Annotated in this window: 47 protein-coding genes (1 of these 47 running past the window's edge); 24 read left to right on the top strand and 23 right to left on the bottom strand. The window is 46.0% G+C overall.

Features of this window, described 5'->3' with window-relative positions:
- From QT998_RS23125 to QT998_RS23095, 7 genes are all read left to right on the top strand, one after another.
- Positions 1–3,223, top strand: the 3' portion of a protein-coding gene (locus QT998_RS23125; protein ID WP_333117963.1) for a trifunctional serine/threonine-protein kinase/ATP-binding protein/sensor histidine kinase. 2,291 nt of this gene lie to the left of the window's left edge; only the last 3,223 of its 5,514 coding nucleotides appear in the window; its start codon lies off the left edge, out of view; it ends in the stop codon at positions 3,221–3,223.
- Positions 3,224–3,270: 47 nt separating this feature from the next.
- Positions 3,271–4,683 carry an adenylate/guanylate cyclase domain-containing protein gene (locus tag QT998_RS23120; RefSeq protein WP_333092740.1) on the top strand — a complete coding sequence of 471 codons (1,413 nt, stop codon included), beginning with the start codon at positions 3,271–3,273 and terminating at the stop codon, positions 4,681–4,683.
- 127 nt (positions 4,684–4,810) lie between these two features.
- Complete coding sequence (locus QT998_RS23115; RefSeq protein ID WP_333092739.1) at positions 4,811–5,944, top strand: acyltransferase family protein; 1,134 nt, start codon at positions 4,811–4,813, stop codon at positions 5,942–5,944.
- A gap of 142 nt (positions 5,945–6,086) precedes the next feature.
- A complete protein-coding gene (locus QT998_RS23110) occupies positions 6,087–7,097 on the top strand; it encodes a hypothetical protein (protein ID WP_333117960.1) in 1,011 nt (336 codons plus the stop codon).
- A gap of 246 nt (positions 7,098–7,343) precedes the next feature.
- Complete coding sequence (gene clpP, locus QT998_RS23105) at positions 7,344–7,952, top strand: ATP-dependent Clp endopeptidase proteolytic subunit ClpP (protein WP_193976162.1); 609 nt, start codon at positions 7,344–7,346, stop codon at positions 7,950–7,952.
- A gap of 445 nt (positions 7,953–8,397) precedes the next feature.
- Positions 8,398–8,595: a hypothetical protein gene (locus tag QT998_RS23100; RefSeq protein ID WP_333117958.1), complete on the top strand. Its 198-nt coding sequence runs from the start codon at positions 8,398–8,400 to the stop codon at positions 8,593–8,595.
- A 16-nt stretch (positions 8,596–8,611) separates the two neighbouring features.
- Complete coding sequence (locus QT998_RS23095; RefSeq protein ID WP_333117955.1) at positions 8,612–9,904, top strand: hypothetical protein; 1,293 nt, start codon at positions 8,612–8,614, stop codon at positions 9,902–9,904.
- Here QT998_RS23095 and QT998_RS23090 read toward each other — a convergent pair.
- A complete protein-coding gene (locus tag QT998_RS23090) occupies positions 9,901–10,872 on the bottom strand; it encodes a hypothetical protein (protein WP_333117952.1) in 972 nt (323 codons plus the stop codon). The two genes, QT998_RS23095 and QT998_RS23090, sit on opposite strands and share 4 nt — an antisense overlap.
- A gap of 864 nt (positions 10,873–11,736) precedes the next feature.
- Between QT998_RS23090 and QT998_RS23085 the strand changes: the two genes are divergently transcribed.
- From QT998_RS23085 to QT998_RS23070, 4 genes are all read left to right on the top strand, one after another.
- On the top strand, positions 11,737–14,118 hold the full coding sequence (locus QT998_RS23085) for a ribonuclease R family protein (RefSeq protein WP_333092749.1): 2,382 nt from the start codon (positions 11,737–11,739) through the stop codon (positions 14,116–14,118).
- Positions 14,119–14,434: 316 nt separating this feature from the next.
- On the top strand, positions 14,435–15,052 hold the full coding sequence (locus tag QT998_RS23080; RefSeq protein WP_333117949.1) for a flavin prenyltransferase UbiX: 618 nt from the start codon (positions 14,435–14,437) through the stop codon (positions 15,050–15,052).
- Positions 15,053–15,301: 249 nt separating this feature from the next.
- A complete protein-coding gene (locus tag QT998_RS23075; protein ID WP_333117947.1) occupies positions 15,302–16,174 on the top strand; it encodes a LapA family protein in 873 nt (290 codons plus the stop codon).
- A 27-nt stretch (positions 16,175–16,201) separates the two neighbouring features.
- The gene (locus QT998_RS23070) at positions 16,202–16,753 is read left to right on the top strand and encodes a shikimate kinase (protein ID WP_333092733.1); all 552 of its coding nucleotides are present in this window, start codon (positions 16,202–16,204) and stop codon (positions 16,751–16,753) included.
- An 856-nt stretch (positions 16,754–17,609) separates the two neighbouring features.
- On the opposite strand, the gene QT998_RS23065 is transcribed toward QT998_RS23070, so the two are convergent.
- Together QT998_RS23065 and QT998_RS23060 are read right to left on the bottom strand one after the other, a co-directional pair.
- Entirely contained in the window at positions 17,610–18,053 is a 444-nt protein-coding gene (locus QT998_RS23065; protein ID WP_333117945.1) for a hypothetical protein, read from the bottom strand.
- Between the two features lie 195 nt (positions 18,054–18,248).
- Complete coding sequence (locus tag QT998_RS23060) at positions 18,249–18,653, bottom strand: NIL domain-containing protein (protein ID WP_193976335.1); 405 nt, start codon at positions 18,651–18,653, stop codon at positions 18,249–18,251.
- Positions 18,654–18,825: 172 nt separating this feature from the next.
- Here QT998_RS23060 and QT998_RS23055 point away from each other — a divergent pair, with 172 nt between their 5' ends.
- The 3 genes from QT998_RS23055 (at position 18,826) to QT998_RS23045 (ending at position 24,627) form a co-directional block, all read left to right on the top strand.
- The gene (locus QT998_RS23055; RefSeq protein WP_333117942.1) at positions 18,826–19,428 is read left to right on the top strand and encodes a thioredoxin family protein; all 603 of its coding nucleotides are present in this window, start codon (positions 18,826–18,828) and stop codon (positions 19,426–19,428) included.
- A gap of 578 nt (positions 19,429–20,006) precedes the next feature.
- Positions 20,007–23,219, top strand: coding sequence for an efflux RND transporter permease subunit (locus tag QT998_RS23050; RefSeq protein ID WP_333117938.1), 3,213 nt, complete (start codon positions 20,007–20,009; stop codon positions 23,217–23,219).
- A 226-nt stretch (positions 23,220–23,445) separates the two neighbouring features.
- Positions 23,446–24,627, top strand: coding sequence for an RtcB family protein (locus tag QT998_RS23045; RefSeq protein ID WP_333117936.1), 1,182 nt, complete (start codon positions 23,446–23,448; stop codon positions 24,625–24,627).
- Between the two features lie 263 nt (positions 24,628–24,890).
- Here QT998_RS23045 and QT998_RS23040 read toward each other — a convergent pair whose 3' ends face one another.
- The 10 genes from QT998_RS23040 to purC all read right to left on the bottom strand — a co-directional run bounded on the left by QT998_RS23040 (position 24,891) and on the right by purC (position 35,822).
- Positions 24,891–25,259, bottom strand: a complete 369-nt coding sequence (locus QT998_RS23040) for a DUF4278 domain-containing protein (RefSeq protein ID WP_194069590.1) — start codon at positions 25,257–25,259, stop codon at positions 24,891–24,893.
- A 236-nt stretch (positions 25,260–25,495) separates the two neighbouring features.
- Positions 25,496–25,840, bottom strand: coding sequence for a BON domain-containing protein (locus QT998_RS23035; RefSeq protein ID WP_194008353.1), 345 nt, complete (start codon positions 25,838–25,840; stop codon positions 25,496–25,498).
- A 327-nt stretch (positions 25,841–26,167) separates the two neighbouring features.
- Positions 26,168–27,436 (bottom strand): DNA cytosine methyltransferase, encoded by a 1,269-nt coding sequence (locus QT998_RS23030; RefSeq protein WP_194069588.1) that lies wholly within the window; start codon positions 27,434–27,436, stop codon positions 26,168–26,170.
- 23 nt (positions 27,437–27,459) lie between these two features.
- Positions 27,460–28,632 carry a lipid-A-disaccharide synthase gene (gene lpxB / locus QT998_RS23025; RefSeq protein ID WP_333092729.1) on the bottom strand — a complete coding sequence of 391 codons (1,173 nt, stop codon included), beginning with the start codon at positions 28,630–28,632 and terminating at the stop codon, positions 27,460–27,462.
- A 21-nt stretch (positions 28,633–28,653) separates the two neighbouring features.
- Positions 28,654–29,256 carry a Uma2 family endonuclease gene (locus QT998_RS23020; protein ID WP_333092728.1) on the bottom strand — a complete coding sequence of 201 codons (603 nt, stop codon included), beginning with the start codon at positions 29,254–29,256 and terminating at the stop codon, positions 28,654–28,656.
- A 41-nt stretch (positions 29,257–29,297) separates the two neighbouring features.
- Positions 29,298–30,092, bottom strand: a complete 795-nt coding sequence (lpxA, locus tag QT998_RS23015) for an acyl-ACP--UDP-N-acetylglucosamine O-acyltransferase (protein ID WP_194069583.1) — start codon at positions 30,090–30,092, stop codon at positions 29,298–29,300.
- Between the two features lie 215 nt (positions 30,093–30,307).
- Positions 30,308–30,829 (bottom strand): 3-hydroxyacyl-ACP dehydratase FabZ, encoded by a 522-nt coding sequence (fabZ, locus tag QT998_RS23010; protein ID WP_333117934.1) that lies wholly within the window; start codon positions 30,827–30,829, stop codon positions 30,308–30,310.
- A gap of 319 nt (positions 30,830–31,148) precedes the next feature.
- Positions 31,149–32,006, bottom strand: a complete 858-nt coding sequence (gene lpxC, locus QT998_RS23005) for a UDP-3-O-acyl-N-acetylglucosamine deacetylase (RefSeq protein ID WP_333092725.1) — start codon at positions 32,004–32,006, stop codon at positions 31,149–31,151.
- Between the two features lie 169 nt (positions 32,007–32,175).
- Entirely contained in the window at positions 32,176–34,611 is a 2,436-nt protein-coding gene (locus QT998_RS23000) for a BamA/TamA family outer membrane protein (protein ID WP_333092723.1), read from the bottom strand.
- A gap of 482 nt (positions 34,612–35,093) precedes the next feature.
- A complete protein-coding gene (gene purC, locus QT998_RS22995) occupies positions 35,094–35,822 on the bottom strand; it encodes a phosphoribosylaminoimidazolesuccinocarboxamide synthase (protein WP_333092722.1) in 729 nt (242 codons plus the stop codon).
- Between the two features lie 536 nt (positions 35,823–36,358).
- On the opposite strand from purC, the gene QT998_RS22990 reads away from it, so the two are divergent.
- The 8 genes from QT998_RS22990 to QT998_RS22955 all read left to right on the top strand — a co-directional run bounded on the left by QT998_RS22990 (position 36,359) and on the right by QT998_RS22955 (position 44,858).
- Complete coding sequence (locus QT998_RS22990) at positions 36,359–36,787, top strand: response regulator (protein ID WP_194008343.1); 429 nt, start codon at positions 36,359–36,361, stop codon at positions 36,785–36,787.
- Positions 36,788–36,906: 119 nt separating this feature from the next.
- A complete protein-coding gene (locus QT998_RS22985; protein WP_333117932.1) occupies positions 36,907–40,320 on the top strand; it encodes a response regulator in 3,414 nt (1,137 codons plus the stop codon).
- A 162-nt stretch (positions 40,321–40,482) separates the two neighbouring features.
- Entirely contained in the window at positions 40,483–42,819 is a 2,337-nt protein-coding gene (locus tag QT998_RS22980) for a DNA phosphorothioation-associated putative methyltransferase (protein WP_333117931.1), read from the top strand.
- A 90-nt stretch (positions 42,820–42,909) separates the two neighbouring features.
- Entirely contained in the window at positions 42,910–43,176 is a 267-nt protein-coding gene (locus QT998_RS22975) for a BrnT family toxin (protein ID WP_333092719.1), read from the top strand.
- Between the two features lie 2 nt (positions 43,177–43,178).
- Entirely contained in the window at positions 43,179–43,436 is a 258-nt protein-coding gene (locus QT998_RS22970) for a BrnA antitoxin family protein (protein ID WP_333117930.1), read from the top strand.
- Positions 43,437–43,564: 128 nt separating this feature from the next.
- A complete protein-coding gene (locus QT998_RS22965) occupies positions 43,565–44,155 on the top strand; it encodes an SMI1/KNR4 family protein (protein WP_333092717.1) in 591 nt (196 codons plus the stop codon).
- A 123-nt stretch (positions 44,156–44,278) separates the two neighbouring features.
- Positions 44,279–44,575 (top strand): BrnT family toxin, encoded by a 297-nt coding sequence (locus QT998_RS22960; protein ID WP_333092716.1) that lies wholly within the window; start codon positions 44,279–44,281, stop codon positions 44,573–44,575.
- A 34-nt stretch (positions 44,576–44,609) separates the two neighbouring features.
- Positions 44,610–44,858 carry a hypothetical protein gene (locus QT998_RS22955; RefSeq protein WP_333117929.1) on the top strand — a complete coding sequence of 83 codons (249 nt, stop codon included), beginning with the start codon at positions 44,610–44,612 and terminating at the stop codon, positions 44,856–44,858.
- 109 nt (positions 44,859–44,967) lie between these two features.
- Here the strand turns inward: QT998_RS22955 and QT998_RS22950 are convergent, their stop codons facing one another.
- From QT998_RS22950 to QT998_RS22935, 4 genes are all read right to left on the bottom strand, one after another.
- A complete protein-coding gene (locus tag QT998_RS22950) occupies positions 44,968–46,140 on the bottom strand; it encodes a TRC40/GET3/ArsA family transport-energizing ATPase (RefSeq protein ID WP_106148286.1) in 1,173 nt (390 codons plus the stop codon).
- Positions 46,141–46,328: 188 nt separating this feature from the next.
- Positions 46,329–48,137 (bottom strand): mechanosensitive ion channel family protein, encoded by a 1,809-nt coding sequence (locus QT998_RS22945; protein ID WP_333117927.1) that lies wholly within the window; start codon positions 48,135–48,137, stop codon positions 46,329–46,331.
- 49 nt (positions 48,138–48,186) lie between these two features.
- A complete protein-coding gene (locus tag QT998_RS22940) occupies positions 48,187–48,372 on the bottom strand; it encodes a hypothetical protein (RefSeq protein WP_333117926.1) in 186 nt (61 codons plus the stop codon).
- A 174-nt stretch (positions 48,373–48,546) separates the two neighbouring features.
- Positions 48,547–48,939 carry a DUF2358 domain-containing protein gene (locus tag QT998_RS22935; protein ID WP_333117924.1) on the bottom strand — a complete coding sequence of 131 codons (393 nt, stop codon included), beginning with the start codon at positions 48,937–48,939 and terminating at the stop codon, positions 48,547–48,549.
- A gap of 69 nt (positions 48,940–49,008) precedes the next feature.
- Here QT998_RS22935 and QT998_RS22930 point away from each other — a divergent pair, with 69 nt between their 5' ends.
- Positions 49,009–49,617, top strand: coding sequence for a glutathione S-transferase N-terminal domain-containing protein (locus tag QT998_RS22930; protein WP_333117923.1), 609 nt, complete (start codon positions 49,009–49,011; stop codon positions 49,615–49,617).
- A 92-nt stretch (positions 49,618–49,709) separates the two neighbouring features.
- Here the strand turns inward: QT998_RS22930 and QT998_RS22925 are convergent, their stop codons facing one another.
- Positions 49,710–51,134, bottom strand: a complete 1,425-nt coding sequence (locus QT998_RS22925; protein WP_333117921.1) for an NADP-dependent isocitrate dehydrogenase — start codon at positions 51,132–51,134, stop codon at positions 49,710–49,712.
- Positions 51,135–51,172: 38 nt separating this feature from the next.
- On the opposite strand from QT998_RS22925, the gene QT998_RS22920 reads away from it, so the two are divergent.
- Positions 51,173–51,391 (top strand): hypothetical protein, encoded by a 219-nt coding sequence (locus QT998_RS22920; protein ID WP_333218160.1) that lies wholly within the window; start codon positions 51,173–51,175, stop codon positions 51,389–51,391.
- 146 nt (positions 51,392–51,537) lie between these two features.
- Here the strand turns inward: QT998_RS22920 and QT998_RS22915 are convergent, their stop codons facing one another.
- The 5 genes from QT998_RS22915 to QT998_RS22895 form a co-directional block, all read right to left on the bottom strand.
- Entirely contained in the window at positions 51,538–52,152 is a 615-nt protein-coding gene (locus QT998_RS22915) for a DedA family protein (RefSeq protein ID WP_333117917.1), read from the bottom strand.
- 314 nt (positions 52,153–52,466) lie between these two features.
- Positions 52,467–53,744, bottom strand: a complete 1,278-nt coding sequence (gene ahcY, locus QT998_RS22910; protein ID WP_333117915.1) for an adenosylhomocysteinase — start codon at positions 53,742–53,744, stop codon at positions 52,467–52,469.
- 271 nt (positions 53,745–54,015) lie between these two features.
- Entirely contained in the window at positions 54,016–54,627 is a 612-nt protein-coding gene (locus tag QT998_RS22905; protein WP_194008327.1) for a DedA family protein, read from the bottom strand.
- Between the two features lie 554 nt (positions 54,628–55,181).
- Positions 55,182–55,877 (bottom strand): PEP-CTERM sorting domain-containing protein, encoded by a 696-nt coding sequence (locus QT998_RS22900; RefSeq protein ID WP_333117913.1) that lies wholly within the window; start codon positions 55,875–55,877, stop codon positions 55,182–55,184.
- A 1,005-nt stretch (positions 55,878–56,882) separates the two neighbouring features.
- Positions 56,883–57,482, bottom strand: a complete 600-nt coding sequence (locus QT998_RS22895) for a sulfite oxidase-like oxidoreductase (protein ID WP_194065882.1) — start codon at positions 57,480–57,482, stop codon at positions 56,883–56,885.
- Positions 57,483–57,671: the final 189 nt, after the last annotated feature.

Genomic DNA, 57,671 nt, shown 5'->3' with positions numbered 1-57,671 from the left:
AAATCATCTCAAAATAGGCAGATTTTTGCTACAAAACGCACCTCCAGAGCAATTAGAAAACTATGTTTTTGATATAGTCAACCAACTCAATGCATCCCGACAAATCATCAGCAGTGAATTAGAAAAATTTCAATTATGCCAATTAAATTTAATTGCAGGTCGTAAAGCAAAAGCCAGTGCAGCTTACGAACTCGCCGTCAAATATTTAACCGCAGGTATTGAATTGCTTCTGCAGCAAAGTTGGGAAACCGATTACGATTTGACTCTGGCACTCTACGAGTCAGCCGCAGAAGCCACTTACCTCAATACCGAGTTTGAACAAATGGAAAAATGGGCAGAAATTGTCCTGCAACACGCAAAAAATGAACTAGACAAAATCAAAATATTTGAAATCAGAATCACAGCTTGTACGATGCAAACGAAACTGCAGGAAGCTGTACAAATTGGTAGAGAAGCACTAAAAATGTTAGGAATAAACTTGCCAGAGTCGCCAGTTCCCCTCCACATTCAGCAAGCAATGGCCCAAACTTCAGCTTATTTAACAGGCAAAAAAATAGAAGATTTAATGAACTTACCTGTGATGACAAATCCGCGCAAGTTAGCAACTATGCGCGTGCTTTCCAGTATGTTTTCGGCTACGTTTATAGTTGAACCATTGCTGTTACCGTTGATTGTATGCCAGCAAGTTAATTTATCCATTAACTATGGAAATTCGGTTTTTTCAACTTTGGGTTATGCTAATTACGGAGTAATTTTAAAAGGAATAATTAGAGATGTTGAATCAGGCGATCGCTTTGGTCAATTAGCTTTAAATTTGATCGATCGACTAAATGCTTTAGAATTTAAAAGTAAGGTTCTTAATTTAGTCGCATTCGTTTTGATGCACGGCAACCATCATGTTAAGGACACTTTGCCACTGTTAGAAGAAGCCTATCAAAGCGCCCTTGAAAATGGTGATTTAGAATCCATAGGATATGCGGCGGTAAATATTTGTCAGTCTTTCTATTTCATCGGTCAAGAATTGATGCCACTAGAACAAAAAATGGCTAATTATAACCATTTATTATTTCAACTCAAGCAAGAAACGGTATTGACTTGGAATCAAATATATCAGAAAACAGTTTGGCAATTGATGGACAATGCGGACACTTCCAATCTTTTGTTATGTGAAACTTATAGCGAAGAAAAGTTGTTACGACTGCTATTGAAAGCTAACGATCGCGTCGGTTTACAGCACTTTTATTTGCAAAAGTTAATACTAGCATATTTATTTGGAGATATTGAGCTAGCCCTAGACAATGCAGCACAGGCCGAGCTTTATTTAGATGGAGTTGCGGGCTTTATTAATGTTCCTGAATACCATTTTTACGATTCTCTCGCAAGACTTGCAGCATATCCACAAGCAACAAATGAGGAACAAGAAGAGCATCTTTTTTACGCCAGCAGCAACCTCAGAAAACTCCAAATAAAATCACTTTCTGCGCCGATGAACCTCCAGCACAAATGCGACTTGATCGAAGCAGAAATAGCGCAAACTCTAGGTAATATTGTCAGAGCAATGGAATATTACGACCGTGCAATTGCCGGAGCTCAAGAAAACGAATACATACAAATACAAGCACTCGCAGCAGAATTAGCGGGAGCATTTTATTTATCCATAGGACGAGAAAGAATTGCTAAGACTTACTTGATAGAAGCGCGTTATTGCTATCAGCGCTGGGGTGCACAAGCCAAAGTAAGACATTTGGAATCAAAATACCCGCAGTGGCTAACTTTAGCCTCAATTTCAACTAATATCGAAACTCGCAAATCTACCAGCAGCGCTTGCACTACGAGCGACAGTGCAGGGGTGCTAGATTTGACAACCGCAGTCAAAGCTTCACAAACATTAGCCAGCGAAATAGTTCTCGATAAACTACTGGCAAAGATGATGAAAATTGTGATTGAAAATGCCGGAGGAGAAACAGGATTTTTAATACTAGAAAAAGATGGTAAATTGGTTATTGAAGCATCGGGTTCTGTGGATGCCGATCGCGTTGCTGTCATGCAATCAATTCCTATAAATTTTGTAGATGAAGAGCGAGAAGAAACTTTGCTGTCAGTTGCAGTTGTCAACTACGTCGCCCGCACCCAGGAAAGTATAGTTTTAAATGATGCCAGCCGCGAAGGACAATTTACTCACGCACCTTATATAATTGCTTTTCAACCTAAATCAATTCTTTGTACTCCGTTAATCCACCAAGGTAAACTAAGCGGCATTCTATATTTAGAAAACAATCTGACTACAGGCGCTTTTACGCCAGAAAGGTTAGAAATATTACAACTGCTGTCTTCTCAAATTTCTATCTCGATAGAAAACGCCCAACTTTACACAAACTTGCAGCAATTCAATCAGAATCTCGAAAAATTAGTACAGCAGCGTACTTCCGAGCTTTCTCAAACTTTAGAAGATTTAAGATCGGCACAAAAGAAACTGGTAGAATCGGAAAAAATGGCCGCCCTTGGTGGTTTGGTTGCAGGTGTTGCTCACGAAATCAACACTCCCATCGGCATCGGTATCACCGCCGCTTCGCTGCTGGCGGAAAAAGTTACAAAGTTTTTTGAGCTTTACAGCAAGGGTCAAATTAAACGCTCTGAGTTAGAAAAATTCCTGGATACGGCCCTGCAAAGCAGTAATATGATCTTATCAAATTTGACGCGGGCGGCTGACTTGATTCACAGTTTTAAAGAAGTGGCTGTAGATCAGTCGAGCGAATTACAACGCACGTTTAACCTAAAAAATTATCTTGAGGAGATTTTGACATCTTTAACCGCCAAACTAAGAAGAACTAAACACAAAATAGAGATTAAAGGCGATGAAAATATTGTACTGGACAGTTATCCTGGTGTGTTGTGTCAAATTGTGACAAATCTGGTGTTTAATTCCCTGGTTCACGCTTACGATGGAGAAGACGAAGGGATTCTGGCTTTTGATTTTAAGCTAGAGGGCGATCGGCTAATATTTGAATATGCAGATAACGGCAAAGGAGTTTCCCCAGAAAATCTCAGTAAAATCTTTGAACCATTTTTTACCACCAAAAGAGGTAAGGGCGGCACAGGATTGGGACTGCACATTATTTATAACCTCGTTACGCAAAAACTCAAAGGTACAATTACCTGCGAAAGTCAATTGAACAAAGGTACAAGATTTATGATGGAGTTTCCAGCTAAAATTAGTAATTAGTTATTATAACACGAGTTTTAATAGAATTTTATTTAGGAGAGGGATTAATGTCAGAAGCTAGTAAAAAACTATTCGCTGCGAACGATGACGAATTAATAGCGTTGGGCGACGATGAATTAATATTTGCGGAAGAAGACGAGGTTCAAGAACAACCGATTCCAGACAGTTGGAAAATCTTAATTGTAGACGATGAAATAGAAATTCATAATATTACAAAGCTAGCTTTAAATGAATTTACATTTGAAAACAAATCCCTCACATTTATCAGCGCTTTTTCTGGTAAAGAAGCCAAAGAAATGATCCAAGCCCACCCAGATGTAGCATTGATTTTACTGGATGTAGTGATGGAAACAGAAGAGGCAGGCTTGGAAGTTGTAAAATACATCCGCGATATTTTAGACAATAAAATAGTGCGAATTATTTTGCGAACCGGACAGCCGGGACAAGTGCCGGAAGATGTTGTAATTGTCAGCTACGATATTAACGATTACAAAACTAAAACAGAACTCACAAACAAAAAGTTATTTACCACATTAGTGACAACGCTGAGAGCATTTCGCGCCCTGACTCAAATCGAAGCCAGCAAAAGCGAACTTGAAAAGATTGCAATAGCTTCGGCCCGCTTTGTTCCCCGCGAATTTTTAAAGTTTCTCAAGATTGAAAGCATTGTTGATGCCAGATTGGGAGACTCTGTACAGGCGGAAATGACGATTATGTTTGCCGACATTCGCTCATTTACCAGTCTGTCAGAAAGTATGTCTCCTAGAGAAAATTTTGAATTTCTCAACTCTTACTTAAGCCGAGTTGGTCCAGTTATCCGCCAGTATAACGGCTTTATAGATAAATACATTGGTGACGGAATTATGGCTTTGTTTCCTAACCGTCCTGAAGATGCGGTTCAAGCGGCAATTGAGATGCAGCAGCAAGTTAAAATTTATAACAGACACAGGCAAAATAGCGGATATCAACCTATTTCGATAGGGATTGGTTTGCATACGGGAACTTTAATGTTGGGCACTATTGGCGAAGCGGAACGGATGGAAAGTACGGTAATTTCTGATGCTGTGAATTTAGCCGCGCGTGTGGAAGGATTGACAAAGCTTTACGGAGTCGGTATTGTCGCTAGCGTCCAGACTCTTTGTCGAATAGACGATCCACAAAATTATAAGTGTCGGTTTCTCGATCGCGTTCAAGTCAAAGGAAAACAAACACCTGTGGCTGTATTTGAAATTTATGATGGCGACTCCGCTACAATGATCGAACTAAAAGCACAAACTCAAACTTATTTTGAACAGGGAATTTTTTTTCACTACCAGCAACAATTCGCGCAAGCAAGGCAAATGTTTTTGCGCGTGTTGCAAGTCAACAAGTATGATAAGGCAGCAGCTTTTTATGCCGATCGCTGCGATATGTTGATGAAGAATGCTGTCATTATGACTTTGGAAGGAATTGAAATTTAGGGCATGGGGCATGGGGCATGGGGCATGGGGCATTGGGCATCAGCTAAGATTGTGAACAGTCAACAGTCAACAGTCAACAGTGAACGGTGAACGGTGAACAGTGAACGGTGAACAAATAACTTAATTTATGCGCTTAAAATCCCTTGATGTTTTTCGCGGAATTGCGATCGCCTCGATGATTCTAGTCAACAACCCCGGTAGTTGGGAACAGGTGTATCCACCGCTAGATCACGCAGAATGGCACGGCTGCACCCCGACAGACTTAGTATTTCCGTTTTTCTTGTTCATTGTGGGCTGCGCGATGTCTTTCTCGCTGTCAAAATATACTGAAACTACTACAAAAATAGAAACAAATATCTATTGGCGAATTGCGCGCCGCGCCACGATTTTATTTATATTAGGATTGCTGCTAAATACATCTTCGATCGCCCTTGACGTACTTCTCAACAGCGCCCCAGCGGAAAACTTCGGTAAAATCCGCATCATGGGAGTATTGCAGCGCATCGGCTTAGCATATTTCATCAGTGCGATCGCGATTCTTAACCTTTCCCCCCGCCATCAAAAACTGCTCGCTGTTGCGGTGCTTTTGGGCTATTGGGCTGCATTAACCGCAGGCGCTGTAGGGGGGTACACTGCCGGCGAACTCACGCCCGAAGGAAATTTAGGAGGATATGTCGATCGGCTAATTCTCGGCAGCCAACACCTGTACAAAGGCGGCCCCTTCGATCCTGAAGGATTGTTGAGTACCTTACCCGCAGTTGTAACCGTCCTGATCGGCTATTTTACAGGGGAATGGTTGCGCGTGCAGCCGATCGAAACCCGCACCAGTGTAAACTTAGCAATATGCGGCCTAAGTTGTCTAGTAATCGGCCATTTGTGGGGATTTTTATTTCCGATCAACAAACAACTGTGGACGAGTTCCTATGTGGTTTTTACCGCAGGTTGGGCGTTGCTATTGCTAGCAGCTTGCTACGAAACAATAGAAGTGCGGAATTGGAAATGGGGGCGACCGTTTGAAATCATGGGAGTGAATGCTATTTTCGTGTTTGTTGCTTCCGGGATTGTCGCCAGACTTCTATTAAAAACTCATATCGGTAGCGGCGAAAATCCTCCGACAACTTACACTTGGATTTACGAAAACTGGTTTGTGCCGTGGGCGGGGCTGCTGAACGGTTCTCTAGCATTTGCCGTGACTGCGGTATTATTTTGGTGGTTAATTTTGTATGGAATGTACCGCCGTGGTTGGGCGATTAAAATTTGAGTAAAAAAACAGAATACCTAAAATCCCTACTTCTTTAAGAAGTCAAGGTTCTAAGAGCTAGTAGGGCTTGACATCCACAGCATTTTGCAGTTAACGTATTTATTAATTAAAAAAGTGTTTTAATCACGGAATGGAGAGAGCAATGAACGACTTCTTAGATAGCTTGATATGTCGGCAGACATTTGATACGCAGGCTTTGATGAATTCTCACCCACCAAAATTTTACGACCCTAACAAGCAAATAGTTTATGATATTTGTTGTCCGCCTGGATGCACTCATCGGGGTCAATTAGCATTTTCCCGATGGTACGCAATGCCTTTTCCAGAATATCTTTCTCCTCTGGAACATCAGACAGATATTTCTGAGCGAAAGGCATACTTTGGGTACGAGCCATCCCAAGATAGCACTGAGATGGAGTGGTATCTCAATTTCGCTCATTACGATCTTTTTTGTGCTTATGGTGGTTCGCTATTTGCCCAAGACGAAATGCAGGTAGCTGAACATCCAGGACTTAGTTCACTGCGAGAAGCTTTACTAGATTCCAACATTAAGCCATTAACAGTGGAGAGTCAACAACCCACCCCGATCCTGATTCGTGGGGTGGAACGGAGGTGTGCGATCGCTACCGATCGCAATTCAGGACAGGGGCGACCTTTTGGTCTTTACGGCAATAACTTTGGACGAGCGACATCAGATGCGATCGCACAAGCGACAAAACCTCTAAACCCGCCTACAATTACAAACATCATTGCGATAGAAGCTCCTTCCTATGGCGAGGGTTCTTATAGCATTGCACAAATTGAATACATTCTTAAAACAGCATTCACTGGATTTTTTGCAGCACGAATTGAGTCACAGTTAGAGTCGGCTCAAACACCAACTTTGATTATTCATACAGGCTTCTGGGGATGCGGAGCTTACGGTGGTAATCGTGTCTTGATGGCTCTTTTGCAACTGTTGTCGGCTCGTCTCAGTCAAGTGAATTGTCTAGTCTTTCATACCAGCGATGCTACGGGAAGTCAGGATTTGGCAACTGCTCAACAAATACTCGATCGCGATTTAGTACCTGATGATTCACCGGTGAAAGTTTCAGATTTGGTAGAAAAGATTCATGCGATGGAATTCCAGTGGGGATTTAGCGATGGAAACTAAGAGGATATTCGAGCCAAGTTATACCTGCAGTAACAACCTTTTCTTTGCAATACGCAGCTACACTTTTTCCTGAGAGTGAGGAAATCCCACCCGTTCAAGTTTCGACTAGGGACTAGATCTGGCCTCAAACCCTCCCAGCTCAAGGATTTGGCCGATTTCTAGATCGCCCCCCTCTCAACCGCTCGCTATAAATGAACCCAAATCGCTAAAATAAAAAAAAGATACGTAATAGGCAGGCTGGCGTCAATGATCCCAACAGTTATAGAACAATCCGGTCGCGGCGAACGCGCCTTTGACATTTACTCGCGACTCCTGCGCGATCGCATCATCTTCTTGGGCCAACAGGTTGACTCCGACTTAGCCAACTTGATCGTTGCCCAATTGCTATTTTTAGACGCAGAAGATCCAGAGAAAGACATTTACCTCTATATCAACTCCCCAGGGGGTTCGGTATCAGCAGGTATGGGCATTTTTGACACAATGAACCACATCCGCCCCGACATTTGCACCATTTGTCTCGGTTTGGCAGCCAGCATGGGGGCTTTTCTGTTGAGTGCCGGCGCTAAAGGCAAGCGGATGAGTTTGCCTCACTCCCGGATCATGATCCACCAACCTCTCGGTGGAGCTCAAGGACAAGCAACGGATATTGAAATTCAGGCAAAAGAGATTTTGTACCACAAACAGCGCCTGAATCAATTTTTGGCAGATCATACCGGTCAGCCGCTTTCGCGCATTGAAGAAGATACCGAACGGGATTTCTTCATGTCCGCCGATGAAGCTAAGGACTACGGTTTGGTGGATCAAGTGATCGATCGCCGTCCTTCGGCCAGTCGCCCGATCGCCGCTGTAGCATAAATTAAAAATTAAAAATCAAAAATGGGAAATATTCGGCATTTTTGATTTTTAATTTTTAACGTTCAAAAGTACCTTTTTAATCCTGGATAAACGGGTGCGTCGAAACCGGGTTTTTTACCCAAATCTTTGGTTCTCAACCTTAATATCTGTAAAAAACCCGGTTTCTTTAATCTAATAGCCTCCAGCGCCTTGTTTAGTTTCCGAATTCCTAGGGTTAACGGCAGTTGACAGTTTATCTAGATTTACCGAGAATTTAATTACTAAATTCTCGGTAAATTAATCCACAGACTAATTAGCGTTGGTGATTTTGAGCGAACAAAGACGCAACCTTTGAAGAAGACCTCGCCAGCAATGTTTCGGAAATAAATAACTCATTCAAAATCTTGCGAATTCTGCGCGAAGCGATTAATATACAAAGATACAACCGCATTGAGAGGTCGAATCAATGGCTACCCTAACTTATTGCAAAGGCTTGCCCACACCAGCAGATGAACTCAACGAACTAGGATTTACAGATTTCGAGATGTTCTTAGAAGCTTACGCCCCAATTTTTAGGGCTGCAAGTATTGAAACAGTCAACCACTTACTTTTAAATACAGGATTCAAGAAGTCCGACTGGAACACACACTTACGGTATCAATAAGCGCCACGCAGATGGCGTGATTAGCTCCACCAAAGGTCGTGTAGACGGCGCTAAAGAACACAGAATTCTACATATAAAAACTCTTGAGGGGAAGGTTAAATCTATTAGTGCGTGGCTCAAAAAAGCCGAACGCAAACTGGTATTAGCTCGTAAATTTTATGCCAAGAATAAATGGCAAAACTCAAAGGCAGGCTGCAATTTTCCCATAGCCTGCTCGCTCCAGTATAAGTATACAAATTGGCAAAATTTACGCTTTCAAATACACAATAAAAAGCGCAAAATGACTCTGTTGACTAACAGAATTAAACACTTAAGAGTCAAACCAATCAAGGTTTTCATCCCTAACGGGGATATTTTTGTTGTCGGCTCTAAAGACGAGTCTTTCGGCAATCAAGTCTCCCAGTGGAATGGAAAAAAAATAACTTTTAGAGTCCCAAAATACTTAGAATCACGATTCGGAAAAACTGTGTCTTCTGAGGTTGGTGATTTCGAGCGCAACATAAATAGGCTACCAGAATCCGGGGCGTATACCTGGCATTTCTACCGCAAGAGCGGAAAGTGGGTTATTGCCGTGCAGTTTACCCCAAATCCCGTGAATCAAGTTTCTAGAGAGAGGATGTCCGGTTGCATCGGTATCGATATGAATCCTGGTTCTATTGGGTGGGTGTATGTCGATACTGAAGGAAATCTCAAAGCCAAAGGGCAGATTCCATTGCAGATGGGCTTACCTAACGGCAAGCAACAAGCTCAGATTGTTTATGCTTGCCTGCAACTAGCAGTAAGAGCCACGGAATTTGAATGTCCCGTAGTTTGCGAAGAACTTGATTTCTCAACAAAAAAGCAATCTCTAGGGGAAAAAGGTAGAAAGTATACGCGGATGTTATCGGGCTGGGCATATAGTGAGTTCTACAAGCAACTCAGTTCGATTTTGTCGAATCGTGGAATTGAGTTGATTACAGTTAACCCGGCTTATTCAAGTATTATGGGATTGGTAAAATATTTAAGAATGTATGGCTTAGCCAGTGACGAATCGGCCGCACTGGTAATTGCTCGTAGGGCTATGAAATTAGGTGAAAAAATACCTCGCTCCTTAACCGCCTATTCTGAGGTGAACTCGGAAAAGCACGTAGGTCGCGAGTGTAACCAACTAAATAAAAAGATCAAACGTTCCGCTACAATATCACGTCGCTGTGATTATTATAGCGTTTCTAACTGGAGTTTCTTGGTCAACCTCGACCAGAGAGGAAGCGTAAGCGCTAAGAAAGAACGTTTAAAGCTTATACCGCAGAGCTTACCCAGGTTTACCTAGGTTTTTATAAGCGGTAAAGATTCGAGATATTGCAAGAAATCGAGCAGTTGTTCTGGGTTTAATAAATGCCGCGCTGCTTTGTCATAAGCTTGTTTGAGATAATCTTTTCCTTGGCTGGCAGTCCAGCTTAACCGCTTGATTTCCTCAGTGGTTCTGCTGTAAATTTCCAGATATTCTAGGAAATCTGCCAACTGTTCGCTAGAAAGCTCTCTCTGCGACGACTTGTCATAAAGTTGTTGGAGACAGTCCATTTCCGTTTTTTTATTCCATCCCTGGCGTTTGAGGATGCCGTCTATGTTGGCGATCGTATCAGAATCGTCCTCGATCGCATCACTGGGAATTCCCACTGCGATCGGTTGCAATTCCCTAATTTCAGCAGCACCCTGCGACAGTTCGCTGATTTGGGCGGGCGCTACCGACAGTTCCTCCATTGGTTCCCCGTAGCTGGAAGAAAGCCAAGCATCCGAGTCTATTTGCTTCGGTACAAATCCAGCCGGAACTCGATCGACCGCAGGCGGTTCCGGTTCTGCTACAGGTGCGATCGGCTCTTCATTTAATTTAGATTCAGTATTGACAAAATTGCTTTGATGTGGTGCATCAACTTTTTCGGCAACAGGCATTTCTAAAACAGGAAGAGGAGCAAGGGCCGGCCCAGGCGCAGCAGCAACAGTCGGCGGAGGTGGCACTGGCAGCGCAGCCTCCGCAGCAACAGTCGGCGGAGGTGGCACGGGCGCAGGCGAAACGGCAACAACAGCAGCAGCGGGTTCGGAAAATCCGAGGACGGCGATCGCCCGCGATCGGGCGCGGTCTTCAGCACCCTCAACAGACTCAGCAGCCGACATACCCGTAGCGAGAGTTTTACCGTCAACCTGAACCAGACAGCGAACCACAAACTTACCGTGATGAATAGTCAGCAACTCACAGATTAACTGTCCAGTGGGATAAAGGGCGCGAAATTGAGCAAACATAATTTTTTGACCCCGAAACCAGAAGGGGGCTGATGACTTCAGTTTAGTACAACCCACAGAAAACAATTTTCTGAAAGCACCTATTCAACATACAATAAATAAAAGGTGAATCATCAGCGCAACCTTTCACCCGACTAAACCCTATCCCACATCCTGCCGTTTAAGCTAGCAAGCAGCGGGTATGAAACAGCAACTAAGCAAAAGTAGTAAAGTCTCCGGTTTTGTGTACCTTGCACTTTCTACAGCACAGATTGCTCCAGACCCGCTGGTTGGACATCTGTCCGCAAGGACAGAGCGCTTGCAAAAAACAGGGCATTTCTTGCGGTAAGCAACTAGCAATTTTGCCCGATCGCCAGTAAAATCTTTGGCTTTAGCAAAAGGCAAAAGGCACTTCAAAAGCAAGCAGAAAGCAGGAACAAGGCAGACGGAAAAATGCAGGAGGCCCAAATGCAAATTTTCTCCTCTCCAAATCCATCTCCCCATCCCCGACTCAACCCGTCGCTTTCAGCATCGAGTCATCTTTTAAGAACCGACAGGGGCTTTCTACTTATTAGCGAAGAACTCGGCGCTGCCAGCCAAAAGCCAAGGAACCAACGCTAAAAACTTGTATTGGGGAATAGGGTGCGGGGCCTTTGTCTGCACCGCCATCGGTCAGTTGCAGACAAACAGCAGACAATTAGCGACTGCCGGTGTCGGGAAAAAATCTGAAAAAATCCCTGGCTGCAGGTAGCACCGACTGTGCTGGCATCTCCACCTACTAACCCGCGCATTTGTTGGGAAGCAGGCACAGCGAGGGTAAGAAAGGGTGCGGCTGATTTCGCCAAAATTAGACTAATTGCTGGAAACAAGAGGATCGATCGCTACATGGAATTTTCTATCGCTGCACTGCTGGCAAATTTTACAGAAGACAAATTAGTGGCTCCCAAAGCATTAGAGAAAAAACTCGATTGCAACGACGCCACCAGTCAACTCAAACTTCAAATCGCATTAGAAGCTCTAGAGAAAATTGGCATATTAGTCAAAGACAAAGGCCGCTACCGCCGAGTAGCTGAAGACGACGTAGTAGAAGCAAAACTCCGCTGTTCGAGCAAAGGATTTTGTTTTGCAATTCAAGATGCCGAAGGCTCAGAAGACGTTTACGTGCGAGAAAGTCACCTCTCGACAGCTTGGAATGGCGATCGAGTATTAGTCAAAATCATCAAAGAAGGCAGCCGCCGCCGATCGCCCGAAGGCGAAGTCATGCTGATCCTCGAACGCGCCAACCCCTCGGTACTGGCGCGAGTCAAGCAAACCGCCACCCCCACCGGCCGCGTCAGCTACAGAGCAATTCCCCTGGACGATCGCCTGTTGTTTGAACTAGACTTGCTCGCCAACGGCACAAACCTCCAAGAAGCGATCGACCATTTAGTACACGTCGAAGTCAAACGCTACCCCCTCGGCACCCATCGGCCAGTCGGCAAAGTAGTACAGGTACTCGGTTCCGATGCCGAAGCCGCAGACGACCTCGACATCGTATGCTGCAAACACGACTTGCCGCGCTCCTTCCCCGCCGCCGTCATCAAAGCAGCCGAAAACTTGCCCAGCAAACTCAAAAAAACCGACATCAAAAAACGGTTAGATTTGCGGAACAGCCTGACAGTCACCTTTAGCAAAAACGAAGAAGGAGAAACCAGCACCCAAAACGAAGCCCCTCAAGTTCCACAGGAAAATTTCTCCGAGGGAACAGCCGAAAACGAGCTCGAAAACGAATTCGACCCGACCTCATTTTTGTGCGATCCGCCAATCGAACGCGCACTGTCGATCGAAACCCTCAAGTCCGGCGGCTGGCAAGTAGCAATCCACATCGCCGACGCAGCCGAGTACGTGCAGCCAGAAACCCCCCTAGACCGCGAAGCCCGCAAACGAGGCACCAGCGCCCATCTCGGAGAAAAAATCATCCCCGTACAGCCACAAATCCTCAACGATCGCTGCTCGCTGCAACCAGACACCGAACGGCTGGCCTTCAGCATACTGCTGACCCTAGACGAATCGGGAGAACTGACAGAATACGAAATTCAAACCAGCGTCATTCACATTGACTACCAGCTCAGCTACGAACAAGCTCAAGCAATAATCGAACCAGACTCCGATGCCGAAGATAACCCTTTATCCTCCGCCCTCCGTCCTTTCCTAGATCAAATCAGGGCTGCTTCACAGGCTGTCAGACAGACGAGACTCCAGCGGGGAGCTTTTGAACTAAATTTGCCGGACGCTAACTCTCACTTCGACGACGAAGGCGAATTAGGAGCTTTTACAACGGCTACCCCTGCCCAGTCGGCGGTCTCCGAATTGGTCGTACTCGCCAACCAAGCTGTCGCCACCCACCTGCAAGCCTTGGGAGTCCCAGCAATCTATCGCGTCCAGCCGATGCCAGACCCTGCGGACATTCAAGAGTTCATCAAACTCTCCAACAACCTCGGAGGCGAACTGTATCTCGAAAACGAAGAAGAAGTTCTGCCCTTGGACTTCCAGCGATTTACCCAGCAATTTGCCGACCTCAAGTCCGAAAGAGTTCTCACCTACCTGCTGGAAGACACCATGAAGCCGGCTGTTTACAGCACAACTCCCAAGCCGCACTTCGGTTTAGCGCTGCAAGACGGTTACACGCGCTGTACTTCCCCGCTTTCGCGCTACGCCGATTTGCTGGTGCTGCGGGTGTTGCAAGCGGTGTTCGAGCAAGGCCGCAGCAGCCGCACAACTCGCGCTAAGGAAAAAGTCAACCTGCACCATTCCTCCTGTCACGGTCAAATTACTTGGAACGTTCTCCCCCCAGATTTGCACCACGAATTTGAGACAGAGTTTGCAGCGGCGGTGGTACATCTGACGGAACGCGAAAGGGTTGCCGAAGATGCCGAAAGCGATTTGCAGGGGTTGAAGAAAACCGGATTGATGAAAGAGCGCACCGGTCAAACTTTCCAGGGTTTGATTACAGGGGTGCAGTCTTACGGTTTCTTTGTGGAAATTGAGGTGCGGCCGCCGGAGAGCGAACTGTTGCGAGTGGAAGGATTGGTGCACGTTTCTTCGCTGAAGGATGATTGGTATGAATATCGATCGCGCCAGCAAACTCTAGTTGGTCGCAAAAACCGCAATCAATACCGTTTGGGCGATCGGGTAGAAGTTCAAGTCAAAAGCGTTGACTACTACCGCCAGCAAATTGATTTAGTTGCTGTTGGCGGCGGTAGTCAAGCTTTTGATGATGAGGAATAGAAGAAGAAGGAAGAAGGAAGTTCGGCAACGAGCAATGTACGGGATGTAACGGATGTAACGGATGTAAGTCCGTCGGAAGAAGAAAGAAGGAAGAAGGTAAGAAAATTACTTTTTTGCTAGTCATAATAAAAAAGTAATTACTGATGATTTTCTAATTTCTTTTTTGCCAATTACTTCTGACTTTCTTATTCTTTTTTCCCCAAGTCTCTAAAGTCCGGTCAATTCACTACGAATCAGGACACGGCATTGCCGTGTCCCTACAAACTTCTTCTCTATTCTTGCTTGCTTCTGCCCTCAAACTTATGCCTTAAAAATAATGACAAATAACTACCCGCTAATTGTAGGAGTTACCGGAGCATCGGGACTGATTTACGCGGTGCGAACATTAAAATATCTCTTGGAAGCCGATCGCGCCGTGGAACTGGTAGCATCAAAATCTACCTACATGGTTTGGCAAAGCGAACAGAACATCCGAATGCCCGCAGAACCGACACTTCAAGAAGAATTCTGGCGGGAAAAAGCAGGAGTCCCCAATTCTGGCAAACTTCGCTGCCATCCGTGGCAAGATGTTGGTGCTAATATTGCTAGCGGCTCCTTTCGCACCCAAGGAATGATGATTATTCCCTGTAGCATGAGTACACTAGGCAAGTTAGCGGCCGGATTGAGCTCGGATTTACTCGAAAGAGCGGCCGACGTTCAGCTTAAGGAAGGGAGAAAATTGGTACTTGTACCTAGAGAAACTCCTTTTAGCTTGATTCACCTGCGAAATTTGACTACCTTAGCCGAAGCAGGGGCTAGAATTGTGCCAGCGATTCCCGCTTGGTATCACAATCCTCAAACTATTGAAGATTTGGTAGACTTTGTAGTGGCTCGCGCTTTAGACCAGTTAGGAATTGATTGCGTTCCTCTCAAACGCTGGAAGGAAGAAGATTAGTCAGTTGTTAGTTGGCAGTTGTTAGTTGTTAGTTGGCAGTTGTGAGTTGTTAGTTGTTAGCCAACAGTCAACAGTTAGTTGTTAATTGTTAGTCGTTAGTCAACATCCAACAGTCAAAAGTTGTTAGTTATTTTTGCCAATTCCCAATTCCCAATTCCCAATTCCCAATTCCCAATTCCCAATTCCCCAATTCCCAATTCCCAATTCCCCAATTCCCAATTCCCCATTCCCCATTCCCATATTATTGATATGCGTCCTATATTATTGCTAGTAATTGTCGTAGGGCTAACTATTTTTGCCTTGCAAAATGTGGAGCCAGTTTTATCGCTGGTATTTCTGGGAATTCGATCGCCCGCATTGCCCTTATCTATCTGGATTTTGCTCGGCATGGCGGCGGGTGCTGTCACGTCTTTATTTGTTTCTGGTATGCTGGCTTTTTCCAATTACCTATCTCAAAGGGAAAACCGCACCGGCCGCGACATTCCCAGCCGTGATGCTGTCTCAGCAGACAGGAGAACAGCTTACGCTGCGCCTCCCCCTCCCAGAAAACAGGAGATTGACCCGGATTTTGATACGGAAAATAGCCAAACTTCCTATCAAACTCAGTACGGGACACCGGCGGGTTACAGCGCCCGGACTTTTCAGCAAGAAATTCCCAACCCTCCGCCTGGGAAGGATGACGATCGACTCGGAATCGATCGAGCCGCAGACGATGAGGATGATTGGGCTTCTGATGGCTCAAAATCCGCCTCTGGCGGCAGCGATGATGATTGGGGGGACGATCGCGATTTTGCCGATCGACCGCAGGTAAATGACGTTGCAGGGGCAAATCCGAGGGATTACGAAACGAAACAGGAACCGAAAAGCAAGTCTTGGGCTGGGTCGGTATACTCTTACGGCTATCGAGATCCGAATCAATCTGGGGTGGGGAAAACTGAGTCTATCTACGATGCGGAGTATCGGGTGGTGGTTCCACCGCAAGACACCATACTTCAATCGGGTGACGCGAAATTACCTCAAAATCCTAGTGCAGAATCAGAGGAGGATTGGGGATTGGATGAGGATGATGTATTTGATGAGGACTCGCCACCCAGCGGCGGGCCGATTAATTTGAAAAAATAGTCAAATAAAAATAGGGAGGATTTGGCGGTGGATTTGTTGAGGGGAGTTAATGTCTATCTCGTCGGGATGATGGGTTCGGGAAAAACGACGGTGGGGCGGATTTTAGCAAGGGAATTAAAATACCGTTTTTTTGATACTGATGATCTCATTGTTCGAGTTGCGAATCAGTCAATTGCTGAGATTTTCGATCGCGAAGGGGAAGAGGCTTTTCGGGAATTAGAAGCTAAAGTGCTCGCCGAATTGTCTGCTTATAAAAATTCTATCGTGGCTACGGGCGGCGGCATTGTGACGCGACCGACAAATTGGGGTCATTTGCACTACGGTATAGTGGTGTGGCTGGATATACCTGTAGATAGATTGTGCGATCGACTGCGATCGGACATCACTCGCCCCCTACTGCGGGAGGGCGATCTCAAATCTAAGCTGCAAAACATTTTAAACGAACGAGAGCGTTTCTACGCTGGAGCAGATGTCCGAGTTTCCACCAGTGGAGGCGAAAAGCCTGAAGAAGTGGCCCGTCGCGCGATCGAGGAAATCAAAAAAATTATCAAACCCGAAACGAAACCCGATATCAATTGATACATTCAGAAACCTGGTTTATGGGAAAACAATCAGGTTTCTGAGGACTTTTGAATACCGTAAAAATACTGAGTTTTGTCTGATTGTGTCCGTTTAACCGCAGAATGTTTGGGAATGATATCAAATCCTCTCTTCATCGGAATAGTAAATTCACTGTTGACAGTTAACAGTTAACAGTTAACAGTTAACAGTTAACAGTTAACATCATGTATGAGTGCAACCGGAATTGATATGAAGCGGATTTGAGCGGATGTGGGGCTTAAGTTTTATATTATCATCACACATTATCAATCTTGAATGCGAAAATGGTGTGAGTTGTGCCAAAAAATAAAATGGCCCCACCGCTGAAGGGCTGTAGGGCGCAAGGACAGTTAAACGCTAACCTGATTATCGGAAAATTTAGCATCAATGCTATCCTCCTATGTGACGATTTCACGATCGTCCATTCACTCAACAATTCTCCCGTATCAAAAAATGTAACCCCATATCGATCGACTTCAACTTGTCCTATTCTAAAAATAATACCTCATGCATTCTGACGAGCAGCTCCCGAAAGCTGCTTTTTTATTGAGCAAAAATCGGTCATAGAGAATCTGTAGGTGATATCCTAGGGCGATCGCACGATCGTAACAAAAACGGATCGCGCGTGCGGACTCGCATTCCGCGGCACTACGAAGCGACCGGACACAACATCGCGAAGATGGAAAACTGCTATAATTGCGCCGATGGGGTGATCGGTCAGAGGTAAGGTTTTGAAAAAACCAGAGCTATATTTCTTCCAGGGCGATCGCATATTTTTCGACTAAATATCCGCTGCCAATTGTAGAATTTGGTTGGGTGAATTTTCCCTTCCCCATTAAGGTAATACGAGCTGGCCTGTTTTTGCCAAAAATTCTATTCCCCCGCCCAACCCCAAACCACTCATAGAAACAGCAGTTAATATCACAAAAGTCCGCCATCTGTGGTGGCCAAATAATTGAATATCTAATCTTGCCAAAGCTCCGGCTGAAGTTAAGACTAAACCAGTTACAAAAAGGTGCATCCAAGTAAAAACTATAACTGCCAAAAGAGCTCCTACAATAATCGAAATAAAAGCTCCGGCATCACTCGAAATCCACCGCACAATAAATCTTTTTGTGCTCTTGAGCGGGAACGACAAAGCTATAGCTAACACTAAAACAGCGGCTACGGCGAAAAACCAAGTTAGGTGCGGGGGAACATCAAACTCAGATAATTTCCAGCCAAAAATAAAATAGGTAACAAAAAGTAGGGTTAGGGAAAGCCAATAGTTTTTTTTCATGTTGATGAAAAGATTAGGGAAACCATGCAAAAAAGACGACCCCGCCCAAAAATGGAAGTCCCCGACAGGACTAACGGTCGATTCCCAAATTTTAGACTAAAGTTCCAGTTTCCATATCGCAAGCTGCAAGAAAATCTCTCATTCTTCCATTCTTCAATTGTGCCATCGACTTGCACCGAGAAGTTTGCCGCCGGCCTAGAGGTTAGTAGAAATAGCTTGCACCGGACAAGTAGGGATGCACTGCTCGCAAACAATACAACGCGATCGAGCAAAGGTTAGTTTAAAGCTTTCTGGGTCTAGGGTCAAGGCTTGCGTGGGGCATACCCCGGTGCACAGGCCACAGTGAACGCAGATATCTTCATCTATAAGGATTTCCCTGCTGGCGAGGGAAACTCCGATATTTTGCGATCGCATCCAGTCGATCGCCGCTTCTAGTTGGTCGATGTCCCCTGATAACTCTAGCACCAGTTTGCCCACTTGATTCGGAGCCACCTGAGCGCGGATAATGTTGGCTGCAACATTAAAATCCTTTGCCAGTCGGTAGGTGACAGGCATTTGGATCGATCGTTGGGGAAACGTCAGCGTTACCCGTTTTTTCACTTTTACCTCGGTAATCTACAAACACAATCTTTCTTATATTATGTTTGATCGCACGTAATTTAATTATTGGTATCAGGCAAATTTTATCTCAATTTTAGCAGAGAATCTCAAAATGTGGTAAAATCTGAAGCGGTTATTAAAAAAACATAAAAATAACATCGCCCTTTATTTTATGAATCTCAATTCTCCAAACTCAACTGCTGCCAACGAACCAAAAAATTCTGACACGACCACCGCCGCGCGCGTCAGAAACTTATTGATAGTGTTAGCAGCGATCGCCCTGTCAGTATCTGTATTGTTGGGATTGCGAACTCAAGCGCCATCAAGTAGTCTCACCGAAATGGCAAAAACATCCGTACCGCTGGAAACAGCCTTAACAAACGGCAAGCCAACATTCATGGAATTTTATGCTGATTGGTGCGGTAGCTGTCAGGCAATGGCAAGCGATTTGAGCACAATCAAAGACAAATATGCCGAACCGATGAATTTTGTCATGCTGAATGTAGACAACACTAAATGGCTACCAGAAATCACCAAATATCGAGTAGACGGCATACCGCACTTTGTCTATTTGAACGATAAAGGCAGCAGAGTTGCTGAAACGATCGGCGAAATGCCGCGCAGTATTATGGAAGCTAATTTAGAAGCTTTGATTGCCGGAAACCCCCTGCCTCACGCTCAAGCAACAGGTCAAGTTTCTGATTTTACTCCCCCCACAGGGCCAGTGAAAACAAGTAGCTCCGACCCCCGCACCCACGGCAGTCAAGTGCAGTAGTCATTAGTCATTGATCATTGGTCATTAGTCATTAGTCATTAGTCATTAGCAGTAGATACCGTAGGGTGCGGATCCATCAACAATCTTGGGAATCTCGAAAATCTCGCAGCGACGCACCATACAAGGGCGCGTTTGAAAACAACAATCAGAGCCTGAGACAAATAATCTCTTGACACTCTCCCACCCAAGGGTAAATCGCAAGTGCTTTCGGATAAAACAGTCGATCGCAACTTTAGCAAATCTTGATTGCGGGCGATCGACTACCTCTCAAGAAATATTTAAAAATTTTTATTGAAAATTTATTAAGATTTATTATAATGGCAAAATGCCAAGTCTAAATACTCGATAGTTCCCGATCAAAAATAAAGCTTGATACAAATAATTTGATTGCAATCCCCCCGACTCATTCCTTCGCAGACTGACTGATATCGTTTCCGGTTGCATCGGAATAATAATAAAATCGAGTCAACAGTCAACCATCAACAGTCAACCGTCAACAGTCAACCGTCAACCGTCACCTGACGGTGCAACCGGAATTGATATGACGCAGTAAATTCAAATCTAAAACCTAAAATCAAATGAGCGCCGATAAACCCGGATTCAGCATCAGCAGCCTCTCAATCCGCCGCCACATCGGCACCCTCATGCTGACGCTGGCAATTATAATCGTAGGTATTTTCTACATCACCCAACTGCCAGTTGACTTGCTACCCTCCATCACCTATCCCCGCATCGGCGTGCGCCTAGACGCCCCCGGAATCTCCCCAGAAGTCGCAGTTGACGAAGTTACCCGCCCCCTCGAACAAGGACTTTCCGCCACCGAAGGAGTCATCCAAATATTTTCTCGCACCCGCGAAGGACAAGTCAGCGTCGATTTATTCTTCAAGCCTGGGGGCAACATTGACCAAGCCCTCAACGATGCCACCGCCGCCGTCAACCGCATCCGCAACCAACTTCCCGACAATGTGGAAGCCCCCCGGCTGTTCAAAGCTGACCCTTCCCAGCAGCCTGTTTACGAATTTGCCCTCACTTCCAACTCCCTGCAAGGAGTTGATTTGCGCGTATTTGCCGACGAAGAATTATCCCGAGAATTAAACGTAATTCCCGGAGTAGCATCAGTTGACGTTGCCGGCGGCGTACAAGAAGAAATTCAAGTAAATATTGATTTAAATCGCTTGCAATCTTTAGGCGTTAGTATTTCCGATGTTTTAAACGCCCTCGAAGCCCGCAATCTCGATACTTCCGGCGGGCGGCTGCGACAAGAATCGGCGGAACCTTTAACCCGTACTGTCGGACGATTTCGGAGTGCAAAAGAAATCCAAGAAATTTCCTTTCAAATATCTGGTTCCACTCCGCCCAAACGAGTCTTTTTGCGAGATTTTGCCAAAGTAATTGACGGGACAGAAGAAGAACGAGTTAAAGTATTTCTCAATCAAAAATCCGCCGTCAAAATCAGCATTCAAAAACAGCCGGACGCAAACACGATTACAGTTGTAGATGGCGTCAAAAAGAAACTCGCAGAATTAAAAGAATCAGGATTAATCACCGAAAGTACGACAATCATCACTACTTCAGATGAGTCTAAATTCATCCGAGATTCTATCAGCAACGTCATATTTTCAGGTTTGACTGGGGCTGCTTTAGCTGGCGCATCAGTTTTGTTGTTCCTCGCTTCCCTGCGCCAGACTTTTATTATTGTCTTGGCAATTCCCCTCGCAACTTTAATGGCGATTATCCTGATGGGGCTTTTTCACCTGTCTCTGAATATCTTTAGTTTAGGAGGTTTGGCGCTCGGTGTGGGAATTGTGGTCGATAACTCGATCGTGATGTTGGAAAATATTGTCGAAGGAACCAGCAATCATAAAAACCAGCGATCGACTAAAAAACAGTTGATCCAGCAAGCAGAAAATAGCAGCCAAGAATTAGAATCAGCTTTATTTGCCTCCACTATTACTAACTTAGTTGCGGTACTACCATTTTTGTTAATCGGTGGGTTAGTTTCCCTGCTGTTTAACGAGCTAATTCTCACTATCACTTTTTCCGTCGCCGCGTCTTTGATTGTCGGATTGACTGTTGTACCGATGATGGCTTCTCGACTGCTAGCCTTGCCGGTATCCAGCGGTTTGAGCAACTTTTGGCTGCTGCAAGCGTTCAACCGATCTTTTACCAATGCTACCGCCGGTTACGGGAAATTTTTATCGGGAATAGTGCGGTGGCGGTTAATTGTCGTTGTACTGGCGATCTTTATATTAGGCGGCGGTAGTTGGCAGATGGCCGGTCAAATTCCCCAGGAAATCTTACCTCAAATTAGTACCGGTCAAGCGAGGTTATTTGCTTTGTTTCCCGCAGGTACTAATTTGGAAACTAATCAAAGAGTGATGGCGGAAGTTGATAAAATTATGCTCAGTCAGCCGGAAACTGAATACACTTTGACTACGGTGGGCGGGCTGTTGTTCGGCACTAATACGAGCGAGAATTTGCTGCGCGGTGGCAGCAATATTACACTAAAATCGGGCAGCAATACCTTAGCTTTTGTGGAAAGAGTTAATCAAGAATTGAAGAAAGTTAAGGTTCCTAAAAAAACTCGGTTGCGATTGATTCCTGAAAATGTGCGGGGCTTGGTTTTGACTAATTCTCCCGTGCGGGGTGCGGAGGTTGATGTTCTGCTTCAGGGCGAAAATGAGCAGGTATTGCTGGAAGCTGGCCGCGACATTTTGGAAACTTTGGAAGAGAAGGTAAAGTTAGCTAGCTTTCGCCCTGATACCGATCCGCCGCAACCGGAAGTGCAGATTCGCCCCAATTGGGAACAAGCGGAAATCTACGGGTTGAATGCGAGGGAAATTGGAGAAACTATTCAGACAGCAATTCAAGGTGCTATTCCCACGCAGTTGCAGCGGGGAAACCGTTTGGTTGATGTGCGGGTACAGTTCGATCGCAATTCTATCCAGTCAATTTCTGAACTCAAGTTTATCCCTTTAACTGCGAGGAATAACGCTCGCATTCGCTTGGGCGACGTGGCGAGTATTGAGGTGGGAAAAGCACCGGGAGAAATTCAAAGACTCAACCAGCGCCAAGTTTTCTTGATTGCTGGGAATATTAATAAGGGTGCGAGTTTGGGGGATGCTTTGAAACAAGTCAATGCTGTTGTGGCGGACATCAAATTGCCACCGGGAGTGCGGGTGATTCCTAGTTCGGCGGCGGAAACTAACCGGGAATTGCAAACTTCGCTGAAGATTTTGGGTGGGTTGGCGGCGTTTTTGGTATTTGTGGTGATGGCAGTGCAGTACAATTCGCTTGTCGATCCGCTGGTGATTATGTTGACGGTGCCGCTGGCTTTGGCTGGGGGGATTTTGGGGCTGTATGTGACTAAAACTGCGATCGGCGCGACGGTGATTTTGGGGGCGATTTTGCTGGTGGGAATTGTGGTAAATAATGCGATTATTATGGTGGAATTGGCGAACCAAATTCTCGAAGACGAAAAGGTCGATCGCGCCACGGCAATTCTCAGGGCTGCACCTCAACGTTTGCGTCCGATTTTGATGACAACTATCACCACAGTTTTGGGTTTGTTTCCCCTAGCTTTGGGAATTGGAGAAGGTTCGGAGTTTTTGCAACCTTTGGGGGTTGTGGTGTTTTCCGGTTTGTCGCTAGCAACGCTGCTGACGCTGTTTATTATTCCGTGTTTTTACATTTTGCTGCACGATTTCTTCGGGATGTTTGCAGGGAAGAAGAAACCGCAGGCGGTTGCTATTCCTGTGCAGAAGGCGGCAAGAAAGAATGCGAATTTGTAAAAGATGATCCGGCGGTTGAAACCGCGTCTTGTCAAACGATGTCGGCCTGCGCCGACTAAAAAATAAAGGGAGTCTCAAACCCGGATTTAGTATCGGTCAATATTCTTTGACTCCCCAAAAAAATCCCGACTGACACACCCTACGAGAATTAGTACGTTTGACATCATAGATCTTTTGTAGTACCATACGTAGTATGCAATAACTGGCAAAAGAAACCTCAACCAAAATGCCCTACGAAAAATTAGAAATATCAACCCCAAAACCAGTATTATCTTGGGCAAATCACGCCTTGGGCGAAAAAGAAACCAAGATGGCCGCCAATGTCGCATCTTTGCCCTTTGTATTCAAACACGTCGCACTAATGGCCGACGTACATTTAGGAAAAGGTGCTTTAGTCGGTTCCGTAATTGCCACAAAAGAAGCGATTATTCCGGCGGCTGTGGGCGTGGATATTGGCTGCGGGATAATTGCCGTAAAAATGCCTTTCACCGCCAACAAATTAGAAGGCAAACTCAAACAAATTCGCCTCGATATCGAAGCAGCAATTCCCGTCGGATTTGCTGAAAACAAAGAAGTTGAAAAATCTGTCACCAACTGGCAAAAATGGAGCGATTTCAAGGAACTTCATCAAGGCGTGCAGCACCAAGATAATAAAGCCTTAAAACAATTGGGTTCTCTCGGTGGTGGCAATCATTTTATTGAGGTTTGCGTTGATACGGAAAACTTTGTTTGGCTGATGCTGCACTCTGGTTCTCGCGGCATTGGCAATTTGCTCGCACAGCAGCATATCGAGACGGCGAAAGATTTAGCTAAACTGGCAGAAATTAATCTGGCTGACAAAGATTTGGCTTATTTTGTAACAGGTACGCCGGAGTTTGCGGCTTACTGGCACGATTTGCAGTGGGCGCAAGATTATGCTCGTTTTAATCGCGATATAATGATGAATCGATTTAAGCGAATTGTGGAAAAGCACGTGGCGGGTGGCAAATCTGTTAAGCCGTTATTAGAGGTGAATTGCCACCACAATTATGCGGAAAAAGAGGTGCATTTTGGCGAAGATGTGTATGTTACTCGCAAGGGTGCTGTGCGGGCGGATGTTGAGGATTACGGGATTATTCCGGGTTCGATGGGGGCGAAGTCTTTTATTGTTAAAGGGAAGGGAAATGTTGAAAGTTACTGCAGTTGCAGTCATGGCGCTGGGCGGTTGATGTCTCGCACTAAGGCGAAAAATGTATTTACTCTTGATGATTTTGTGCGGCAGACTGATGGGGTTGAGTGTCGCAAAGATGAGCAATTTTTAGATGAAATTCCGGGGGCTTATAAGTCCATTGAGGAAGTGATGAGTCAGCAGTCGGATTTGGTGGAGGTTGTGGCAACTCTCAAGCAAGTGGTTTGCGTTAAGGGCTGACAGAAATTGGTTTATATCAATTCCGGTTGTGCCGTCAGGTGATTGTTGAGTGTTGACTGTTGACTGTTAAGAGGGCCCGCACGCACCATCCACCGCCCCTACTGACTGTTGACTGTTGACTCGATTGTATTATTCCGATGCAACCGGAAACGATATTATTTGTACTTGACTTAGGTGAAAAGTTCTGTATGGGAAGATGGGGGAAATCAAATCGCTTTCGATTTCCTCCTGTTGACAAATGCTTTGTTTTGTGAGGCTATTTGCTAACAAGCCATTTGCTTCCACTCAATTTCTAGCAAGCGCATCAATCTTTCATCGCCTTTGGCTTTGGCCACTTGCTGTCTGCGATCGAGAATACTGCAAATATGCCTCCGCTGGACTTGCGCCACTTCCGCAACTGTTGGGGAAGATTGAACCGCCGCTATGGCGCTAGCTGCTGCGACATCCCGCAGGGCTTGAACCTCTTGCTTTGTGTTAGAGTTTGCGCCCCCGTATTTTTGGGGGACGGGAATGTGTCTGGGATACCGATAGTTCCAGTCTTGACCCCTATATTTGCCTGCGGCTTGGCCTTCAATCATATCGACTGTGGGAATGTCGTATTCGTAGTTTGCGCCGCGATAAGTGAGTTGCATATTTTTCGATCCTTATATTCAGATAAAAAGAGCAGTCAGGTCTGGTGTGATTTTTGTAGTAAAAAGTTTTTACTTTCTGTATTCAATTATACGGTTCTTTAAGAAAAATGCGTTAATTTACATAAATTAATATTGTGAAACCCAAAGAGCAGGAAAAAACCCGCAACAGCGGGTTTAATTGAGCTTTTGAGTCCTTCGACGGACATCAAGAGCAAAACTGCTGCGGTTCCAAAGAACTACCCGACTGTCACTTGATCCGTTTGGACTGCTGTCGCGCCCTCTTCAGCAGAGGCGATCGCCACTAACTTGTCGAGAATTTCCTGACTGGGAACTTGACCTTTGAGAACAACCGTGCTGCTGAGCTGAGCAACCCACACCGTCTCGATATCAGCAACTTCTGAATCGCCGTCAAAAGCCAAAGCTACCCGCTTCGCTAAGCCACTTTCGTCAAAATTTCCGTCTGGGCCGACTTTAGCAGGGGCGATGGATTGCGATTGGGCTGCTTGCTGTACTACTTGTGCCATCGGTTCAGCCTGGGGTGCAGGCTTTTCGAGTCCGAACAGTCTTTTAAACCAACCCATAGTAGTCTCCTGAAAATACACTTTTTACAAAGATAGCTCTAGAATTGCCAAAGACTCGTAATTGTTGCAAAACTCAGCGAAATTTATCAAAAATTTTTCCCGGCAGACTTTCAAAATCTGGTAAGTGCTCGAAGATCCGGGTTTTGATAGCCCTGGCTCAAATGGTTCGTAAAAGATGTAGGGGTAGTGCTAAGAGTGCCTAGCCCCACGGATCGCAGCTCTTCACGGGGGGATTGTCCCTACAAAAATCACACAACTGATGCGAGGATTGCTATATTTAGCCGAACTTGAGATCCTATTGTTCGGGGCCAAGGCTGTTCGTCCTCGCTACAAACTCGATATATAATATTGTTCCGCTTCCAACCAATTTAGTTTAAGCAAGGAATCATTTCCAACTAAAAACTTGACACTAGGCTTAATTGCTTTCACACCCAAAGCGCCAATAATCTGTGCAGCTACAGCTTTCGCTAATAGCGGCGGTACAGAATTTCCGACTTGGCGGAAACCGTGCCATTTGGTGACGTGAAATCTAAACCAGTCAGGATAGGAATGCAGCCGCGCAGCTTCTCTGACTGTAATGCACCGAGGGACGATCGGGTGAATCGGCCTTGGCGAAGTATAAGCGCCCCTCTCCCTGTCGGTTCCAGCCCTGAGAGTGTTGCAAACTCCGTCGGGGTGCAGCTTGTAAAAGCGGCTGATCGGCTCTTTTTCGCCGTAGGCGGAGGCTGCAAATCTTTCCATACATTCGAGAGAATGTTTTGTGCGCCGACTCGAAGAGAGGATTTGTCGATCGTACTGGCGATCGTAACCATAATCATTTTCAAAATCATCGAATCCGCGCAAAAAACTCGCGTAATCGCTGCTGCAATTTCCGTACTCTGCTACTACCCAATCTCGGTGCAGCAACTCGCTGTACTTTTCCACTTCCGGCAAATCTCCAATCGCATCCCAAACAGTCGGAACAGCAGGTAAATTAATTTTTTTATAGCGTTTAGGAAGTTTCTTTTTCGGTAGCATAGTCGTTGGCTGAGGATATTTTGGCAGCTCAAAGTCTTTTTTGCACCCAATCAAAAACAATCGTTTGCGAGCTTGCGGCACTCCGTAGTGAGCGGCATTCAGAACTTGATAATTTTCTTCTACTTGATATCCCGATTCCCCAAAAGAGCTAATTAAAAGATTCAAAAGTTCCTTGTGTTTGCCGGCCACAATTCCCGGCACATTTTCCATGACAAAAAACTTGGGTTTCAATTCCAAAACTAAGCGTAGAAAGTGAAAAATCAGAGAATTTCGTGGGTCATCCACATCGCGCTTTCCCATCAGCGAGAATCCTTGGCAGGGCGAACCGCTGATTACTACGTCTATCTCCCGCCTGCCGATCGCAGATTTGTTCCTAATTTCCGCTCCTGTTAGCTGTGCGACATCTTTGCACAAAATAGAACACATCGGGAAATTAAACTCGTGTGTAGCGCAGTGAATTGGGTCAATTTCAACGGAAGCAAGTACATCAAAACCTGCTTGTTCAAAGCCGAGAGTCATGCCGCCCGCGCCTGCAAATAAATCAACAGCGATCGGTCGCTTTTTCCGATTGCTTGACATAACATTTCAATTATAAAATTGCTTTAATTTGCTGTATTTAATTTAACATTGTTGACGATTTCGGCAGCCGCGCGATCGCAAACCCCTAAATCTCCGAGACTTTCTCGCATTTGGCGATAGCCCGCTTTCATTTGCTGGCGTCGATCGGCATTTTGCAGCAATTCCAGTGCGTGTTTGACAATATTTTCCACAGTAGCATCGTCTTGCAGCAACTCCGGGACGATCGGCTTCATTTCCACCAAATTCGGCGGAGACATAAAAGGAATCGAAAATTTCAGTACGTGGCGAGCAATCATAGCCGTAATCCGACTGACGCGGTAGACGACAACTTGCGGAACATCGAGCAAAGCCAGCTCCAAATTAACAGTACCAGATTTAGTAATAGCCATATCGGCAGCAGCCAAAAGTTCCAGAGTTTGATTTTCCAACAAAGTAGCCCGCAAACCGTAATTCTCGATCGCCTCTGCTATTTTACTGCCGAAAGCTGGGTTAGCAAGCGGAATCCAAAAATGAACCTCGGGAAATTGGGCTTGAATAATTTGAGCAGCCTCAAATATAACCGGCATCAGGTACTTTAGTTCTTGCTGTCTAGAAGCCGGAATTAGAGCCACTGACACCTGTTCCGGCGCAATTCCCAACATTTTGCGGGCAACTTCCCGGCAGGGCGCAGATTGCATTCTATCCACTAAAGGATGACCTACCCAACTCACTTCGGCTCCTTTTTCCCGATAATAACTAGCTTCCTCGGGGAAAATTGCCAAAATGCGATCGGCAATACTGACAATCAGATTTGTATTGCGAGGAGAAATCGACCAAACCCATTCTTGAGGTGCGATATACCAAACCACGGGCAAATTTGGCAAACAGCGGCGAATATAGCTACCAATACCGAGATTTGGAGTCAAATAATCAATCAATACAACCACATCCGGGGGAAATTTTTTTAGATATTGTTTAGCTTTTTGCTGAACTTGGATTGTCGGCCAAATATACGGCACAGATTCTATAAGACCCATAGAACCAATACTGACAGTATCGCCTAAAATAGTAGCCCCAGCTTCCGCCATGCGTCCCCCACCCAAAGCTGTTATTTCTATATCCAAACCAGCGGCGACAGCATGACGTTTTAAGGCAGCAACTAACAAAGCTCCTTGCAAATCGCCAGAAACCTCACCAGTGCTGATAAAAATTTTCATATTTTCAATTAAATTCTGATTTTAAACGGGTGAAATTTGTTGTAACAACTCAGTCACAGCATCATATTGATCTGGCATATTAGCACAGCGCAGGAGTAATTCTAAATCGAGGTCTGGCAGAAATGTACTGCGGGTAATTTGCTCGTAATTTTCACCTCTCAAGCAGTAGAGAGATAACTGGTTGTTTTGCCAAAACCAAACTTCCCGAACTCCCAATCGTTTGTAAAATTCTAAAGTATCTATTCCGCCGCTGGTAATTACCACTTCAATAGCAATATCTGGGACTGTTTTTGGAGCACCTATATCATAGGAATCATCCGGCTCTTTTCTACCTCCCAACTCTCTGTTACCCAGAGTCGGCCCGCCCTTGCCGTAAAATCGAATCCCGCTTGCTCTCATGTATGCTTCTAGCAGCATACAGAGCGTTTTTTTGATGATTTCGTGTTCCGGGGAGACAGTCATAAGTTGCAGGATGCGATCGAGATAGAAAAATTTTACACCGCCGATATCTTTAAAGGCTGATTCGATCGCTTCAAATTGCTCCCAGCTAACATCTGATAACCTGATGCAGCCATCTTGTTCTGTTTCAAGAAATGTAGATTTGACTGAAGTATATACATTCATAGGGCCAGCATTGCTCTGTGGATAGATTTATTCTAGCCCATTCACTTTTTACCAGGAATCAAACCGCGCCGCCCTTTGCTGACAGACTGCTGCACAAATCTCCGCAGGTGTTGCAAGTGGGGATTTTCTGGCAACAAATCCAACTGTTCCAAAGCTTGATTTAGGGTGTAGCCAGAATGGTATAAAATCCGAAAAGTTTTCTTCAAAACTAGCAAATCTTCGGGGGTTAAACCGGCGCGTTCGAGGCCTATTTTGTTGATTGCTCGCACTCTCGAAGGATTTCCCTCGACTAGCATATAAGGAGGTACATCTCGATCGATCCTGCTCAAGCCGCCCACCATCGACAAGCGGCCGATGCGGACAAACTGGTGAACGCCCAAAACCCCGCTCAGTCTGGCTTGAGACTCGATTTTGACGTGTCCGGCCAAGGCTACGGCATTGGCGATAATTACCTGGTCTCCGAGTTCGCAATTGTGACCGACATGAACGTAAGCCATCAACAAATTACGATCGCCAATTGTGGTGCTTTCTCCCGCTCCTGTAGCGCGGTTGATTGTCACGTATTCCCGAATCACATTGCTGTCGCCAATTGTTACCCTAGTCAGCGAACCTTCATATTTCAAATCTTGAGGTTCCAGGCCAATCGCCGCACCGGGGAAAATTTGATTGTTAGCACCTATTTCTGTTAACCCATCGATAATTGCATGAGCGCCAATCTTAGTCTCTGGCCCGATTTTCACTCTTTCCCCAATTACAGCATAAGCGCCCACTTCTACAGTCGGGTGCAGTTCGGCGCGGGGATGAATCACAGCAGTTGGGTGAATCAAAGTAAGCATTTTTCAGTTGTTAGTTGTCCGTTGTCTGTTGTCCGTTGTCTGTTGACTGTTGTCTGTTGACTGTTGGCTGTTGGCTGTTGTCTGTTGGCTGTTGGCTGTTGGCTGTTGGCTGTTGGCTGTTATTAGCTACTGATTAGTCATTACCAATGCCCTGTTTGGCCTGTTTGCCCTGTTTGCCCTGTTTGGCCAATGCCCTGTTTGGCCAATTCCCAAATTTAATCTACCATCGAAAACATCAATTCTCCTTCACAAACTTTTTGTCCGTCCACTTCAGCTAGAGCTTGAATTTTTGCGAAGCGGCGGCGTTTTACCCACAACAATTCTACAGTCATCAGCAAGCGATCGCCCGGTACAACCTGACGCCGGAATTTGACCTTATCAATCCCGGTAAACATCCACAATCCTTGTTCGATGTCGGGTAACTGAGCCAGAACAATACCGCCAACTTGAGCCATTGCTTCAACAATTAATACTCCAGGCATAACCGGCCTTCCGGGAAAGTGCCCTTGAAAATGCGGTTCGTTGAAAGTGACATTTTTAATTCCTACAGCCCGCGCTCCCGGCACATAATCGAGAATCTTGTCTACCAGCGCAAGGGGATAGCGGTGAGGCAATATTTTCTGAATTTCTTCCAGAGTAAAAGTAGATTTAACCGCTGGAGAATCTTCACCGTTTTCGGCTGGAACGGATTCAGAATTAGCAGTGTTGAGGGTGTTAACTTCGGTGAGCGTGGACATTGCTTGAAGACTTGTGAGTGTGGTATGGAAGAAGGAAGAAGTCAGTAGTCATTAGTCAGTAGTCAGTAGTCATTAGTCAGTAGTCATCAGTCATTAGTCATCAGTCATTAGTGCTGTCGTCTCCGAGCTTTCCGTCCAACGTCATCAGGAAGATGGAAGATGGAAGATGGAAGGATTTAGTTATGTCGCCAGAGAAGCAATTCACTGCAATGAATTCAGCAATTAAGAATGTCCTAACTGCCTTGGCAGTTGCTAGATAAACGCAAGGGTTCGCACCTTGGTTTGTGAATTGTAACGGTGACGAATGCTCGAACCTTTTCTAACTTGTCTCTAGCACCGCCAAAGTTTGAGATTTCAGCGTTTGAGCAAGTTGGACGTGCAGGTTGTGACTGGCTTTGTAAGCCAAGTAGTGAGCTTTTGGCCAAGTTCCCAGCAGACTGAGGTCGCCTACTAAGTCTAAGATTTTATGGCGCACCGGTTCGTTGGCAAATCTCAAGGGCGGGTTGAGCCAGCCGGATCGATCGCAAACGAGGGCGTTATCTAGGGTACCACCTTTGATTAAACCTGCTTGTCGCAATTGGTCAACTTGGCGAGCAAGTCCAAAAGTACGGGCTGGGGCGATCGCCGTCGCAAAACTTTCTGCTTCTGGCGACCAACTGTACCATTGATTGCCGATCGCCTCTTCCTCAAAATCAATTCCGTAGCTAAACCGAGTTTGGGCCGACGGTAAAGCCGCCACAAAAGCATCCCCGTGACGAACCCAAATCGGCTCGGCGAGGGCGAATGATGCAGTGGGGTCTTCTTGGCATTCTTGAGGCACCAAGCCGGTACGGGCGATCGCCTCTACCCAAACCTCAGCAGAACCGTCCAGCAGAGGCAGTTCCGGGCCATCAACCTCAATTCGAGCATTATCGGCTCCCATCCCCGCCAAAGCGCCTAATAAATGCTCTACAGTGCGAATTCGATCGCCCGCAGCATTTGCCAGTTCAGTAGAAAGTGCAGTCTGACAAACCGCCTCAATTGTTGCAGGAATTCTGCGATCGCCCGACAAGTCAATTCTGACAAAATAGCGACCTTCTCCAACCGCAGCAGGCAAAACTCGGACGCGAGTTTCTGCGCCGCTGTGCAAACCAATTCCTGACAGTTCAAATTCAGATTTTAAGGTACTTTGAGTCATGAAAGAAGGAAGAGGGAAGAGGGAAGAGGGAAGAGGGAAGAGGGAAGAAGGAAGAGGGAAGAGGGGAAGAATTAGTAATTACCAATCACCCATTACCAATTACTTATTACTTATTACTCGTAACTAATAACAACTGACCACTGTCAACTGCCAACAGTCAACTGCCAACTTAGAACCGCTCACCAATCCCAAAGTGAATTTGATTGCCGCCACTGTCGTTGATACCGTAATCGATCCGGATCGGCCCTAACGGAGATTGAATCCGCACGCCGATCCCGTAACCGTAACCGCTACCGGGCTTTCCCCGGACACCGGCCGGGTCGCCGGGGACATCTTTGCCCGTGCCCAAATCGGTGCCAGCATCCAAAAATAGCGCTCCGCCGATAAACGAAATAATCGGGAAACGGTACTCAACGCTGGCTTCTAGGAAACTGCGGCCAGCTCCTACTTCGCCTTCGTCGTATCCGCGCACCGAGTTCGCACCGCCCAAGGCAAAAGCTTCGTAGGGAGGCAAATCTCCGAATACGGTGCCACCTTTAAAACTAAATGCCAGGGTTTGAGGGCCGGGGGTAAAGTTGGTGTACTTGACTGGTATGTAAAAGTTGTAGCTGGCCCGCAGGCGGTTGAACAGGATGCTGCCGGAACCTACAGGAATGGATTGTTCCATCCCAAACCTGAGCAGGGAACCGCTAGTGGGGCGGAGGGGGTCGTTGCGCCGATCGCGCACAGCACCTGCTTGGATTGTTGTCAAGTCGTCGGTGCCGGAATTGCTAAAACTTAGCTGGTTGCCGAGTTCGTCATCGGATTCGCGCCTGCCTTTGCGATCGGTAATTGAGACTCGCTGATACTGCAAGCCGAGTGAAGCAATCCACTCAGAATCGACAAAAGGATTGCGCGACAGGGGACGGGTGAAATTGATGCCGGCACCGGTGCGGACGATGCGGGGTCGATCGTTGTTGGGCAATCTGACTTCCCGTTCGCCGCCGTCAAAAATCACGCTGATCGATCGTCTTCTAAAAGCATTAATCGTATAAGAAGTCCGGTAAGGATCGCCCGCAATCCAAGGATCGGTAAAACTCAGGTCAAACAGCGTTTGCCGTTCTCCAATTTGTACTTCAGCCCCCAATTTCTGGTTCCTACCGAACACATTTTGCTGCTGGTAACTCACCGTACCGAACAAACCCGTAGCGGAACTCAAACCCGCACCCGCCGCCAGAGAACCAGTATTTTTCTCAATGACGTTGACAATTACTCTGGCCTTGCGGGGGTCAGTCGTGCCCGGTTCCAAAGCAAGCCGCACGTCTTCAAAAATCCCCAAACCAAACACCCGCCTCAAATCCCTTTCCGCCTTGGTGCGGTTAAAGATATCTCCGGGCTTGAGTTCTACTTCGCGGGTGACGACAAAGCGCTTGGTGTTGCCTCGAATCGGCTGACCGGTGGGATCGGTTGGTTCTCCTTCCTTGTTCAGGAAACGGACATCAACGGATTCGATCTGGCCTTCTGCCACTTGCAAGGTGACTGTGCCGTCGTCTGCTACTTGCGGGGCATCTGTGATTTGGCCCAAAACATAGCCGTTGTCTTGATACCACGCATTAATTTTTTTGACTCCCTCCTCAAAGCGGCGGAGGTTGAGAATTTTGCCGTACTGATCGCCGAAGCTTTCGTCAACTACGGTTTGGGGCAGCACTTGCTGGCCGGTGATTGTCACTTTCTGCAGCACTGGATTGGGCTGCACGATAAAAGTCACTCGCACGCCTAACGGGGTGTCTTCCGGTACTGCCCGCACGTTTCTGAAAAAGCCCGTGGCAAAAATGGCGTTGATGTCTTGTTGCAGTTGGCTGCGGTTGGTGGTGCGTCCCGGTTGAGTGCTGATGACTCGGTAAATCTCGGTTTCTAGGTCTCCCGTTGCCCCGGTGACGGTAACTTCGGCAACTAGCACTTGCGGTTCGGCCGCTTCGGCGGGTGCTGGGGTTGGTCTGGGCTGCGATTCTGCCGGGCCAGGGGGCAATGTGGGAACTGTGTTTGCCGGCGGTCTGGTGGGGGCCGGTCTGGGAATTTGGGCGTTTTGACCGATCGCCCCGGATGCGTCCGAAGTCGCTCTGGGAGAAACTTGTAGGTTTTGGGCGATCGTCCCCGCTCCCTCCTGTTTCCGAGGCTCTACTGCGACCCAGGCGGGCGTTACTGCCACTTCCGAAGGGAGGAGTTGGCTGTCTGGTTGTGCCTCTTGCAGCGCGTTTTGACTGCTAGGGGCGGGCGATGGGTTGGATGCTAGCTCGGGTTTGAGTTGAAGCTGGGGCGAAACCGGGGATGGCGAGTCTGTGACTCGGTTTGGTGGGTCGCGGTCGTCTTCTCCTCTGGCAGGGGCCGCCACTATTTTGAGGTCTTCGGCCAAGCTGCTTTTAGCTGCTTTTTTAGGGTTTTGAGAAGGATTTTGGGTTAATTCTGGAACCGGGCGATCGGGTAATTCGATCGACCCAACCGGAGGAACGGCCGCCACAGTCCCCTCTGCTGATTCAGAGTAGGATGTTTGACCGCTTGCCGAATTTGATAATCCGAATGTTGCTGAGACAGTAAGAACTGCCACCAATACAGCAGATAAGCGCATTTTTGTTCACTCTTTTGGGCAATCACACACACACGATATTAGTCATTAGTCATTAGTCATTAGTCATTGGTCATTAGTCATTAGTTATTGGTTATTGGTCATTGGTCATATCATGTCTGGTAGATTAACCGCAATCAGTAGGGTTCGCGCGTGCGTCCTGGCATACGCTTGCTTTGTCGCAGACTCGCATTCCGCACGCGCGAACCGTTTTTGTGATGGTAATCGATCGGACTTGATATCATTAGTCATTGGTCATTGGTCATTAGTCATTAATCATTGGTCAATGACTAATTACATCGGGAACATCTCAATGAGAGTAAAAACCTGTTGTAACAGTGCTGTCCCCGCTTTTGTCTGCTTGCTTATATATACAGCAAGCGGGGACAGCACTAATACAAGATCAAAACTGAGACGATCCCGCTGACATTCATCAAAAGCACAACGGCGACAAACTGTGCAATTGTAGCGCATTGTTAAGTGCTCTAAACTTTCTGAGCTAGAACCCGCTGGAGAACTTGCTGGTAAGCGGTTTCTACCGATCCCAAGTCACGGCGGAATCTGTCTTTGTCCATAACGCGCGCGTCGGGGTCAGTTTCTGCGTTGTCCCACAGGCGGCAGGTGTCGGGACTGATTTCGTCGGCGAGAATCAGGTTTTGATGTTGGTCGATGCCGAATTCTAGTTTGAAGTCTACCAGCGTGATGCCGCACTGGGTGAAAAATTCTTTGAGTATTTCGTTAATTTCGCGGGCGGCGATTTCTAGTTGTTCTACTTGTTCCGGGGTGGCTAGCTGCATTAACTGCAGTCTGCCCTGGGTCAGCAGGGGGTCTCCCAAATCATCGTTTTTGTAATAAAATTCCACCAGCGCCGGATTGACAATTGTACCCATCGCAATTCCGGTTTGTTTGCACAGACTACCGGCAGCAATGTTTCTGACTACAACTTCTAAGGGCAAGATGCGGACGCGGCAGACTCGCATTTGGTTGGGCGCTGGCGTGTCTATGAAGTGGGTGCGTATGCCTTTGGCTTCTAGCATCCGAAACAGGTGGGCGGATACGGCGCAGTTGATTTCGCCTTTCCCCACAATGCTGCCGCGTTTCTGGGCGTTAAAGGCTGTAGCGTCGTCTTTGAAGTGGGTCAGCAAAATTTCGCCCTCTTCGGTGGAGTAGAGGATTTTGGCTTTGCCTTCGTAGAGTTTGCGTCCGGCTGACATGGCGATTCATAATGTAGATGAGTTGTAGATTTTACAGTAGCTCGATCGCGCATTATTGGCGAGTGTTTGGCTCTCGGCAGCCCCGCCCCCGCCCCTCACAGGCGAGTACCTCTGTGGATAGATACTGCGATCGGTCTAGCCATAAATGATTCTTGACAACGCAAAATAGAGATTAGACCGGCTTTGTTCGCTATCCCCCGCGCCCGAACCCAAAAACGGTTCAACAGTTGCCAGCATTCAAGGTTGACAGCAAACAGTTAACAGTTACTTCGGACTTCTACCATTTTTTTAAAGATGTGCTATATAGATGAAGTCCTAGCCCCCCGATGCCTTGGGGGGGGTGAGATGTAACGCTACTTAATGAAATTGGTATTGCGCGCGCCAGGAAATTGTCAGCGAGGGAAATTAATGTTTCCTTGCACCATACAACGGGGAGGCTTTAAACCCATTTTTTCCGGTAAATCTTCAATCCAAAAATCGACGGAAACTCCCAACGCTCAAGAGTCGTTAAAACATATCTATAAAAAGACTGATTTATGGAAAAAAAAATTCATATCCTTTTGGTAGAAGATGACGAAGTAGATGTGATGAACGTCCAGCGAGCGTTCAAAAAAAATAACATCGTCAATCCGCTATACATGGCTGCCAACGGACTAGAAGCTCTGGCTATATTACGCCAAGAAGAAAAAATAGAACCTGTAATGCCTCAAACGCGCAGGTTGGTTTTGCTGGACTTGAATATGCCGAGAATGAACGGCATTGAGTTTTTACGAGAATTGCGGCAAGATCAAAATCTGAGATCGATTCCAGTGATCGTCCTCACAACTTCTAATGAAGATAGAGATAAAGTAGAAGCTTATAATTTGAATGTAGCTGGCTATATTCTTAAACCAGTCACTTTTTCTAATTTTGTAGAAGTTATGGGAACCCTCAACAGATACTGGATGCTGAGCGAAATTCCCTAGATTATGGAAAATTTAACAAAAAAGTTTCAAAGTGGCTTTTCTGATTTTTTAGCGGTGCATTTATTCTATTAGTCTTTGTATGCCACAGCTTTTTCTGATTAATCTCTAATTCTCTTGTTATGGACAAGCTTATTAAAATTCTGATAGTTGATGACGATGAAGTCGATCGGATGAGGGTCAAACGTTCGCTAAAGTCTGCTGGGGTTTGGGCAGAAGTTACTGAAGCAGAAGATTGTGCCGAGGCCCTCGCCACACTCTCGATCAGGAAAAATTCTAGCACAGCGGCCGATCAACTCTCCACACAAAATCAATCCTCACATTTAAGGAACGTTGAGGAGACAGACAACTCGCTGCTATTAAATCAAATATTTGAGTGCGACTTTGACTGTGTATTCCTAGACTACGGCTTACCGGACGGAGACGGACTTAGTTTAGTGAAAGATATACGAGAAGCTGGGATCAAAATCCCCTTAATTGTCCTCACAGGTCAAGGCGATGAACAAATTGCAGTGGAATTGATGAAGGCTGGAGCTTCTGATTATATCGTTAAAGGCAAGATGTCTCCAGATAGTTTGTCGCGCAGTTTGTTTAATGCACTTCGCGTTTACCGCGCCGAATATAAGGCGCTTCTGACGAGTCAAAAACTTAAGGAAAGTGAGGAACGCTACAGGTTAGTTGTAGAGGGGGTAAATGACGGAATTTGGGATTGGGATTTAAGTAAAAATGATGTTTATTGGAACGATCGCCTTTTGGGAATGATCGGGTTGTCGCGCTATCAATTTGGCAGCACGATGGATGCTCTATACAGCCGCCTGCATCCAGAGGACAAGGACGGCATCATTCGGGCGATCGGGGATCACTTAGAACAAGGAATTGACTACAATGTAGAATTCCGACTGCTGCATTCATCCGGTGCTTACCGCTACTGCACTTCTCAGGGAAAAGCTCAGCGGAATGCGCAAGGAAAAGCACTGCGGATGGCCGGCATAATTAGCGACATTACCGAGCGCAAACAAGCCGAAGATGCTCTAGAAATAGAAATGCAGCAATTGAAACAAATTATTGCTTGCGTGCCGGTAGCAATGGCGATGTTCGATACTCAAATGCGCTATTTAGTTAACTCTCACAAATGGCTGACTCAATTTAATTTGGAGTGGCAGTCTCTGACTAATCTCAGTCATTACGAAGTGTTTCCAGATACGCCAAATCGCTGGAAAGTAATGTATGAAGAAGTGCTCAAAGGCGAGATAGTTTCTTTCAGCGAAGATGCTTGGGAACGAGCAGACGGCTCTGTTTTGTATTTGCGCTGGGCTGCTCATCCTTGGTACAATCCCGACGGCAGAGTGGGGGGAATGGTGATGGTAGCGGACAAGATTAATGAATTGGTGGAAGCGCGGGAAACTGCCCTAGAAGCAAGCCGGGTGAAATCGCAATTTTTGGCGAACATGAGTCACGAAATTCGCACTCCGATGAATGGGGTTTTGGGGATGGCTCAATTGCTGTTGCTGGCTCCTCTGGAACCGAAACCGCGCGAGTGCGCTCAGACTATTTACCGCAGTGCTGAACATTTGCTGAGCGTGATTAATGACATCCTAGATTTTTCTAAGATTGAAGCTGGAGAAATGCGGCTGGAAAAAGCTGATTTTGATTTGGATAGCTGCATTGAATCTGTGATAGAAATGGTAGCGCCTTTGGCAGATGAAAAAGATATTGAATTAAATATTTTAGTTGATAGTTCGGTGCCGAAAAAGTTGGTGGGCGACTCGGGCAGGCTGAAGCAAATTTTGATAAATTTGACTGTAAATGCCATAAAATTTACCGATCGCGGTCAAGTTTTTATTCACGTTACTGTCAAGCGGAGAAAACAACTGGTAGAGGGCAAAGAAGATATTAAATTGCTATTTTCAGTCCGGGATACTGGGATTGGAATTTCGCCGGAAGGGCAGACAAAGCTGTTCCAATCTTTTTCTCAGGTAGACGATTCTCCTACTAGACCTTACGGCGGTACGGGTTTGGGTTTGGCGATTTGCAAGCAGTTAGTGGATATGATGGAAGGCGACATTGGAGTTCGCAGTTTGCTAGATAGCGGTTCGACTTTTTGGTTTGCTGTACCTTTGGAAAAACAGTTGCAAGTTCAGCCTCAATCGCCCGAACTAGCAGGTAAGAAGCTGTTAGTAGTATCTGGAAGCGCTTTGAGGAGGGCAGCGGTACGATCGCTCGCTCAAAGTTGGGGTGCTCGCTGCGATGAAGCAGAAACTGCTGCTGATGCTTTGACTTGGTTGCAAAATTCTCGGGGCGGGATTTCTGAGGATTCGGGGGAAGGGGAAAAATGCTGCGATGCGGTGCTTGTGGATTTGCAAATGCCGGATTTGGATGCGGAGGAATTTGGTTTGAAAGTGCGATCGCTCTCAACAGTTGACTCGTTAATCGCCATGACTGCTTTGCGGGAACAGGCGAAAGCGGAAGCCCTTTGCAGTGTGGGTTTTAGCGGCTATTTGATCGAGCCGGTGCGGCCTTCCCGCTTGCTTGAGGCTTTGCTGGCCCCCGTTAAGGAAAGGGGAGAGTTTGACAGCTTGGAGGCTGCTAATAGTCGCAATTTTCCAGCAGCTAATTCTCAATACGTTACTTCCAATTCGCCCTCATCGCTGAAAATTTTGCTGGCGGAAGACCACCCGATCAATCAACAAGTTATAGTCGAACAGTTGGCAGCTTTAGGCTATCGTGCTGACTGCGCCGCCAACGGTCAAGAAGCGCTGGATTTGTTGGCAGAAAACAACTACGATCTAGTGTTGATGGACTGTCAAATGCCGGTACTTGACGGTTACGCAACTGTGCGAAAGTTGAGGGAACGAGAAAAGGGCGATCGGCATACTTTTGTGCTTGCTTTAACAGCTCACGCTTTACCGGGGGAACGAGAAAAGTGTCTGGCGGCGGGGATGGATGATTATCTCAGCAAACCAGTAGATTTAGATGCTTTGGCGGCGGCACTGAACAAGTATGAAGCCCAAAACGCTCATTTTAAAAACTATGGAGTTCAAAATATTAATTTGGTAGAACCGGAGATAGCGGTAACATATTATACAGAAACCTCCCAAAAAGTAGAGGTGGCCGCTGTGCCGGCATCAAGGGCGATCGCGCTTCAAACTTGGGAACACGGAGACTGTGACGGACTGTTCGACAAAAGCAGATTGGAGCAACTCCGACGAGTTAATATTAAATTGCCCGATCGCCTTTTGCAAGCATTTGTAGGAAACGCGCAAGCTGATGTGGCTGCTGCCAAAATAGCCGTAGAAGCTAAAGATTGGCCAACTGTGGAATATCAAGCACACCGTCTCAAAGGAACTGCTGCAAATGTGGGAGTTGCCCTGATGTCGGATTTGGCCGCACAATTAGAGAATTATGCCCGAAGCTTTCAATCTGAACCCGCAGCGGCTCAATTATCAACTATTGAGGTAGTTCAAAAAATATTAGTGAGTTTATCCAGTCATTTAGCGCGGGTTCGAGAATTTGTAGAAACTCGAATATTTGGTTAAAAATATGTTAATCTGTCGTCATAGTCGAACGTAGTAGCAATTGAAATCGAGCCTAAAAAAACGACGTCCACTCCTAGCGAACTAAGAATAAATTCTTTCTTTCTTGACTCTGTGTCCTCTGCGTTCTCTGCGGTTAATTTAAAAAAATCAATTAATTTAGCTATGACCCACGATATCAGTAACAACCCTATTTTAGATACCCAACCCTTAGAAAATGATCGAGAACTGCTAACACCTTTGATGGCTTTTGCTCAACAAATTTTGTTGCACGAACTAGAAGCAGAACCTCTGGAATTGCATTACCAGTCTCTAGCCGATGGCGGGGGAGTGGCGGTAAATTGTATTGTGGAAAAAGTAGCTCGCTGCTGTCGGGAAAGCAAAATTGGCAAAAAATTACCGACAGCTTTTTACATTCACGTTTCTGCCTTGTCAGCGCTCAATCCTGTCCTCGCAATTTACGAAAATTGTGCGAGACAAAATCTCGAAAACATTGATGAAGCAACTTTAGTTAAATTTTCACTCCAGCAACCTAAAATATCTTATCTTTTTTACCCCGATTTCGACACAGACGCTCACCCTGCTTTGCAAACCAGCATCCAAATTAATCTCGAAACAGGCGAAGTTAAATGTTTCGATTACAGCAACAGCGAAAATCCCCCGGTTTTGCACCGCAAGGAAACTTTTGTAACTGCGGATTATCCCAATTACGAAAAGTTTGCTCGACTGACTCGCAGCGAGGAAGGATGGGGACTGCTTGACAATACTAGCGTTATCGGGACTCGCGAGGGTTGGCTGAAATATTTGGGATATTGCGGTGTAGAAATTCAAGATCATACTGTTGTTGAACGTTTGAAACAGCAGAATAGCGATCTTTCAATTCCTAAAATTGAACGCCACAAAGCTGCGATGGTACGAAACTCTGTTTCTAAGCCGGTGCGTTTGGTTTTGGAATCGGATTTGTTTGTGGATGGGATGACTTTTTTTGATTACGGTTGCGGCTATGGCGGCGATGTTAAATATATTGCGGGAGAGGGTTATGTGGCTGCGGGTTGGGACCCGTACTATCAGCCGGAAACTCCGCGAATTCATGCTGATATTGTGAATGTTGGTTATGTAATTAATGTGATTGAGTCTTTGGGGGAAAGGCGAGAAGCTTTGCTGAATGCTTGGGATTTAACTAAGAATTTATTGGTTGTGGCGGCTCAGGTTTTGATTGATGATGGCGATCGCGGTCAAATTGCTTATGGGGATGGGGTGATTACTTCTCGCAATACTTTTCAGAAGTATTACGAACAGCAAGAGTTGAAGGTTTATATTGACCAAGTTTTGAATGTTGATGCGATTCCTGTGGCTTTGGGGATTTATTTTGTGTTTCGGGATGCGACGGCGGGTGAGGGTTTTCGGGCTTCTCGGTTTCGATCGCGCTTATCGACTCCCAGAGTCCGATCGCAAGTCAAGCGATTTGAGGATTATGCCGAAATACTGGCTCCTTTGATGGCTTTTGTGAGCGATCGGGGGCGTCTTCCGGTGAAAGACGAATTAGCGGAAGAATCGCCAATCAAGCAGGAATTCCACAGTTTTAACCGCGCTTGGAGGGTGATTTTGCAAGCAACGGATGCGGATGATTGGGAGAAAATCGCCGACAAGCGCCGCCAGGATTTGCTAGTATATCTCGCTCTCAACCGTTTGGGCGATTCCCTACAGGATGGCGACGCGGTGCGTCCTTCGATGCGCCGGCTTCCGGCTCAAATCCGCAATGACATTAAGGGTTTGTTTGACAGTTATCAAAAAGCTTGCACTTTGGCAGATTTAATGCTATATAGTTTGGGCAAAGCTGATATTGTGGCGGATTGTTGCGAGGATAGCGCGATCGGGTACAAACAACCCGGTTCCCTTTCAGTTCACGTCTCATGTTTAGAAGAACTTGACCCTTTGCTGCGACTCTACGAAGGCTGCGCCAACCGCACAATTGGTCGGCTTGACGGTGCTACAATTATCAAATTTCACACTCCAAAACCGCAGATATCCTATTTATTTTATCCCGATTTTGATACTAACCCGCATCCAGCCCTCCACAGGTCTATGCACATACATTTGCGCGATCTTTCTGTCAGCTACGAAGACTATTCAGATGCGTACAATCCGCCAATTTTAGTTAAAAAAGAAGCTTTTGTCAATCCGAATTATCCGCATTACGCAAAGTTCGCGAAACTCACCCGCCAAGAGGCAAAGTTAGGGATTTTTGATGGTTCCGTCGTTAAGAAATATCGGGAATGGGTGAAGTGTTTGGAGGACAATTGCGTGAGAATTAAGGGGCATAAGTTGTTTTGGCGATCGGATGCTGACCCGGAAAAGTTGAAAATGTTGAAAACAAATGCGTCGGAACGCCAGCAGAAAAAAATTGAGGTTAATGCGGGAAAGAGTGAAGGAACTGCAGAGGACACAGAGAACGCAGAGGATGGGAAAGAAGAGGGAGGGGAAGTTATATCTTTAAGATAGGACGGTGTTCTAAGGTCATTGGTAGGACGAGAACAGGTGACAAGTATTTTCTTCCTGGTAGTATGTACAGATGTGCATACTATAATTGAGATGGCTTACCAATGGAATCCAGAGAAAGCAGCAGCCAATCTTCGCAAATATGGTATCGACTTTGCTGATGCAGTATCGGTTTTCTCAGATGCTCTGGCAATTACAATTCCAGATGAGCGTTTTGATGAAGAACGATTCGTCACGATTGGCATGGATGGCTTTGCCAGAGTTTTGGTTGTTATTTACACATTGCGGGGTGATGAAATTCGACTTATTTCTGCCCGCAAAGCGACTAGGCAAGAGCGACAGCAGTACGAGGAGGAATAGTCATGGAAACAGAGTATGATTTTAGTCAGGGTAAGCGAGGGGCGATCGATCCAACATTACCTGAGAAAACTCGGATCGCAATCTGGTTAGATGATGAGGTTTTAGCGTGGTTTCGCGAACAAGTTCATTTAGCAGATGGAGGGAACTACCAAACCTTGATTAATGAAGCGTTGCGTCAACATATCCAGCAGAGTTCTGAGCCTTTGGAACAAACTTTGCGAAGAGTTGTACGAGAAGAACTTCAGCGGATTGAAAAGTGAAGTGCAAATGACCGCGCAACGAACTGTTTCGATACCTTCCCAATTCTTGCCTACAGTCAGGGCCGGATGTTGCGGAATTATCGCGAAAATGAACTGCACTTAAACCAACAGGCTTCGGAGGTTTTCTCATGGAAATAATTTGGGAAAGAATTGATAATTGGCTCGCAGCCAATGCACCTCAAGTGCTGAAAAGTCTCAGGCCCGGCGCTACTGATGAGGAGATTTATCGAGCAGAAGCATTCTTTGGTGTAGAGTTTCCCGAAGATTTCAAGCTGTCTTACCGCGTGCATAACGGTCAGGATGAAGAATCTTATTCCCTATTCCCCCAATTGGAGTTACTCTCTATCCAAAGCGCGATCGAAATATCTGAAAAATGGCAGAATTGTTCTGACGATAATTTTAGGTGCGATCGTGAAAACATTTTTGAAGGAATCTGGAACGGTTGGTGGAACCGGAATTGGATTCCATTCACAAACGAAAGCAATGGTGCTTGCGAATGCGTAGATTTAGCCCCAGCAGCAGGCGGAAATGTTGGACAAGTCATTATTGTTGAGTGGCAGGAGGCTACTAGAGGGCTTATTGCACCTAATTTTCGAGTTTATCTGGAAACCTTTGCAAATGCACTAGAACGAGGAGAATATCGGTTCTCTGAGAATGGTTATGGGTTGGTGGATCTAGTTGACTTTGAAATACTGGATCTCGCAGTTGGTAATGGTTAATATCGCCCATAGACTGCACCCAGCGCCTGAGCCGTTTGCTAAAGTGCTCGATACCTGTCTAGCAATCGTCTAACTCAAAGAACGTATTGACATTGTAAATACATTTTACCTATACTAGGGAGCATGAATGTATACTTCGTGCTCCATGGCATTACCTTTGTATGGGATGACGGAAAAGCGCGGATTAATCCCACAAATCATGATGGGGTTACTTTTCAACAAGCTGCTGAATGCTTCTTTGATCCATTTCTAGTTGTCGTTGATGCCAGCCGCAATGAGGAAGCGCGTGATGCTGTGATTGGGCTAGATAGTCGGTGGAATCTACTGTATGTGGTTCACATTGAGCGTGAAGAAAATGTCATTCGGATTATTTCAGCACGTAAAGCAACTCGTCAGGAGAGGGCAGAGTATGAAGGTTGAAGCATTAAAACAGCGATTACATCGAAACCGTCCAATGACTAGCGTGACGATCCGTATGCCCGAAGATGTTGTGGAAGATCTAAAGAAAGTTGCACCATTGTTGGGTTTTTCGGGTTATCAGCCATTAATTCGTGCTTATATCGGTCAAGGTTTGCGCGTTGATTTAGAACGATTTGAGAGCGAGACAGTAACAGCCTTAGTAGCAAGTTTGAAGCGTCGAGGTGTCAGCGATGAAGTGATTGATGAGGCATTAAAGGAAGTCGTTGATGCTAAATCATGTTAATTGTATCTAGCCAGCAGTACAAAAAGGCGATACCTGTACCTGGGGTCAAAAACCCGGTTTATGCCTCAATATCTCAAGGGAGAAACCGGGTTTTTTTGGATACGTCTTGTTAAGCAAACTTAATCTTCAAATAATCATCCTCCATCTTCGCCCCGGAAGGTTGCAGCGCGGCTAAAGCTTGCGGCAAAACCATATTGCGGCGGTGATTCCCAATCCGAACATTCAACTCATCTCCCGTTTTCGTCAACTGAATTTGATCCTTAGCAATTCCCGGCAAATACAGTTCTAGAACATATTGATTGTTGTCCTGCACAATTCTAATCGTATTTTCTGTGTAATAAACCTTGCTTGGATCTTCATCTGCATAAAGCGTTTCTTTCAAGCGTTCCAAAGCCGGCAAACCGCACATTTCCTCGGAATAAAGCGGGACTTCTTTTACAGGAAGCGGCCGAAAATTTTCGTGAATTTCCTGCTTGTACTGCTGCTGGTTCTCTTTCCAACGCTTGAAAAATGGATCGGTTACTTCTTCAGGAATAATCCGGTTGGCGACAATTAAATCTGTGGCAACATTGTACAAACTCAAATAGGCGTGAGCCCGCAAAGATTCTTTGATTACCATTTTTTCAGGATTAGTAATTAACCTGACCGAAGTCACAGTATTGTCAGTTAAAATCTTTTCCAAAGCTTCGATTTGTTCGTAAAATTCGTAAGGTGCATCCATCACCTCTTTGTCTGGCAAAGAAAAACCCGCAAGTGGTCTAAAAAACGGTTCAACTAAAGGTCTGAGGGCAACAGATATACCTTGCAATGGCTTGTAAAATTTTCTCATGTACCAGCCGCCAACTTCCGGCAAACTTAACAATCGCAATGCTGTACCTGTGGGGGCGGAATCGATAATTAAAACATCATATATGCCCTCGTCGTAATGGCGTTTCATCCGCACCAAACCAAAGATTTCGTCCATTCCCGGCAAAATGGCTAATTCTTCAGCTTGCACGCCCTCAAGTCCCTGCGCTTTCAAAACTTGAGTAATGTAGCGTTTGACTGCTCCCCAATTGCCTTCTAATTCCCTGAGAGCGTCCAATTCTGCTCCCCACAAATTGGGTTTGACCAGTCGAGCATCGTGTCCGAGTTCCATGTCGAAGCTGTCGGCCAAGGAGTGGGCGGGATCTGTGCTCAGCACTAGGGTTTTGTATCCCAATTCGGCGCATCGCAAGCCCGTAGCAGCGGCTACGGAGGTTTTGCCGACGCCGCCTTTTCCGGTCATTAATATTAAGCGCATTGATTGTTTAGCTCGCCTGAAAGTTCTTTACTTATATATTGTAACGGGATGTAACGGAGATTAATTTAGTGGGGTAATTAATTTGGGCGATCGCCCGCCGAACATAGCAAATTGTCTGCAATGCACGAAATCGGTGCGATGTCAATAGCAATAAAATTTAGATGGTGTCCGATGGCTCGATCGCGAACTCATCGCATTTTTTGGTCATACCTTTCATCTAAAGCGTGCGATCCATTGGAATTACGATCGCCCTTTGAGACATCTTGCAGCGAATTTTTAAACCAGATGGACTGCTGGGGGAATGGCATAGAAATTTTTTCTTCATCAAATACCTGCTTCAGTCGCCGGCGAAACTCGCGTCCGACTTCCCATTTTTTCAGGGGTTGAGTTTGAATCAAGAGGCGAATCGTAATGCTATTTTCACCAAACGCATCAACGCCCAGTACCTTGGGAGGTTCTAATATTAATTCTTGCCACTCAGAATCCAAACTCATTTGAGTCGCTGCTTTTTTAATTACGGCGATCGCACGGTCAATATCGGTATTATAAGCAACCTCAATACCTAAATTCACACGAGACCAACTGCTAGTATGGTTTTTTACCATCGTAATACTGCCATTTGGAATACTAATTAGATCGCCATCTTGGTTCCGTAATTGAGTTACCCGCAGGTTCATTGTTTCCACGGTTCCACTTTCATTGTTAGCAGTGATTATATCGCCAACCCCATACTGATCCTCCAAGAGAAAAAACAATCCGTTAATCATGTCTTTGACAAGACTTTGAGAGCCAAAGGAAATCGCCAACCCAAAAATACTCACACTTGCCAAAAGCGGCACAATATTAACACCCAAAATTGACAAAGCAGTCAATCCGCCAGCAGCAATACAACAGAAACCGCTAGCTCCCTTCATCACGCCCGAAAAGGTTTTGAGCCGCTGAATCCTTCGGACTGATACACTATCTGGAAGGAATTGCCCCTGACTGAGAGCTGCTACAAAATGGTCAATTACAACGAAGCTGATGCGAAGTATTAGGTAAGTTGCAGCCCCAATTAAGATTAAGTTGAGTAAGGTGACGCTCACACTTTTCAGCAATAGTGATTGCAGCCATCGAGTCTGCGGAAACAGGCTCAAACAAAATGAAATTCCGCCTCCCCACAAGCCAAACTGGCCGAGTTGCAATAACCGCTGTCGTACTTCATACCAAAATTTGAGCCGCTGGTTCCGAGCAATTTTTTGTTGCTGTTTGCAAGCAATCGCTGCAGCTTCATCCTGCTCCTGTTCAGACAAATCTTCTACTTGCTCTTGGGAAGCATTGAGTTGTTCGATTTGTGTTAAGACTGCTGCATAACGGGCTTTGATATAGCGCTGTCTGAGGCGCATTCCCAGACTGAGCAGGAGCATAAATAGGATGACTCCGCCCGCTCGCAATGCCTGCTTTGCTAAAAACTTTGGCTGATGCTCCCGTTGAGACGCAAGCAGGGCGTTTTTAATAATTTGAGTCAAGTTTTGAGCGTGAGTGGTTAGTTCGACTCCGTAGAGGCGAGCATCGTCAGTGGTAACGGTCATCAAATAGTTTTTATTAACAGAAATAATTGGAAGTTGACTTGTTGGGTCTACGCTGTAATCGACTTCTAATTTTCCCGGTTCAAAGTTGGTATTGGCAATTCCTTGAAGCTGATTTGTAACGGTTTTTACTCTTTGCTGAATGGGTGAAAGAGAAATTGCTTCTTGCTGCTTGGTGTTGAGTGCAGGAGCTGTCAAAGCAAATATTGAACGACCATCTAAATAAACATCACCGACAACAAAGTTAGTGCTATCGTTGGCGGAATAAATATTGAATAATCGCTGTGGTTCTGGAGATGAGGGTTGTCCGGCCACTGGCACTATCGACGCGCCCAAGAGGAAGATGAATGCACCAATTGCCAAGGCAATTTTGCGCCACAGGTAATTAGTTCGACGAGAATTAAGATTTATCCAGTTCAAGCAAGACATTTTTCTACACATTGCATATTTGTATCAAGGTCTCACCTGGGTTTGATTGCTACAGAATGCAGTTGATGGCGCAATCTGCGCTGTCGCCATTAAGCCAAAAATGATGGCGCAACAGGGTGGCCTTTAGGTTCGATCGCTCAAAGCCAGAGGAATTGAGCAAATGATGGTGGTGAGGCCTGACTCGATCGACTAAAGTGTTGAGTTCGATCGCCGGTTTCGCCACCAAAGCTGCCATTATAACGCTGCAGCCAAGACTGTTTGACTAGATGAGAAATTGAGGCGCTGTCATAGTAGTGGCTGGTAAATTATGCGATCGCCCGATCGGCAATCATCTATCGCCTTTAATCGGGCAAATTAAAAAAGGTTTTACCTGGTGCATAGCAAGCAAAGGTAACGCAGCAAGCGACAGTTACTTTTGAGTAGCGACGGGAAATATCAGTTGTTTGAGCACATCAAAGCGCGAACAATTCCAGTAATCAATGTGGGAAACGATTAAACCGTCGCTGTTGACCTTCAGTTCGCTTCTCCCGCTAATCGCCATTTTGGGTTTCCAAGGTAGCGGTGCGATCCAACTCAGAGTCCAGCGAGTTTCGATGGCATCTCCAGACTGAGAAATATCGTGCAAATCGAGTTGAATTTGTTTAAAAAAAGTCCCCATAAACCCGAGCATTTTTTGGTAGCGATCGACTCCTGTGAATCGATTTAGAGGGTCTTCAAAATAAACATCTTTAGCATAAATGCTGTAAGTCTGATTTTCGGGAAATCTACGGTAGTCCTCGGTGATAACTTGAATAATATCCATTACGATTAGCGATTTGCCTAAAATGATTATAATATAGTTTATACCTGCTAGAGAAAAGGCGGACAATTTATGATCGACCTCTACACTTTTACCACGCCCAACGGACGCAAAGTCTCGATTATGCTCGAAGAAATAGGTTTACCCTACAACACGCACGTCATCGACATCAGAAAAAACGACCAATTTAGCCCAGAGTTCATCGCCATCAATCCTAACAGCAAAATTCCGGCAATAGTCGATCGCGATAACGGCATCACCGTCTTCGAGTCCGGCGCCATCCTGATCTATCTAGCAGAAAAAAGCGGCAAATTTCTACCCACCGAAAAAGAAAAATACTTTCAAGTTATCGAGTGGCTGATGTTTCAAATGGCCAGTGTCGGGCCAATGTTCGGTCAGTTAAACCACTTCAAACGCTATGCACCCGAACAAATTCCCTATGCAATTCAACGCTACGAAAAAGAAACCTTGCGACTCTACGGAATATTAGACACTCAACTAGCAAAATCCGAATACATCTGCGGCGAATATTCAATTGCCGATATGGCTATTTATCCCTGGGTTGCTATTTACGAATTTCAAGGATTAACCCTCGACAACCACCCCCACCTCAAACGCTGGGTAGAAACCTTGCAGAAGCGCCCAGCAGTTGAGCGCGGCATGGCTGTTCCCGCGATGTAAAAATCCAAAAAATTAACCGCAGACAAACAAAGATATCATTAATTAGATCTCAGTTTATCCGCGTTCACCTGCGGTTAAAAAATCTTGAAAACCTAATCAGCGAAATGCTGAATAATCGCATCCGCAAACTCAGAACACTTCAGTTCCGGCACAGGTGGTTCCATCAACCTTGCCAAATCGTAGGTAACTTCACCGTTAGAAATAGCCGCGCCCAAACCTTTTTTAATTAAATCTGCGGCTTCCTGCCATCCCATATATTCTAACATCATTACCCCCGACAAAATCAGGGAACCGGGATTGACTTTATCCAAACCGGCGTGTTTTGGTGCAGTGCCGTGAGTCGCCTCAAAAACTGCACATTCATCGCCTATATTCGCGCCGGGGCCCATTCCCAATCCGCCGACAATTGCAGCCGCCGCATCGGATAAGTAATCGCCGTTTAAATTCATGGTTGCCAAAATCGAATATTCGCCTGGTCTGGTTTGAATTTGCTGAAAAATACTATCAGCAATTCTGTCATTAACCATGATTTTTTCTTGCCACTTACCGTTACCGTGACTGTCCCAAATTGCAAATAGAACGTCGGCAACTTCTTGGCGGATTTTGGCTTGTTTTTCGGGAGTCAAGGCATCGTATCCCGGATCGATTTGGCGAGCATTGTCTTCTAAGCTAATCTCGGGATTGCGTTCTTTGTTGCCCAGAATCCAAGATTCTCTTTCTGTCACGCATTGGTTCCGAAATTCGGTGGTTGCTAGTTCGTAACCCCAATCTCGGAAAGCTCCTTCGGTGTATTTCATGATGTTGCCTTTGTGCACCAAGGTTACTTGTTGCTTGTCTTTTGGCAACCGCAAAGCGTGGGTCATGGCCCGCCGCACTAAACGCTGGGAACCGCTTTTGCTAATTGGTTTAATTCCGATTCCCGAATCGAGGCGAATTTGTTTTTTGCCGTGTTCTGGTGTTGCTGGAATTAACTCATTATTGAGGTATTCAATCAACTTTTTGCCTATTTCGCTGCCTTTTGCCCATTCAATTCCGAGGTAAATATCTTCTGTATTTTCCCGGTAAATAATTACATCTAGGAGTTCGGGAGTTTTGTGCAGCGATGGGGTGCCCTCGTAATATTTGCATGGCCGCACGCAGGCGTAAAGGTCAAAGATTTGCCGCAATGCTACGTTTAGCGATCGAATTCCGCCACCGATTGGGGTTGTCAGCGGGCCTTTGATGGCGACTCCGTATTCTTTGATGGCGTCTAGGGAATCTTGGGGCAAATATTGGTATGTACCGTAGACATCGCAGGCTTCGTCGCCTACGTAAATCTTGAACCAGTTAATTTTTCGTTGGCCGCGGTAAGCCTGTTCTACTGCGGCATCCATGACTTTCTGTGATGCTGGCCACAAGTCAACGCCCGTACCGTCGCCGCGTATGAAGGGAATAATTGGGTCGTTGGGGACGATCGGTAAACCGTCTTTGAAAGTAATTTTAGAACCAGTTGTCGGGGCTACAATTTTTTCGTACATATCTTAACAGTGCGGATACCAATGTTCTCTATTTTGCCATGATTATACCAGAAGGAAGAAGGAAGAAGGAAGAAGGAAGAAGGAAGAAGGAAGAAGGAAGAAGGAAGAAGGAAGAAGGAAGAAGGAAGAAGTCATTAGTCATTAGTCATCAGTGCTGTCGCCTCCGAGCTTTCCGTACAACGTCATCAGGAAGAAGGAAGAAGCGATGGCTGTCACAAGCTGGCGATGCCAATTTCCCACTAAATTTAATAAAGTAGCAAAAATAGCAGAAGTTTCTCTCAAGTATGCCCATCTATCTTTCAGCGCTACTGTTCGGGACATCGTTGAAGCAAGTCACAACGGTGATTTTTTTTGACCGCAGATCAAAGCAGATTAACGCAGATTATTTTGAGGAGTTCTGGGTTTATTTGCGATATTTTTCCTTCTGCATATTCTTTTTGACCACCCACAAAATAAAGGCAATGACAATAATCACCACAACTATTTTAGAAACCGGGTCTAGATATTCCTCTACCAGCGTATAATTTTCGCCTAATTTATATCCGGCAAAAGTCAGGAAACTTACCCATAAAAGAGTGCCTCCTGTTGAGTATAGTAAAAAAGGAATTAAAGGCATATTATTGATGCCAGCGGGCAGGGAAATCAGGGTGCGAACTCCCGGTACGAGGCGACACAAAAACACGGCTTTGTTGCCGTGTCTGGTAAACCATCTATTTGCTTTGTCAATATCGGCGCCGGATACTGTGATCCATTTGCCGTATTTGTCGGCTAAATCCCTCAAGCGTTCTTCGCTCAATAATTTACCTGCATAGTACCAGGGAAGCGCGCCCAAAATTGTACCGATCGTACCTGCTGCGATCGCCGGTGACAACTGCATATCGCCCTTGAATGCGGTGAATCCTGCCAGGGGCATAATCAATTCTGAGGGTATGGGCGGGAAAAGGTTTTCCAAAAACATCAATAGGCCTATTCCCAGATAGCCCATCGACTCCATTGTGCTAGTTATCCATTCAACCATTTTGATTTAATAATTGGTAAGAGGTACACTCATTAGTCATTAGTCATTAGTCATTAGTCATTAGTCATTAGTCATTAGTCATGTTTTTCTGTCCCAGAACGTCCAACGTCCAACGTCATGTTTTGCGATCTTAAGAGTTCGCGAACGTTATTAGTTATCAGGAAGAAGTCATCAGGAAGAAGAAACAATGAATTGCTCGTTCCTAGGCAAAGCCTGGGAACACATATATAGAGGCTCTGCCTCGACTGCGAACCAGGGATGCAGAGCCTCCGTCTATTCATTCCTAGGCTCGACCTAGGAACGAGGAGCTATGATTAAGTTCCCGAAGTCCAGGAGTTGGTGTACTCAATTTGCTCGGCTGTCAAGGTATCAATGTAAATTCCCATTGCTTCCAATTTGAGACGCGCAATTTCCTTGTCAACATCAACAGGAATTGAATGAATTCCTGCTTCTAACTTGCCTTGGTTTTTGACTAGATATTCAGTGGCTAAAGCTTGGTTAGCAAAGCTCATATCCATGACGGCGCTGGGGTGTCCTTCGGCGGCTGCCAAGTTGATCAAACGGCCTTCGCCCAAGACAATAACCGACTTGCCATTATTGAGGCGGTATTCTTGGGTGAAAGAGCGAACTGTTTTCACGTCGGTGCTTTTTGCGCCGAGGGATTTGAGGTCGATTTCAATGTCAAAGTGACCGGAATTGCAAACCATTGCGCCGTCTTTCATGGTGTCGAAATGTTCGGCACGGATGACGTGTTTGTTGCCGGTAACGGTGATGAAAATGTCTCCGACGGTGGCTGCTTCGTCCATTGGCATGACGCGGAAACCGTCCATCACTGCTTCGATCGCCCGAATCGGATCGATTTCGGTGACAATTACGTTAGCGCCCATGCCGCGGGCGCGCAGTGCCGTGCCTTTGCCGCACCAACCGTAACCTGCAACCACAATATTTTTGCCGGCCAACAAAATGTTGGTAGCCCGGATAATGCCATCTAGGGTAGATTGACCGGTGCCGTAGCGGTTGTCGAAGAAGTGCTTGGTGTCTGCGTCGTTGACGTTCATGGCGGGGAAAGTCAGCACGCCGTCTTTCAACATGGCCCGCAGGCGCACGATGCCGGTGGTGGTTTCTTCGGTGGTTCCGATCAAGTCGGCAATTTGGTTCGGGCGGTGCTGGATCAGCGCTGCTACTACGTCGCTACCGTCATCGATGATGATGTTGGGGCGGTGGTCGAGGGCTGTGTTAACGTGCCGTTCGTAGGTAGCCGCGTCTTCTCCTCTGAGGGCGAAGACGGAAATGCCGTAGTCTTCAACTAAGCAAGCGGCTACGTCATCTTGGGTGCTTAAGGGGTTGCTAGCGATGAGTACAGCGTCTGCGCCGCCCATTTTCAGGGCGATCGCCAAATGGGCTGTTTCTGTGGTTACGTGGCAGCAAGCTGAAATACGGATGCCTGCGAAGGGCTTTTCTTTAGCGAAGCGTTCTTGAATTTGCCGCAAAACTGGCATTTCCCGGCCGGCCCACTCGATGCGTTGCTTCCCCAAGGGGGCGAGGGACAAGTCTTTTACTTCGTGTTTAATCTTGACGGATGTAGCTACCATGTATGTTATTTTCCAGAAATCATCAAACTCTGTTAGTTTTAGCAGATTTACCTATCTGCGGGCAAGTGCTAGGATTTTATTCGATCGCCCTGCACGCTGCTAATCTTAAATTTTGATTGTATTCGATCGACCAATTTGCGATCGTAGCCGGGGTTCACCAGCACAGCAGAGTCAGTCAATTTTAGATTAAAAAATTGAATAATCAGAGATTTACTCCACACATGGATCTGGGATATTTAAATTTGGCAGACAATTTCGGTCTAGGGCGGAGTCAATCTTTTTTGTCAGCGCGGCGTTCTTGGACTATATGAATAATTGAAGGCACAAAAGAAAGTACAATTATTCCGCAAACAATCGGCAGTAAATATTCATCAACTCTCTCAGGAGGAATCATCTTTCCCAAATAGAAACCCATCAGCGTTAACCCCACCGTCCACAAAAACCCACCGATCAGGTTATAAAACATAAAAGTTTTGTATTTCATTGCCGCCACTCCCGCCACTATCGGGGCAAAAGTGCGGACAATTGGCGTAAATCTCGCCAGTACAACTGCTTTTTGACCGTGTTTTTCGTAAAAATTTTCGGTTTTTTCTAAATATTCTTTTTTAAACAGCCACGAATCTTCCTTATTAAATAAGCGGCGACCCCAACGGTGTCCGGTTGCATAGCCAACATTATCGCCAGCCACAGCGCAGACAAAACACCCAAAAATTAGCGTCCAAATATTCAGAGAGTTGGGCCCGGACGCTACAATTCCAGCAGCAAACAACAAGCTGTCTCCCGGCAGAAAAAAACCGAACAGCAATCCAGATTCGGCGAACACAATACCCCAAATCCCCAAATAACCGAAGGTTTTAATCAGTTGCTGCAAATCAAAATTCATTTTTTTGTTTTTCCGGGGAATTAACTAATATCATGTCCGCTCGATTATATAAACAGTAGATAATGGATTCTTTCGATATAGTTATCGGCTATTGCACCCTCCCGAAGCACCGGTGCGCCGGACAAAAACTAGGGCGGCGGTGGCGATTCAAGCGTCGTGAGGTATGCCCTATGCCGGATAGTACCTCATTTTTCGCTTGAAAGGCTATATCGTACACCATTCTCAATAAACTTATAAAAACCGTGTTTCTGAACGAGAGATATAGGCTTTGATGCTATATCTTCGGTCAGAAACCCGGTTTTTGCCACAGGTGCAATATCTCAGTTCGATCGAACACTTGAGGACGAGTCAGTTTTGAATTTTGAATTTTGAGTTGGGAGATTGGGAGAGTGGGAGAGTGGCAAAAATCCTCTTGCTTCCGACTTCACGCTTGACGACTTCCATTTCTATTCTTCATTCAAGCAAAAGGCGAGCCGATTTCCCATCAGCGCGCCTGCCGGTTATATGATTGCTTGTTAAACGGAATGTAGTCGGTCGTCCCCGTTGAAACACAATTAGGAAGCTGCTTTGCTAGCGCGACGGCGGCGTGCTGCAATTAATCCGCCCAAGCCTAGAGCCAAACCAGTCATTGTCATCGGTTCGGGAACTGTTGCGCTCACGGTGAAGTCTTGGAAGTCTTTGTCGTTACCGTTACCGGCATCGTCAAAGCCGATGGTTGCGCCGTTCAACAGAGAACTTGCTCCGTTTGTGTAATTTTTAGCAGCTTTGAAGGTGTTCGTTGTGTCTTTGTCGAGTGCGTTCAAAAGTGACGACCCGCCAAACACGGCTTGCTGCTTCTTGCCGACGTTCAAGGAAGAGGTTGAGTAGACAGTGCCCGCGCTAGCGCCATTGTAGAGGCTGCTGAGTCCCAAACTGTAAACTTTATTTGCCAGGAATTGAAACGTTACGGGGCCTGAAGCGACTGTATTGCCGGAGGTTCCTCTCCATTCGTTAGAGTCACCGTTGTCTGAGGCTTTAGTTTCCGAGAACAGCGTGCTGACTAGAGATGCCACCGACTTGTTTACTTCGTAGATTCCCAAAGAGGAGGTATACGCACCGTGAGATTCTAGGAAGTTAAATGTGACATTTGTATCTTCGGTGAAGCTGATTCCGCTGGTGCCAAAGGAGAAGGCATGAGCTGGAGCTGCTGCGCCCAACATAGCTGTGACGGCTGCGGTAGCTGTTAGGGCGGATAAAATTTTGGTATTCATAAAAAAAGCTCGGTAAGTGGGAAACTCAGAGACTTCAGTTCTGAGAGGAAAACGGCTCGGCGATTTCAATCGCCTTGAATCCCCTTTCGGGGTCGGAGAGGGAATTTAATTAACCTCTCCGATGAGGTATGGTTGCCTCAAACTCCCATTTCTGGGGTAAAGTTAGCTTCGCCAATGTTATAAAGGCTTGTTAGACTTGCAGCACTGTCTCAGTGACTTTAAGACTGTTTAACTGCAAATGACAGAGCAGGGAACTAGCGTCGCATTCGCCCGGTGTCGTGACCCAAATAACGTAGTCAGTTAAGACTTAGGCTGGTCAGAATAGCTTGTAAGACACTTGTCTTGCAAGCTCAGTGTCTTTAGACCTGAGTTCCTGACAATCTGATTTCTTTTGCCTTGTGCGACTACTTCAATATATTTATTATGCAACACTTTTTGGTCTTTGTGGCACTTGAGGTGAATTTTGACAGACTCTTTATGAAGGCTTTACACATCCTTTACAAATGCTGTCTGTCCCATTGGCATTCTGGGGGATCGCTCCTTAAAAGCACACAAAATAATTATAACTATTGTGGCTTGAAACCTTGCTGTAGCAAGCAGGAAGGCATGGCACTGCCAATTTTATTTGGGTCTGGTTTATGCTGATTTTTTATTTTAGTCACCGTCCGGGCGATCGACAACTAACACTTACGTATAAACACGGGGAGACGCGCGCCAACGGAGAGTTGAAAAAGGTTGGTATTAACCAGAAACTGGGAATTTTTGTTGTTTTGGGACTTGTGTAGGGGAGTGCAAGTAGTCGATCTATCGGGCAAATTACGTACAAGCTACGATCGCCCTAGTTTACTTATTTTGGTTCAATTTAAGGGTTTCAGCGCTCCGATAAAACCCAAAGATGCGATCGAGAGGAGATGAATGCAGCTTTAAGCGGTCAAAAAGCGAATTCCCTCTCAACAAATATCCTATGTAGAAAATCTGGGGAGGGCCTAATTGCGATCGACCGCATCAAAACAAACCGCTGTAGCGTTCCTCGGCCCAAGGTTCGCCCCTGCGGTGGTAGCCGTTGCGTTCCCAAAACCCGAGTTGTTCGGCTTCTGTAAACTCTAGGCCGTTAATCCATTTCGCGCTTTTCCAGGCGTAGAGGTGGGGGACTACCAGCCGCATCGGGCCGCCGTGGTCTGGGGACAGGGGTTCGCCGAAGACGGTGTGGGCGAAAAAGTTTTCTTCTCGGATCAAGTCGGCGATCGCAATGTTGGTGGTGTAGTCGCCGTAGCAGTGTTCGAGGACGTACATAGCCGAGCGAGCGACTTCTACATAGTTCATAAAATCTGTGACTTTGACTCCAGTCCACTGCACGTCGAGTTTTGACCACCGGGTGACGCAGTGAAAATCGGCAGTAAAGTTGCTTTGGGGCATGGCCTGGAAGTCTGACCAAGTGAAGGTTTTTGGTTTTACCAATCCCCAAACTTTAAATTCCCAACTCTCAATGCTGACAGAGGGTGTATCCCCGTAAGTCAGCACGGGAAAGCCGTTGGCGAGGTATTGGCCCGGAGGGACGCGATCGCTTTTTTCTGGTTCGGGCTTGCGAAAAAATTTGCCTTGCATTGATTGGCGCTCTACAGTAACTGACTGCAATCCTCAGTATATAGCGGTTCTCAAAAAAGTGAGGTCTACCCTATGCCCACGGAGGCCACGGAGGCCACGGAGCCCTATGCCGGATAAGCTGCTACGCAGCTAAACCGGATAAAATAGCATTGCCTTTATTTTTGATTTTTCGATCCCATTTAATAACCA

The organism is Microcoleus sp. S1D4, from assembly GCF_036700765.1.
GTDB lineage: Bacteria > Cyanobacteriota > Cyanobacteriia > Cyanobacteriales > Microcoleaceae > Microcoleus.
This window is presented reverse-complemented; position numbering and strand designations above follow the sequence as displayed.

Bases quoted from the DNA above. Each gene is read 5' to 3' on its own strand.
- QT998_RS23120 (WP_333092740.1), top strand. From the start codon at position 3,271: ATGTCAGAAGCTAGTAAAAAACTATTCGCTGCGAACGATGACGAATTA.
- QT998_RS23115 (WP_333092739.1), top strand. From the start codon at position 4,811: ATGCGCTTAAAATCCCTTGATGTTTTTCGCGGAATTGCGATCGCCTCG.
- QT998_RS23110 (WP_333117960.1), top strand. From the start codon at position 6,087: ATGAACGACTTCTTAGATAGCTTGATATGTCGGCAGACATTTGATACG.
- clpP (WP_193976162.1), top strand. From the start codon at position 7,344: ATGATCCCAACAGTTATAGAACAATCCGGTCGCGGCGAACGCGCCTTT.
- QT998_RS23100 (WP_333117958.1), top strand. From the start codon at position 8,398: ATGGCTACCCTAACTTATTGCAAAGGCTTGCCCACACCAGCAGATGAA.
- QT998_RS23090 (WP_333117952.1), bottom strand. From the start codon at position 10,872: ATGTTTGCTCAATTTCGCGCCCTTTATCCCACTGGACAGTTAATCTGT.
- QT998_RS23085 (WP_333092749.1), top strand. From the start codon at position 11,737: ATGGAATTTTCTATCGCTGCACTGCTGGCAAATTTTACAGAAGACAAA.
- QT998_RS23080 (WP_333117949.1), top strand. From the start codon at position 14,435: ATGACAAATAACTACCCGCTAATTGTAGGAGTTACCGGAGCATCGGGA.
- QT998_RS23075 (WP_333117947.1), top strand. From the start codon at position 15,302: ATGCGTCCTATATTATTGCTAGTAATTGTCGTAGGGCTAACTATTTTT.
- QT998_RS23065 (WP_333117945.1), bottom strand. From the start codon at position 18,053: ATGAAAAAAAACTATTGGCTTTCCCTAACCCTACTTTTTGTTACCTAT.
- QT998_RS23055 (WP_333117942.1), top strand. From the start codon at position 18,826: ATGAATCTCAATTCTCCAAACTCAACTGCTGCCAACGAACCAAAAAAT.
- QT998_RS23050 (WP_333117938.1), top strand. From the start codon at position 20,007: ATGAGCGCCGATAAACCCGGATTCAGCATCAGCAGCCTCTCAATCCGC.
- QT998_RS23045 (WP_333117936.1), top strand. From the start codon at position 23,446: ATGCCCTACGAAAAATTAGAAATATCAACCCCAAAACCAGTATTATCT.
- QT998_RS23040 (WP_194069590.1), bottom strand. From the start codon at position 25,259: ATGCAACTCACTTATCGCGGCGCAAACTACGAATACGACATTCCCACA.
- QT998_RS23035 (WP_194008353.1), bottom strand. From the start codon at position 25,840: ATGGGTTGGTTTAAAAGACTGTTCGGACTCGAAAAGCCTGCACCCCAG.
- QT998_RS23030 (WP_194069588.1), bottom strand. From the start codon at position 27,436: ATGTCAAGCAATCGGAAAAAGCGACCGATCGCTGTTGATTTATTTGCA.
- lpxB (WP_333092729.1), bottom strand. From the start codon at position 28,632: ATGAAAATTTTTATCAGCACTGGTGAGGTTTCTGGCGATTTGCAAGGA.
- QT998_RS23020 (WP_333092728.1), bottom strand. From the start codon at position 29,256: ATGAATGTATATACTTCAGTCAAATCTACATTTCTTGAAACAGAACAA.
- lpxA (WP_194069583.1), bottom strand. From the start codon at position 30,092: ATGCTTACTTTGATTCACCCAACTGCTGTGATTCATCCCCGCGCCGAA.
- fabZ (WP_333117934.1), bottom strand. From the start codon at position 30,829: ATGTCCACGCTCACCGAAGTTAACACCCTCAACACTGCTAATTCTGAA.
- lpxC (WP_333092725.1), bottom strand. From the start codon at position 32,006: ATGACTCAAAGTACCTTAAAATCTGAATTTGAACTGTCAGGAATTGGT.
- QT998_RS23000 (WP_333092723.1), bottom strand. From the start codon at position 34,611: ATGCGCTTATCTGCTGTATTGGTGGCAGTTCTTACTGTCTCAGCAACA.
- purC (WP_333092722.1), bottom strand. From the start codon at position 35,822: ATGTCAGCCGGACGCAAACTCTACGAAGGCAAAGCCAAAATCCTCTAC.
- QT998_RS22990 (WP_194008343.1), top strand. From the start codon at position 36,359: ATGGAAAAAAAAATTCATATCCTTTTGGTAGAAGATGACGAAGTAGAT.
- QT998_RS22985 (WP_333117932.1), top strand. From the start codon at position 36,907: ATGGACAAGCTTATTAAAATTCTGATAGTTGATGACGATGAAGTCGAT.
- QT998_RS22980 (WP_333117931.1), top strand. From the start codon at position 40,483: ATGACCCACGATATCAGTAACAACCCTATTTTAGATACCCAACCCTTA.
- QT998_RS22975 (WP_333092719.1), top strand. From the start codon at position 42,910: ATGGCTTACCAATGGAATCCAGAGAAAGCAGCAGCCAATCTTCGCAAA.
- QT998_RS22970 (WP_333117930.1), top strand. From the start codon at position 43,179: ATGGAAACAGAGTATGATTTTAGTCAGGGTAAGCGAGGGGCGATCGAT.
- QT998_RS22965 (WP_333092717.1), top strand. From the start codon at position 43,565: ATGGAAATAATTTGGGAAAGAATTGATAATTGGCTCGCAGCCAATGCA.
- QT998_RS22960 (WP_333092716.1), top strand. From the start codon at position 44,279: ATGAATGTATACTTCGTGCTCCATGGCATTACCTTTGTATGGGATGAC.
- QT998_RS22955 (WP_333117929.1), top strand. From the start codon at position 44,610: ATGACTAGCGTGACGATCCGTATGCCCGAAGATGTTGTGGAAGATCTA.
- QT998_RS22950 (WP_106148286.1), bottom strand. From the start codon at position 46,140: ATGCGCTTAATATTAATGACCGGAAAAGGCGGCGTCGGCAAAACCTCC.
- QT998_RS22945 (WP_333117927.1), bottom strand. From the start codon at position 48,137: ATGTCTTGCTTGAACTGGATAAATCTTAATTCTCGTCGAACTAATTAC.
- QT998_RS22940 (WP_333117926.1), bottom strand. From the start codon at position 48,372: ATGGCAGCTTTGGTGGCGAAACCGGCGATCGAACTCAACACTTTAGTC.
- QT998_RS22935 (WP_333117924.1), bottom strand. From the start codon at position 48,939: ATGGATATTATTCAAGTTATCACCGAGGACTACCGTAGATTTCCCGAA.
- QT998_RS22930 (WP_333117923.1), top strand. From the start codon at position 49,009: ATGATCGACCTCTACACTTTTACCACGCCCAACGGACGCAAAGTCTCG.
- QT998_RS22925 (WP_333117921.1), bottom strand. From the start codon at position 51,134: ATGTACGAAAAAATTGTAGCCCCGACAACTGGTTCTAAAATTACTTTC.
- QT998_RS22920 (WP_333218160.1), top strand. From the start codon at position 51,173: ATGATTATACCAGAAGGAAGAAGGAAGAAGGAAGAAGGAAGAAGGAAG.
- QT998_RS22915 (WP_333117917.1), bottom strand. From the start codon at position 52,152: ATGGTTGAATGGATAACTAGCACAATGGAGTCGATGGGCTATCTGGGA.
- ahcY (WP_333117915.1), bottom strand. From the start codon at position 53,744: ATGGTAGCTACATCCGTCAAGATTAAACACGAAGTAAAAGACTTGTCC.
- QT998_RS22905 (WP_194008327.1), bottom strand. From the start codon at position 54,627: ATGAATTTTGATTTGCAGCAACTGATTAAAACCTTCGGTTATTTGGGG.
- QT998_RS22900 (WP_333117913.1), bottom strand. From the start codon at position 55,877: ATGAATACCAAAATTTTATCCGCCCTAACAGCTACCGCAGCCGTCACA.
- QT998_RS22895 (WP_194065882.1), bottom strand. From the start codon at position 57,482: ATGCAAGGCAAATTTTTTCGCAAGCCCGAACCAGAAAAAAGCGATCGC.